The following is a 57,671-nucleotide window of genomic DNA, read 5'->3' on the forward strand; positions in this document are numbered from 1 at the left end:
AGCGTAATACTTACACTCACAGCACCCTTCTGAACAGCAGTTAATGTGCAGACCATTAGATCATCCGAAGCACTGGAATACACTTCACGTACGTATTGAGTTCCTTCCAATGTGTAGGTTGTGGTTGCAATACCCGATTCCAGATCAAGCTCCCGTTCAAATGCATCATATGAAATATCCTCCAGACCCTCATGGTGCAATATAAAATGACCCATCGGCTGGTAGGCCTCTACATCACGACCAAGCATTTCACGGTTCAACAAATCCTCAGCTTCACCATACTTCCCAGACATGATCAACTCTCGCGTCTGTTTCAAATACCGCTGACTGCTGTATTGAATCGTATCCCGTGGAAACCCTGACCATAATGTATCTTCATTGAGCTGAATTCGTTCATCTGCTGCGCCACCGTACACCATGCCTCCAAGACGGCCGTTTCCGATGGGCAATGCTTCTTCCCAGCGTTTTGCCGGTTGTTGATACCATAGACGATTGATTTTAGTTTGTTTATTGTGTTGGGACATGATTAGCTCCTGTTCCTGAATCAGCTGTATACTTCTTATGTCATAAAACGTTTTCGGTAAGTGCTTACAATAATAAAATTATATGTGATTTCAAAATTTGCGTCAATGCAAATCATCACATCATTCCACAAAAAAAAGGCCCCATATAGGGCCCTTTCCTTGTGTAACCATGGATCACAGACAATCCATATTATTTTACGTCTTTTCCTGTCCACAGAGAGACACGTTCCTTAACCCAAACCGTAAATTGTTTCTCCATTTCAACTGCACCCGCTTTGTCCAAATCAGCCAGTAAAGCATCATAGGTTGCATCAAAGTTGGCTGGTGTAGTCAGAACAGCTTCCGGAATCCGTTTACGGATGATATCCTGCGTTTTCTGGAACGTTACCTCATAGTCTGTACCGGAAGGTACGGACATGTTATACGCTGCGCCCCAATCCTTAACTGGCAGATCTTCTTCAGCCGGATAGAACTCTTTCCATGTCGTGATACCATAAGCTTTCAGCGTTTCTTTCTCTGCAGCCGTGTAACCAGCTACAATCTGCTCAGGGAAGTTGGTTGTGTAATAGTTATCCGTAGAATCTTTTACACCATCACCGTATCTTGCGCTAAATATGTTATACATCCCAATTCCTGTTTCCTTACTGAAATTGGAGTTGTCATTCGTTTTGCGGTCCTGAACGTCTTCTGGAATCACGCGTTTACCATCTTCTACGTTGTAATGTTCACCTTCGATACCCCAGTTTCTCAGAACTTGTCCTTCATCGGAAGCAAGCCAATCCATGAATTTGATGATACGCACTGGATCTTTGGCCGAAGTTGTAATCCCGATGCCATAACCGTCAAATCCGGCTGGTTGGAACGTATGATCCACAATCTCATCGTTAAGTGATACAGAGAAGTGAGCGTATGTGGCATCATCCTTACCTGATGATTTAAGCGCGTTCTCCGCTTCTTGATAGTTCCACTCTTGGTCAATCAGACCGAGGACACGGCCACTGGCAATTTTGGACTTGTATTGGTCATCCTTTTGAACAAAGGCATCTTTGTCCAGTAGGCCTTCATTGTACATTTTATTCAACCAGCGGAAATATTCTCTTTCCTCTGGACGTTTGTAGTGCAATTTTGCTTCATACGTTTCAGGGTCAATGTAATATTCACCATCATCCGGTGCACCTGTTGCCTGGAAAGCCGGGTTCGTTACCGTGATCATGATTTTCCAATCATCTGCATTCAATGTTAATGGAATGGTTGGTTGACCATCAATGGTTGGATGTTTTTCATAATAGGCTCTAAGTACATTCTCGTAATCCTCAAGTGTCTTCACTTCAGGGTATCCAAGCTCTTTCAATACTCTTTGCTGAATTTCAAATCCACCTGTAGCGTCAAACGTAACATTATCAACGCCCATATTGGTTGGAATGGTATAGATCGCTTGATCTTCCAGACTGTATTTCAAACGGTTCATCTGTTCTCCGTAGATTTTTTTCAGATTGGGAGCATGCTCCTCAATCAGATCCGTGAGATCCAGCATCGCGCCTGCATCCACAAGCTTAGATAAGTTACCTTTAGGGTAGATCATATCAGGAAAGTCACCACTGGCAGCCATAAGCGCAATCTTCTGGTTACCACCATCGTTTACATCATACTCTGCTTCAATGGTAACGCCTGTTTGCTCCGTAATCTTTTTACCAACAGCATCTTGCATCTTGTTCCAGGTTGGACTAGCATCCGCCCCGAAGAATGTAACTGTGATCGGTTCGGTTCCGCTGGACTCCGAAGTCTCTTTGGTTCCCGAATTCCCGCAACCAGCTGTAACCAACATTGCACTTGCGAGCATCAACATTGCAAACGTCTTGGGTGTATTGCCTTTCATTTTGCCTCTCATTGTCTAGTTCCCCCTATTATTTATGAAGGTTTTATCTGTATAACAGGCTTTATGCCTGAGGATACCACTTTTTTTTGAATGCGCTTTCGGTATCGTTCATTCCGACGTATTTACTGAAGCTGACGTTTCGATTCTGCTAAAAGAAAGATTCTTCTTCTAACAAACGTAAAACGTTTTCGTAAATGGAATAAACCGCTTACTGAAAGTGCTTACATGATAGATTATAGGCTATCCATCTCCTCACGTCAACAATAAAAAAAGCCCTTGAGAAAGGGCTTTTTTTGCTATGAAAATCCTTAACTTTAATGCTTGGTTTTCAAGCTTATTTCACATCTTTTCCAGTCCAGAGAGCTACACGTTCTTTGATCCAAACCGTGTATTGTTTCTCCATCTCCACTGCACCCGCTTTATCGAGTTCAGCCAGAAGACTATCATATACGCTGTCGAAGTTCTCAGGTTTGGCAAGGATCGCCTCTGGAATACGTTTACGTACGATATCCTGTGTTTTCTGGAACGTTACGTTGTAATCCGTGTCAGATGGTACAGGCATGTTGTATGCTGCACCCCAATCTTTCAGCTTCAGATCATCGTCGGAAGGATAGAAATCTTTCCATGTTGTAATACCATAGGCTTTCAACGTTTCCTTCTCAGCGGCAGTGTAACCAGCTTGAATCTGTTCAGGGAAGTTCGTTGTATAGTAGTTATCCGTGGCATCTTTCACACCATCACCGTATCTGGCGCTAAATATGTTATACATGCCTACGCCTGATTCTTTGGTAAAAGCAGAGTTATCATTGGTTTTGCGATCTTGTACGTCAGCCGGAATGATGCGTTTCCCATTCTCGACTTGGTAATGTTGGCCTTCAACGCCCCAGTTTCTCAGGACCTGACCTTCATCGGAAGCAAGCCAATCCATGAATTTGATAATACGTACTGGATCTTTGGCCGAAGTTGTGATTCCGATACCATAACCGTCAAATCCTGTCGGTTGGAACGTATGATCCACAATATCCTTGTTCAGGGATACGGAGAAGTGGGCATATGTTTTGTCTCCACCGTTAGATGATTTCAAAGCATTCTCCGCCTCACCATAGTTCCACTCTTGGTCAATTAGACCAAGTACACGGCCACTGGCAATTTTGGATTTGTATTGGTCATCCTTTTGAACAAATGTATCTTTATCAAGCAGACCCTCATTGTACATTTTGTTCAACCAACGGAAATATTCTTTTTCTTCAGGACGTTTGTAGTGTAGAACGGCTTCATACGTCTCAGGGTTGATATAATACTCACCGTCATCCGGTCCACCCGTAGCTTGGAATGCAGGGTTCGTTACCGTAATCATAATTTTCCAGTCATCTGCATTCAATGTTAACGGAATCGTCGGTTGACCATCAATCGTTGGATGTTTTTCATAATACGTTCTCAATACGTTCTCGTAGTCCTCAAGCGTTTTTACTTCAGGGTAGCCAAGCTCTTTCAATACTCTTTGTTGAATTTCGAATCCGCCCCTAGCGTCAAACTCAACGTTATCTACACCCATATTCGTCGGGATCGTGTAAATGGCTTGATCTTCCAAACTGTATTTCAGACGGTTCATCTGATCACCATAGATTTTTTTCAAGTTGGGAGCATGCTCCTCAATTAGATCGGTCAGGTCCAACATCGCGCCTGCATCCACAAGCTTAGACAAGTTGCCTTTAGGATAGATAATATCAGGGTAATCACCACTGGCAGCCATCAAAGGAATCTTTTGGTCACCACCATTATTCACATCATACTCAGCTTCAATTGTAACTCCCGTTGCCTTAGTAATTTCTTGACCGACAGCATCCTTCATGTTATTCCAGTTCGGACTCGCGTCTGCACCAAAGAATGTGAAGGTCACTGGACTGGTTGTATCTCCGGAATCAACCGGTTTCTCTGAAGCGTTAGTTCCTCCTCCACTGCCGCTGCATCCTGCTGTAATTGCAAGAGCACTGGCTAACAGAAGCATTGCGAATGTTTTTGGTGTTTTGCCCTTCATGTGTAATCCCCCTTATGGATATTAATGAAGCTGTATATTTGTATAACAGGCTGACCTGCAAATACCGTAACCAGATGAAACAAATGTAATTTTCTTGTTTTTATAACATTAGAAGCGTTTTCTTAAAAATAAACAAATGTTCTTCTCTTGCTTTACTTCCTCTTCATTCTGCAAATGTTTACTTTGAGATTCAGGTGTATGGCACGTGTTGTACAAGCGAATGTAAGTGCTTTCATACTTGAATAATAATCTCTCCTATATCCCTTGTCAATAGTGAATTTATAAAATTGAAAACGTTTTTTAGAAAACGTTTTAGATAAAAAAAGAACCCAGAATATCTGGGTTCTTTTTCGTTTTAGATCTGAATTGCTAATCGTTTATTTAGCTTCTTCACCGCTCCACAATTGAACACGGTTTTGAACGAGTTCTGTGTATTGTTTCTCCATATCCTCTGCTCCTGCTTGGTTCACTTCTGCAATCATGCCGTCATAGATCGCATCGAACTGTTCAGGAGTACTCAGAATGGCTTCCGGGATACGTTTCCGAATGATATCCTGTGTTTTCTTGAAGATGACGTTGTAGTTGGAGTCACCTGGTGTTGGCAGATTGTATGCTGCTCCCCATGGTTTGATTGGGAACTCATCTTCACTCGGGAACAGATCTTTCCACGTCGTAGCACCGTAAGCTTTGAGTGTTTCTTTCTCTGCATCGGAATATGCTGCCACGATCTGTTCAGGGAAATTCGTAGTGTAGTAGTTATCCGTTGAATCCTTCACGCCGTCTCCATAGTGACCAGACATATTGGTGTACAGACCAATACCCGTTTCTTTCTGGAATACGGCTGCATTATTGGTTTTCTGATCCAGAATGTCGGCAGGAATGACACGTTTGCCGTCCTGCACTTCATACTGTTTGCCCTCAATTCCCCAGTTCATCAGCACTTGCCCTTCTTCAGAAGCCAGGTAATCGAAGAATTTGATCGTACGAACCGGGTCAGGATTCGATGTTGTAATCCCTACACCCCAACCGGATACAAAACCAGGGTCTTGGTAGGCATGATCCTTGATATCCTCGGACAGGGTTACTGGAAAGTGTGAATACGTTGCTTCAGTCTTACCAGCGGATTTCAATGCATTTTCTGCATCGGAGTAACCCCAATCCTGGTCAATGACACCCAGAACACGTCCACTTGCAATTTTGGATTTGTATTGGTCTGTTTTCTGGATAAAGCTGTCCTGATCCAGCAATCCAGTGTTGTACATATGGTTCAACCAGCGGAAGTATTCTTTTTCCTCTGGACGTTTGTAATGCAGACTTGCTTCATACGTCTCTGGATCGATGTAGTATTCACCATCATCCGGAGCTCCTGTTGCCTGGAAGGCTGGGTTCGTTACGGTAATCATGATTCTCCAATCATCCGCGTCCAGTGTTAAAGGGATGGTTGGCTGACCATCAATTGTTGGGTGTTTTTCTTTGTACGCCTTCAATACATTCTCGTAATCCTCAAGTGTACGCACTTCCGGGTATCCGAGTTCTTTCAGTACACGGTGCTGAATGCCAAATCCACCACCTGCATCAAAATACTTTTGGTCTACCGCATAATACGTTGGTAGCACATAAATAGCCTGATCTTCATTACTGTATTTCAACCGGTCCATGTAATTACCATACAGCTTCTTCAGATTGGGAGCATATTGGTCGATCAGATCTGTCAGATCGAGCATTGCTCCGGCATCCACCAGTTTGCTGAGTTCTCCTTTGGGGGAGACAATATCCGGATAGTCTCCGCTCGCCGCCATTAAGGATATTTTATCTTGACCACCACTAACGGCAAATTCACCGTTAAGGGTTATCCCTGTTTTTTCCGTAAGGACTTTACCTACTTCATCCTTCATGCCATTCCAGTTCGGACTGGGGTCAACGCTGAAGAAATCAAAAGTAAGTGGAGTTGTCTCTGCGCTTGTATCCTTGAACGACGTATCACTGCCGCTTCCTCCACCGCAACCTGCGAGTAAAGACATTGCAAGCACTGGTGCCAGTGCAATCTTCATTTTGGAACTTGCCATAATGGTAATCCTCCCTGTTTCATATGTCTGTCTTATCCGGGACTTTTTTGTCCCTGTCTATAGCTTCATGAATACCACACCGCAGCCCTATACGGTGAAGCGCAGACCAAATGGCTGCGCTTCGGGTATCCTGATGCTTCATTTGTAGATGTACGGCCGCTCTATGTGGCAGCCTGTACCCAATTGTTTAACCTTTTACTGCGCCCAGTGTCATACCACCAACAAAGTACTTCTGAAGGAATGGATATACAATGAGGATTGGAACCGTTACAACGATCGTAATCGCCATTTTGATCGATTCCGGTGAAATCTGTGTCATTTGCTGCGCCATATCATTGGCATTTCGTCCAGCACCTGAGCCCTGCTGTGTACTTTGCAATACTTTCATCAGCTCATATTGGAGCGTGGTCAAATGTGCCTTTGAACCATTATACAGGTACGTATCAAACCACGCATTCCATTGACCTACAGCCAGGAACAATGCGATGGTAGCAAGCACTGGTTTACACAGTGGCAAGATGATTCTGTAATAGATTGTAAAGTCATTCGCTCCGTCCAGCTTCGCGGATTCCTGCAATGAGTATGGCAGGCCATCAATGAATGAACGGATAATGAACACGTTAAATGCACTGATCATGCCAGGCAATACATATACCCAGAATGTACCGATCAGGTTCAAGTCACGCATCAGAATGTACACCGGAATCAGACCACCGGAGAAATACATCGTGAGCGCGAGCGTTGTGGAAACAAATTTTCTAAGTCCAAAATCAGGTCTGCTCAGTGTAAAGGCGATCATGGATGAACTGATCAATCCGAGCACGGTACCTACAAGTGTACGCAGAATGGAGATCTGCAAACCTTGTAACAATCCATCATATTGGAAAATCGTTTTGTAGTTCTGTAATGTGAATTCGCGAGGCCACAAGTAAATTCCGCCACGTACAGTATCTGTCGAGTTATTGAGTGAGATGGCTAGTACGTTAAGGAATGGATAAAGTGTTACAACCAGCACCATGGTCATCGCGAGGATGTTGAATATATCGAACAGTTTATCGCCCCGAGTAGCATTGAATGCTTTGTTCGCCATAATGTCGTCCCCTCCCTACATGATGCTTTCTTTTGTGAATTTTTTGAACAAGCCGTTCGCAGTAAACAAAAGGATGATACTGACAACGGAGTTGAATATACCTATGGCTGTACCATACGAGAATCGTCCCATATTCAAACCATAATTGAGCGCGTATAGATCAAGTACTTCCGAGTAGTCTGTGACCAGACTGTTGCCAAGCAAGAACTGCTTCTCGAAACCGATACTGATCAGATGTCCAATCGACATGATGAAAAGTACAGAAATCGTGGTCCGTATGCCAGGCAGCGTAATATGCCACATCTGTCTCCAGCGGTTGGCTCCATCTACACGGGAAGCTTCATACAACTCATTGTCGATACCTGTAATCGCCGCCAGATAGATGATGGCATTCCAACCGGTTTCCTTCCACATATCTGAAGCGGTTACAATGTACCAGAACAAGTTCCCCTTGGCCATGAATTGGATCGGCTGATCGATAATGTTCAGTCCTACCAATAGATCATTGATAATCCCTCCATCGGTGGAGAGCATCTTCGTAATGATCCCGGCTACAACAACCCAGGATACAAAGTGAGGCAGATATGATACCGTTTGCACGGCACGTTTGAAGAACATGCCTCTCATTTCATTCAGGAGAATAGCGAAGAATATCGGTACTATAAAACCGACAACCAGTCCCATCAAACTCATTGCAAGCGTATTTCGAAGTACCAGATAGAAACGATCATCACTGAACAGTTCTACAAAGTGTTTAAAACCAACCCACTCTTGATCACCAAACGATCTGGCAGGTTTATAATTTTGGAAAGCCATCGTCCATCCCCATAGTGGCAGATAGTTAAATACGAAAACCCAAGCTACGAATGGCAATGACATGAGATAGAGATATTTCTGCTGTTTCATTCTGTCCCAAATTCCGTTCCGCCGATTCTTTAAAGGCGGTTTGGGGTCACTGCTTCTGTTCGCGGAAGCGGATTTTTTTGTTAGCGTTTCCATCTCCGTTCCCCCTCCTCTGTTTTATAAAATAATCATACTCGATAGAGCGTTTTCAAAATACCATCTGGATTTTAGAGAAAATCATATAAAAATTAGATATAGACATATATAATCAGACATTAATTCGTTAAAATCAGTGATAAATTCTACTTTCAAATGATACAAAAGTAATATTAAGGTAAAATACTATTGAAAGTGGTAAATATCGAAAACGTTTTATAGTAATCGTTTACTTCAATTACATGGCATACAAAAAGGACCCTTTCGGGTCCCTCTGGTTACAATGTAAACTGAATGGTTTGCAGTTTAACGATGCCGAGTAGTTGCGCTACAGATATGGAGGTTGCTGGACGGAATTGATCTCCATTCAGATACGCAAGTATCTCCTGAAATAAGTAGGCGGCTTCTGGACGCTTCATTACAGCCAGATTGGCAAACGGAAGTGAGGATACCAAAATCTTGCCCTTCCCTACTTTTGCCTCAAAGGCATAAGCGAGTCGTTTGGCCCGATGGAAATGGTCCACCACTTCGATCAGCGGCTTCACCCCCTGCAACGTATCCAAACATATCGCTGGTGTACCGTTCACCAAGTGATACCAATGCCAGTCCGAAGCCCCATCATGCGGGAAGGAGCCTAGTAGTGCTAGCCGATCTCTCAGATACATGCCCATCGTTGCACCAGGCTGCGTAGCAAACATCAGGTAATTCCAGAATACAGGCAGATACTTGGTCTCCACTGAATCATATAACCCTTCTGCGGTTGGCTGTAGCCAAACACTTCCCCCGTTGACCACATAATCAACGACATTGGGTGTTAACGACTGAACGATAACCAAGTCAATCTCCCGATTTTTCAACAACTGGAATCCATCGATGCGATCTACGCAATCATCATGCGCTTCACCCAATAATGGCTTCAACTCTGCCACGGTATTCCAGAACCGATTCGAATCCGGATGAGACTCGTAAAAAGGAAACGACCAGCCATGCCATACATTCGCTACAGTTCTTTCCGAATCGCCTGATATCAGCTCCGCCTCGATCCGAAAAGCTGCTGCCCCTTCATGAGGAGCGGTAGCGACGATGCTTCCCAGTGACATGACAGACCCACATTGGATATCTCCGGTCTTCCATTCCCCTTCAGTAAGTATCAGATCATCGCTTATTAACCTCCACTGAATAACGGCGTCCTCAAGCGGCTCCTTACCGTAGTGAGAGAGACGTACATCGACATGAATGGGTTCTCCGGCGTAAAATGTACGCTCTTTGCAGCTTAACAACAGCACCACATCAGCGTTGAAACACATGAATTCTTCTGGTGTTGTAATGCCTTTGTCGTCCCAAAATACATCCAGAATGCCCGTCGTAGCATGTCCCTGTCCTGGAAAATCGCGAATGTCCAGAAGTTGTACGCCCGCAGCGTCTGGTGTTCGCCGAATCCGCTCCATGGCTTCTTTTAAGGAACGTACCAGATGGGTACCACTGACCTGTTGAAAATGCTCCAAGTCCTCGATCATGCCTTTGTTTGTTAACGATTCTTCGATCGGTCGTAACCAGCTAGGACGCAATACGCCAGTATACTTCGCTCGCTCTTGGGGCCGCACATACATGGTGTACTGTGCATGTTCGTGCCCAATGACGGGATGCTCCGCGAGCCGAGTGACTGCATGATAGTCCAGCGTGGTATCCGGCACAGCAGAATATGCGGATTCCAACGGGGGATGCCAGTTCAACGACTGAATATAATAATCACCTTCCCGCCCTTGCGCCGGAAGCTGTCCAAAACCTGTATTGTCCGTATATAACCGGGTCGGGTCCATATCCTTTGCCCTTGAGACCAATGCATTGAGTTCAGGGTGGCCATTCGGACCAATGAGTTCATTCCCCATGGAGAACATGACGAATGAAGGATGTCTATGCAGCGACTGAAGCAACCCGTCCAGTTCTTGTGTCAGATAGGACAATACTTCAGCTGGCGCAGACTGATCCGACTGCTCAAAGAAACGAGACCAATGGGGAAGTTCTGCCTGCACCAGCATGCCTGCTTCATCAGCAGCATCCCAGAAAGGCTCCGGCGCGCTCCACCCATGTAGTCGGACATGATTGAAGCCATACGATCTGGCGATTCGAAATTGCTGAAGATAATGCTCCTTGTCCCAGACGGGATAACCCGTCAGTGGAAAGATACAGCAATCGACGTATCCACGCAAATATACTGGTGTCCCATTCAACTCAAGCTGCTTCCCGTTTGTTGCAAAGGAGCGTACACCAAATGATTGCTCCAGCCGATCCAGTTCCCGTTCACCGTCATGCAGACGGATCACTGCCTTGTATAATTCAGGGGATTCATCTGACCATCTTGCGACAGACTTTCCTGTCCCAAGTTCCAATCGCCACTGATCTATTAAAGCGTTGCTTTCATTTACACCTACTGAGCTTATATCCACATGCGCTGGAACACTCATATCCACATGACAACTATATCGATCAAGCCATGTGCCGTCCGGTTGCTGGATATCCACATGTAATTGCATCGATCTAGCGGAATCATCTGCGGGAGCGCTTACAGTACAATCAACCAGAATGGTTCCGTTCTCAGCATCTGGTTGAATACGTAACGTCTGTAATCGGCATGGGGGCAGACTGTCCAGATAAACACCACCCGTGATTCCACCCCAGGCTGTGGCCGTATGCAATGAATGAATATGGCTACCCGCCAGCGGAAGTTTCATCGTATTATCCACGCGCATCTCTACACGATTCACTTCTCCCTGCTTCACCAGAGAGGTAACATCCCACTTCTGTTGATTCACAAGACTATCCTGCTGCCCGGCATACTGTCCATTGATCCAGAGATGCGTTGTCCATCGGACACCTTCCAATCTGAATACATAGTGGCATCCGGGATCGTCTGATGGAACATGAACATCCTGAGCATACCAGGCTGAGCCTTCATACTCGCGTACCTTGGTCCAGGTATCGAGCCTTTCGTATTCAGGCTCATCTCCGTATCCTTGCTCTTCCCATGAACCGGGAATCTGAATGGTCTCCCATGATGTATTTTTACACTGTGAAGGCGGTAATAACTCTTGTTCAACGAGTGTATCGGACTCCAGATCCAAACAAAACTGCCATGTTCCATTTAAGTTCAATGTATGACGTACAGCGCCTATATCAGACAAATTCATATCGTATAGCCATCCCTTCATCTGGATTCTTGTAAATCCAGTCTAAAATGTGAAGCATTCCGTGACCATTGCTTATCATGGGAAGTGCATGGACAATATGATGAATCTGGAAATTTCTCAGGAATATCGAAAACGTTTTACACAATAGGTAGGGGCAAAGCCCAGCACTCCGTACTTATTCCTCGTTTATATCCGTAGCCGTTCCTTTAATTGGTGATTGGGTTCTGGCCTGTTTGTAAGCGGAAGGGGATTCCCCTACATATTTCTTGAACTTACCGTGGAAGTAGTCCACATTTGCATACCCCACTCTCGCTGCAACCTGATGGACCTTCAGTCCTTCGTCCAGCAATTCCTTGGCCTTTTCCATACGAACCTTGTCCAGAAATGCATTGAAATACTCTCCAGTATGATTCTTGAACAACTTACCCAGGTAACTGCTGTTATAGTTAAACACTTCAGCAAGTACCTCAAGCTTGAGATTTTCGCCAGGGTTACGCTGAATAAATTCAATCATCTGTTTCAATACAGTATCCTTGCTTCCCCCACCCATACGTTGAATAAGTCGATTCAAATGTTCCGATGCTATAACTTTGAGATCAGACATCGTAAATTGATGATAGACTTCATTAATCAGAACCGAATGTTCCTGCATAATGGAGTGCATATGTTGATTCGTCGCTGCAAGCTTGTTGAACGCTAGAGAGAACACCTGTGAGAAGGCCGTTTTGATCGCTTGCTCTGTTCGGTGATATGGAACCAGGCGCTCTTCCATCTCACCCAGCACCCGCATAACGGACTCACTACTGCGGATGTCTAACGCATAATACAGCTTGTCCGCGAGTTCGTCCTCAACTGGCTCATGTGCTCCGTCCACAGCTTCAACTTCTGGTTTAACAACGCTTTGGCCTTCGCTGCCTTCAGTCCACAGAATGATGCGTTGCTCCGTGAACAAGAAGCGTTCCCCGAGTAAACGATTTGCCTGCGTGTATGACCGCGCAATTTCAGAAGTGGAATGTACGGGTTCTCCTGCAGCACCATACATGTGAACTTCCCATTCTCCCAGCAGTCCTTCCAGCTCATCATACAGATTTCTTGCAGATGACTCGGATGTGATTATTTCCTTACTTAACAGCCCCAGACCGGAATGGAACGAGAATACAATGCCTCGGTCTTTATGGTCAAATGCTTCAATCAGTTTGCGTTTCATAACACTTCCCCGTTGCAGATCGGGGGTTACATGCATCTCAAGCAGCACAATCTGATAGTGAGGCCAGTGCAGCCCCAGGCTATCTTCTTCCGTGCTACCCGCACCCTCCAGACTGTCAAAGAGCAAAGCCTCGATCTGATGCTCCCTAAAGACGGTATCTTCACCAGCATGACGTGCCATTGTCTCCCGTTCACGGGTCAGGATTGTAGCAATACGCTCCAGTTCACCAATAATCTCTTCTTCATCCACCGGTTTGAGCAGATAACCATCCACACCAAAACTGATGGCTTTTTTGGCATAATCAAAATCTGCGTAACCACTTAATATCAAAAAGTGCGAATCCGGATGATTCCGGCGCACTTCTTCAATCACATCCAGCCCGGTCATACCGGGCATGCGAATATCAATAATCGTCAGATCAGGCTCCAATTCCTCAAACCGGGAGATGGCCTCACGCCCGCTGGCAGCTGTAGCGATAACCTGGAATCCGTATTTTTCCCACTCGATAATGGTTGTCAGTCCCTCACGTATGCTCGGTTCGTCATCCACCAAAAACACTTTATACATGTTGGTCCCCTCCTGCTGGCAAAGTGAAAGAAACCTCTGTTCCTTCCCCATATACACTCGTAATCTGTAACCCATATGGCTCCCCGTACGTCAAGGTTAAGCGTTGATGTACATTACGCATGCCGATCCGACTCTTCTCCTGTTCCTCCGGTCCACAGATAAACTGCATCACCTCAGCCAGTCGTTCTGGCGTTATGCCTGCACCATTGTCATCCACACGGATCTGCAAAATGTTCTCTACTAAACGAATACTTATATGAACACGGACTGTGCCCTCTTTGTTCTCCAGACCATGGACAATCGCATTCTCAACCAAAGGTTGAATAATTAGAGGCGGAATGTACATCTTCTCCACCTCAGGATCGATATGGATCTGGAATGCAAGGCGGTCGCCGTAACGAAATTTCTGAATTTCCAAATAGGAACGTACCATTTCAAGTTCAGCCCGGAAGGTTGTTTTTCCACTGCCAATCTCCAGACTCTTGCGCATTAGCTTGCCCAACAGCCTGACGATGTTGGCAATCTCTGCTTCTCCCTTGATATGCGCTTTCATCCGAATGGACTCCAGTGCATTAAACAAGAAATGAGGATTGATCTGGCTCGCCATCATTTTCAATTTAATCTCTTTTTGGGCGATTTCCAATTGATTGTTCTGTTCGGTCGCTTCTACCACCTGCGTCATGAGTTCATTGATACTTTTCACCATATAGTTGAACTGTCGTGACAGTTGCCCAATCTCATCGTTTCCATCAATCCGTGAAGTCACGTTCAGGTCTCCTAATGCCAGCTTGTTGAGGTGTTTACTCAGCCGGAGCAATCGATTCGAAGTGAGGAACGAGATGATATATACGAATAATAGGGCGATAACCAGCACAAGGATAATGAAAATCATGCCGATCAAGCTGACGGTGTTAGCGTCTTTGACGATATTTTTGGTGGCAAAAACCGAAATCACCTTCAGGCTGTTCATACTCGATCCAGGGCCCAACTCATCAATAACAATATTAGATGGTTCCCCTCGGAAATCCCCCTCTATGGTGCCTTTCGCCTGATTCTGCAGATCAACGCCAAAATCAAGCTCATCCAGCGTTTTACCCACCAGCTCGGTATTCTTGGCCGCAACCACATACCCCTGCTCGTCCGTAATCATCGTCTCAAACTGTTCCTGACGCAACAATCCATTCAGCTCATCCTGATTGATCACAATCATCAACACGCCCTCGGTCCGATACTCGGCAAAAGGTACTTTGCGCACCAGGCTGAGCTTGTGTACAGGATTATCTTCCTTGTCCGGAATGTAGAACCACCCGATGCTGGTTGTTTTCAGTGCCTGTTGGTACCAGTAGCTCTCTTCCGTCTGCTTGTCTACCGGGATGAATTCGAGGTTGTTGATCAATGTTGGGTTAGTCGAGTAAAAACGAATGCCGGCTATCTCACGGTACAAACGCCTGTACTCCTGAAAGTCTTTGTATGCAAGATACGCTGAGGTTAACTCCACAACGCTCTTGTACCGTTTATTTACGATCTCCTTAAGATCCGCATTAAACATTAAAAGATTGGATATATCGGTTGGTACACGAAGCATGGTTGCCGTCTGGCTCTTGATCTTGTCCACATTGATGATCGTCTGTCCTATCGCATTGTCCAGGGCTTGCTGGCGAAAATAACTGGTCACAGCAAGACCAACAATCAGGACCGGAATCATGACAACCAGTACATAGGAAATGAGCAATTTATGCTTTAATTTGAGATTATTAGTGGTTCGTATCAACCTTTTCAACATGTCTGCACCTTCCGTCATCTGTATAAGCGCTTACATACAAACAGCAGGATCAGGATGTTCTGTCCTCAGAATTAATCATACCACATAACCGCCAGAATTCGGATTGTCATTGCAATGGGTAATATATTGCCAGGCTACAAGCTAGGCTACCTCTAGTAGAAGAGGCCGCCATTAACATGGCGACCGGGCTTACCGAATTATTTTCTACTGACAGAAGTTTAGTGACTCCTAGATGGGCGAAATCCCTGTTGAAGTGTTGGAAAAGCCAAAAAAGGCACTCCCACGATTGGAAGTGCCTTCTCAGTATCAGAGATTTACTCATATGTTATTAAGGACGAGGTGTACTTACCCCATTGAGGATCAGTTTAGGATGAATATCGGCGTTCAGCGAAGCGGAGACTGCACAATATTTTTCTTCAGCCATCTGGATGGCTTTCCAGATGCGATAATCCGGGATATCGCCATCGACTTTGAAGATCAGATCAATGGATGTGAACCCTTTAGGCATCTCTTCACTGCGTGTACCTTGCGCTTCAATCTCAATTGACTCAATTTTGTCCAGAAAAGCGTCCAGAATCATCGTAATATCGATTCCCATACAGCCCCCGAGACCCGCCAGTAACAATTCCATCGGGGTAGCTCCCTTGCTGTCACCACCATAAGCAGCAGTGGCATCCATGCCAACGGCGTAGCCAGAGGGTCCTTCGGAAGTAAACGCGCGTTTGCCTTTCCATACGGTTGTTACATTCATGATGTTATCCTTCTTTCTCACAATAGTTTAAGTTCAAGCGAAAAAGGTTTGCACTTGCCACTCCGATGACAGAATAACCTTCCGATCGCTGTTATCTTCATCAAAATTCAGTAATTTGTTGCAAGAAACGACGGGTGCGCTCTTGCTTTGGCTGTTCAAAGAACGCCTGTGGACTTGCTTCTTCCACAATTGACCCGTCCGCCATAAAGACGATTTTGTTCGCCACATTACGGGCAAACTTCAATTCATGTGTCACAACCAGCATCGTCATGCCTTCCTCTGCCAGTTCCTTCATGACGGAAAGCACTTCTCCGACCAATTCAGGATCAAGAGCTGAAGTTGGCTCATCAAACAGCATCACTTCCGGCTCCATCGCGAGTGCACGCGCAATGGCGACCCGCTGCTGTTGTCCACCGGACAATCGGGATGGATACGCATCCTGCTTGTCCGACAAGCCGACCCGATCCAGAAGAATCCGGCCGCGTTCAGCCGCCTCGTCCCTTTTGATTTTTTTCACCGTAACAAGACCTTCTATCACATTACCCAGCACTGTCTTGTGCGGATACAGATTGAATTGCTGGAATACCATGCCGGTCTGGCGACGAATCTCCAGTACCCGTGCACGCTGGACTCGCAGCGGATCTGCGCTGTTGACCACAATGCCGTTGACTTCGATCTGTCCTCCGGACAGCTCTTCCAGCCCATTCAGACAGCGCAGCAAGGTACTTTTGCCTGAACCACTCGGTCCGAGCAATACAACAATATCTTTGGCATCGACATGAAGATCGATGTTCGTAAGTACTTCATTTTTCTGAAAACGTTTGGTAAGTCCAGTTGTTGTAATCATCGGTTCTCTCCTCCCATCAGTAAGCCCGGGCCAACCGGCGCTCCACTTGTTCCAGAATGGCCGAGAAGCCGATACTCATAATCCAGTAGATCACACCGATAGCCAGATAAAAAGGCATGTTCAATGCATATTGTGATACCAGCAGTTGTGCTGAACGCAACAACTCGGTAACACCAATCGCCGCCACAAGTGAAGTTTCCTTCAACATGCCAATAAAGGTGTTCCCCATCGGCGGAATCGCAATGCGCACAGCCTGCGGGAAGATAATCCGTCTCATCGCTTGAGCCGGGGTCATTCCCGTTGCATATGCAGCTTCAGTCTGTCCTTTAGGCACAGCCTGAATGGCTCCACGGAACGTCTCCGATAGAAACGCACCTGCATTCAGACTCAGTCCCAGACACGCTGCGGTGAGCGATCCCAAGGTCACTCCATAATCGACCAATCCGTAATAAATAACGAATAATTGCACCAGCAGCGGGGTTCCCCGCATGATGGATACATAAAACCTTGCGATCAACCTAAGCCACATCGGTCCCTTCAGACGAGCAATCGCAACAAGGACTCCGATGATGAACGCAAAAAACATGGAGATCACTGTTACATACAGCGTATAATAAGCCCCCTTCAGAAAGAAGGGGATATTCTCAAATACCAGTTCCATGGGTCAAATCTTCCCTTCGCCTTGCAGGTTCATTATTGCGCAGGCTCTTCACCAAACCATTTTTTGAAAATGGTATTGTACGTGCCATCATCTTTGATGCCTTTGAGAGCATCATTCAGTGCTGCTACGAGTTCCGGATTGTCTTTGCGAACAGCAATACCTGCCTGGTCACTCTTAATAGCTTCACCTACAGCTTTGATATTCAATCCGTTGGCATCCACAATCGGTTTCAGAGCGTACATATTGTTGATTGTTGCATCAATCCGCCCAGCATTCAGATCTTTGAGTGAAGAGATGACATCGTCATAGGTTTTGATCGTGAAGTCTCCCACTTTTGGCAACACTTCATTACGCAGATATGATTCATCATTTGTACCCAGACCTACGCCAATCGTTTTCCCTTTGAAATCTTCCAGCTTGGTAATATCGTTATTGTCTTCTTTTACAATAATTTTAACTTGGTTCGTAATATACGGATCACTGAAATCCAGTACTTTCTTACGATCATCGGTAATCGTCATTTGGCTGATAATGGCATCAAGCTTCTTCGCTTGCAGACTTGGTGTCAGACCGGAGAACTCTTGGGATACAAATTCAACCTCTACACCCAGACGCTTCGCAACTTCACGTGCGATATCGGCATCGTAGCCGTCCATTTCTTTCTTATCGTTCAGGAAGTTGTACGGTGCGTATGTGCCCATCATGCCCACTTTGATAACGCCAGCCGACTTGATCTGCTCCAGTTCATTGCTTGCCTGTGCACCATTTGTGCTTCCATTGTCTGTTGCTTTACTTCCACAAGCACTAAGTACCAGCACCGTCATCAGCAGAATTGCTGTCAAAGACCAGCCTTTACGAGTTTTCGATCCATATGTGTTGTTCATTACGTTAACTTCCTCTCAGTCGTGTATTAATCTGGATGTACATTGGTTTACTTTATTGTGACTAAACCGCAGTTGTACCCATTATTCCCTGCTATTTGTTTAATCATGTGAATCTTATGTGCCTAGCAGTCCGTAAAACTCAAAGCTTGCTGCCTCAGCTGCCAGCGATGAAGCTGTCATGGCTGAGAACTTGCTGTGCAACTCATCGGAACCGAACAACCAGCGTGATATCATGCCTTCAATCATGCTTACCAATAGCGCTGCTCGAAGTGGAACATTCATGCCCTTAGGCAACATGCCGAGTTCGATGGCACGTTCCATATTGTGACGAAACGCAGTTTCCACAGCATTACGTGTCTCCTCGACCAGGCGTTGTACGGATTCTTCCGTCACAATGCCCTTGAGTAACAGTTCCATAAAATAACGATTCTGCGCGGCAAACATGAACAGGTCAGTGAACAGCCTTTCCGATGCTTTCACCATATCTTCTACCGATCCGGCATCCTTGCGGTACCCTTGTCCAATCGACTCAAGTAACTCCTCCTTGCCCGTTAAGACAATCTCTGAAGCAATGGCTTCTTTACTCTTGAAGTGCCAGTAGAATGTCCCTTGCGCCACACCAGCCTCGCGGACGATATCGGAAATTTTCGTCTGATGGTAGCCTTGGGTTGCAAAACGCTCCATCGCTATGCGTATTATTTGGTCCCGGCGTTCTTCACCGGGTTCCAAACCGTTAATTTTGGTCATTCATGTAACCCTCCCGATTGATCAGTCAGTCAGTTAAGTTATATCCTATGGGATAACTAGGTTTTTGTCAATATAGTTTTAAACAAATGGTTACAAGCATAAGTTGAAGTTGAGTGCATTTGTGATCATAATAGGTGATAGCCTTGTTCAAATGAACAGGCATGGTCAAGCAGGACAGCCTGTGCTGTCACCTGCATTTCAAGGAGGAAGAGAATTGGACATTATATCATCCATTATTATGGGCATCATCGAAGGTTTGACTGAGTTTTTGCCCGTGTCCTCTACTGGACACATGATTCTGACTGCCCACTTGCTGGGTTTATCGGAGGACAACGAGTCAGTCAAAACGTTTGAGGTGGTTGTTCAACTCGGAGCTGTACTTGCTGTTGTTGTACTGTACTGGAACAAATTCATTGATATGTTCCGCTTCACCGGAGGGAGCAGACCTTACTCCCGCCGCCTCAATCTGGGACATATCTTCCTGGCGATGGTTCCTGCCGTAGTCATCGGACTTGTATTCCGCGACTGGATCAAAGCACATTTGTTTGGTCCGGAAACAGTGCTGTACAGCCTCGTTATAGGTGGTATATTGATGATCGTAGCCGAACGTTGGAGCCGGAAGAGTGGGCGGATTACTACCCATGATGTCGATGATATTTCCTACAAACAGGCATTCGCGGTGGGTATATTTCAGATCTTGGCGTTGTGGCCAGGTTTCTCCCGTTCCGGGTCAACGATCTCAGGTGGTCTCTTTGCAGGGGTAAGCCGTGTAGCCGCTGCGGAGTTCACATTCCTCGTGTCTGTGCCAATTATGATTGGTGCTACGGGATATGACCTGTACAAAAGTATCGATCACCTGAACGGCAGTGATTTCCCAATCTTTGCGATTGGATTCATCGCTGCTTTCATCGTCGCCATGCTTGCGATCAAGACGTTCCTCTCCATTTTGAAAAAATTGAGCCTGACCGTCTTTGCTGTATATCGCTTTGTCTTGGCAGCCGTGTTCTTTATTATTTTGATGTAATCATTACAATTCAAGTAATTAGACAGGCAAAATCAATGGCGGCCTCACGTTCCCTTGGGAAGCGAGGCCGCCATATTTTATATTGCTATACTTCCGTTACTTCATGTTTCTGTTGCTTCACAATTCTGTTGCTGCTTCAGAGACAGCAATACCCGTAATTAGAAGAAGTCTGATTCTTCATTACTTCCTTCTTTGCTGGGTTGGTTCACTTGTGATGCCGACTAGGTTTACTATGTATCATGGACAACCATATTTATGTTCACTTCTGAAAAGCAGCCTGTCTAATACCACTCTTTTACTTGAAAGTTCCGGTGTTTCTTTCGACTCTTCAATCTCTCACGCAGATTATATCTATTCTCCTTTTGTTCCTGCAGCAATTGCTTCACCCCGATCATCAACAATCGGTATCTTCGGTCATCATTGTGACTTAATTGGTGCATTTCTTCAAAAATTTCATTCTTCATACGGATCTTGTTCACTCCAAATATTCAGTTTGTTCTCACAGTATACATGGGAGCACTGAACAAATTCTAAACAAGCGTTGTTTCTCAACTTCAGTTATTCAAATGCACATTTGAATGCACTTCAAGCGTGCTGGAATGAAACAGAAAAACCCCTTCCTGTCGCAGGACAAGAAGAGGTCTCCTTAGCTAAATTAATTAGACAAACTGCTGAGTCTCGTACGCTTAAACTTTGGATTCAAGCGTCTCCAGATACTCGGAGATTTGAGCAGGTGTTTTAGCCCATTTGCTATGCAGATGTGCGATTTTCTTGCCGTTCTGGAAGACGAGCAGGCTTGGAATGCCGCGTACACCATTCTCTTCGGCAAACGGCTGGAACTTTTCTGCATCCAGGGCATAGAAGGTTTTGTCCGTATGTTGGTCGATAACATCCCCGATAAAACGATCCAGGTTTTTGCAATCCGGACACCAGGTTGTATCAAATTTAATGACGGTAAAACCATCAGAGTTAATTGTATCCAAATATTGCTGTTCACTTTGAATTCTTTCCATATGTCTTCTCTCCCTTATATGTTCCTTTTTTGGCTGATCTTCATTGTACCTCGTATAGTTACAATTGAAAATAGGCTTAATGGAGTTAACGATGCTGCTTGTACAGATTAGCGGGACTGAGTTCTCGTATTTCCTGAATTTCCGCAGGGGTGAGTTCAGGCGAATTCGAAGCAGCAATATTATGCAACAACTGTTCTCTTGAACTGGCACCAGGGACAACAGCTGCTACGGCAGGATGGGATAACGCGTAGCGAATAGCCGTCTGAGCCATACTGCGTTGGTCTGTAACAAGACGACTTAGCCCTTGCCGAATGGTATATAGTTGCTCTGGCGTATAGTCCAGATAACCTTTGTCTGCCTTGGCAGATCCGGAATCGGCAAGCACACCGCTAGCTACTGGTCCACGGGCAATTACGCTGATCCCCTTTTGTTCCAATAAAGGCAGCACTTCTTCTTCCGCTCTGCGGTCAGCAATGCTGTACTGGTTCATCACACTGACGATGGCTGCCCTCTTTACATACTCCCGAATCACATTGGGACGAATGGAGGAAATTCCGTAATATCGGATAAGTCCTTCCTTCTTCAGTTCCTCAAACGCTTCGATCGTCTCTTCGATGGGGTCGTCCAAGGTCCCGCCATGTAGCTGATACAGATCGATGTAATCGGTCTGCAGACGCTTCAGACTTTCATGTACAGCCTGCTTAATATAGGCTTTGGACGGGTCCCATGACCAGCCCTCTTTGCCAGGCAGACGACGATTACCTACTTTGGTCGCCACAATGACTTGGTCCCGACGCCCTTTAATAGCTTGTCCTACAATCTCTTCATTACGCCCTTCGTCATACAGATCGGCTGTATCCAACAGATTGACCCCATGATCCAGAGCCTCATGAACCAGCCCCACAGCGTGCTCCATTTCAGTTCCAAGTGACATACATCCCAGCCCAATCTCAGACACCATCAGTTCGGATGTACCCAGACGATTTTTCTTCATATGTTCATCTCCCTCCATACGTTCTGCAAGTATCCATTGTATCATTCTTGCTGGCAAAAATCGCATGCCTCACCGAAACAAAAGGTAGTTTTCAACTGCACAAAAAAACCTGGAACGACTTCATCTCCAGGTTTCTCGTGATCATCATTTAAATTCAATCGATAAACGAACTATCGCAATCTATTTCACTTCCACACGTGGTCTGGTTTTACTTGTTCCATTGGACGAATTGGGGTTTTTCATCATACCCGAGACAGTGCTAAACAGCTTATCTCTTGCTTGTTTGTTCCTCATCAGATAAGTCACACCTGCGCCGATAGCCGTCATGATAATTCCTCTTCTTTTAGACATGTGCTTCTCCTCCTTCAGGATAAATGTACATCGTGTCTTGTTTGACAATTACCCTGTGGGAGCAAAACGAAACGAAGTACAGGCTTGATCGCAGAAAAAAAGATGACCTCCGAATTCAATTCAGCGGTCATCTTTCAATCGTCCTGTTGAAACATCAACCCAACGAGATAAATCATACAAGCTTTCGTACAATCAAGACATACGTCCATGTCCAATTAATCAGATGGCGTTGCCACATGGGTCATTTCTTCATGTTTGTAGGTCGAACCATCGGCGGTCAGATAAAAGTGTCCGATGGGATGCAGATCTTCATCCAATTCGTAGACAAGCGGAATGCCCGTTGGGATATTGAGCGCCATCACGTCTGCTTCGGACAATTGGTCCAGATGCATGACGAGTGAACGGAGCGTGTTCCCATGCGCAGAGATCAGCACTCTTTTGCCAGCAGACACCATCGGTTTAATCTCCGCATTCCAGTACTCCAGTACACGCTTCGAGGTATCCATCAGGTTCTCCGTAAACGGGACGGTGCATCCGAGTCGCTTGTACTTGTCCAGATCCTGCACATATCGGTCATCGGTTTCGTCCAGTGCCGGGGGAGATACGTTCACGGATCGTCTCCATTCCTTTACTTGTTCTTCCCCATACTTCAGAGCAGTCTGCTGTTTATTCAGTCCTTGCAGCGCACCATAATGGCGTTCATTCAGCTTCCAAGTCTTCGTAATGGGAATCCACATGAGGTCCATTTCATCCAGCGCAATATCGAGTGTTCGGATAGAACGTTTCAGCACGGATGCATAGGCGCAATCAAAATCAAATCCCTGTTCCTTCATGATCTTCCCTGCTTTACGTGCTTCTGCGTAACCATCCGTTGTCAGATCCACATCAGTCCATCCGGTAAAACGATTCTCTACATTCCACATGCTCTGTCCATGGCGAATCAAAACAACTCTGTACATAAACGTGAACCCTCCTTCCATGGAAACATACCAGCAAGTCAAACTAATTAGCACAGTGAAACGTTCATCACATTAATAATATGGTGCCATCATCAAGTATACTACGACACCTGTAGAACTGACGTACAGCCAGATTGGCATCGTCCAACGTGCAATTTTGCGGTGTTTCTTCAATTGATTCGTCCAACCCCACACAAGTGTGAACAACGCCAATGGAACAATCAGGGCTGCCAGTATACTATGGGTAATCAGAATGAAGAAATAGATCGAACGAATGATGCCCTCGCCGCCGTATTTGGACGTCTCTGGTGAGAGATAATGAAACGTCAGATAGGTCACGAGGAATAACAGTGTCGTTGAGAATGCAGCAAGAATAAATCGTTTGTGCAGCTTCACATTCCGCTTGATAATCGCAATAAGTGCTGCGAGCAGGAAGATGAAGGTAAAGCTGTTAAACACGGCATTAAACCGCGGCAACACCGTAATATCAAAGGTTACATCACCTTTGTAACCAATCGACGGTGCGAAGAACAATAATAAAATAATGACATTAGCGAGAATGGAAATCGTGATAATGATGCCTGCGAAATTTTTATTACTCGTCGGGGACTGAATGTTCGGCTCCCCTTTGTTATTTTTGCCCAATGCAAAATCCTCCTCATATCCTAACTTCTATGTTCTATATCATTATATCTCGCCAATTCCGGGCTGTTAAGTGACAACACTCTGAACAAAAACCGCTTCACTCCCCTATAAAATGCCCCTTTGCGGCTATTTTCACTCAAATCCAATCCGGCTCCCATTTACCGAATCCTTCATTTGTGGTATAATTAACGCAATTAATCACATACGCGTTGAAACTGGAGGAGCCTGTCACCAAGGGCCCCTCTTTGTCTTTTTCAGGCACAGAACGGCACTCTGCTAATGCCGTTCTGTGCCTTTTTGTCTGTTTGAAGCGGAGGATGGATCGCCCTTGGGTTGGTTAACCTATAGACGCTACTACTGGAGGGAAGAACACCTATGGAATTTATTTTGGTTCTTGCACTTATTTTAATCTTTACCAAACTCGCTGGTGATCTATCCGTAAGATTGGGTCAGCCATCCGTTTTGGGGAAACTGATTGTCGGTGTCATCCTCGGACCTGCGCTGCTCGGTTGGGTGGAGAAGACGGATTTCGTTCATTATATGGCCGAGATCGGGGTACTGTTGTTGATGTTCATCGCCGGATTGGAAACGGATCTGGAGCAGTTGAAGAAAAACTGGAAGGCGGCCTTTGCCGTAGCGGTCGGCGGTGTTATTTTACCTTTTATCGGAGGATACGGTTCGGCCATAGCATTTGGTATGTCGCAGACACACGCGCTTTTCTTCGGACTACTGTTCTGTGCAACGTCAGTGAGTATCTCAGTGCAAACGTTGAAGGATATGAATCAACTGAGTTCACGGGAGGGTACCACCATTCTGGGTGCAGCCGTTGTGGATGATGTGCTCGTTGTGGTTCTGCTCGCCGTGATGATGAGCTTGCTCGGCACAGGTGCAGGGGATGTCTCTATTGGATTGTTGATTGGTAAGAAACTTCTGTTCTTTGTCATCATCTTTGCAGCAGGCTGGTGGCTTGTGCCACGGGTCATGAAATGGATGGCCCCACTGCGGGTCACGGAAACCGTGATTACGACAGGACTCATTATCTGTTTCCTCTTCTCATATTTTGCAGAGTGGATGGGTGTTGCTGGAATCATAGGTGCATTTGCCGCTGGTATCGCCATCTCCCAAACCAAATTCAAACATGAGGTTGAAACTAAAATCGAGCCGATTGCTTACGGAATATTTGTCCCAGTTTTCTTTGTCAGTATCGGCTTAAATGTCACTTTTGATGGTGTCGGTTCACAAATCTGGTTTATTGTCGTTATCAGTCTTATCGCCATTGTTACCAAACTTATCGGTGGTGGAGCTGGTGCACGACTGACCGGATTTAATATGTCATCTTCATTAGCCATTGGCTCAGGAATGATTTCAAGAGGTGAGGTTGCACTCATTATCGCTTCAACCGGACTTGCCTCCGGATTACTTGATCCAGAATACTTTACCAGCGTTGTGATCATGGTTATTGTTACTACACTGGTTACTCCGCCACTCCTCAAAATCACCTTTGCACGCAAAAAAGGGGAAAAGCAAGTCGAAAGAGGAATTGAAGATTCTCATTTAAGTGGCTAACTGTTTGAAAGGTATTGAAATCATTCTGTATTTAAAGCACGCCGCTTTGTTCCATTCTCTCCTTCTATCTCGAAGGTTGGATATGGTCAGAGCGGCTTTTTGTATTTTCACAAAGTTATCCGTCCGGAGCCGTTACTCATTCAAGTTCGCTAAACTCATAGAAAAACAAAAAAAGACCACCTTACACTCAAGAGGTCTTCGATCTTTGCCTGTTGTTACAAAAGGCTGTCCCATTTTAAGTTAACACGCCAACATAAAAACCAATCGAGATAAAGACAACACACCAGACTAATGCACCAATGCCCGACACAACTACGTACCTGCCAATTGCCATCTTGCTAATCCCGGAGAAACAACACATCAGATGACGAATGCCTGGAATGAAGTAACCCAGGATGATGGACCAATACCCATATTTGAGGAACCACGACTCCACCCTGCTGAATCGTTTGGCATTAACGCCGACCCACTTGCCGTATTTTTCAACCAGCGGCCTGCCCGCTTTTTTGCCAATCATGTAGCTAAGCAGCCCTCCGGTAAATGCGCCACCGAAACTGACGGCGATGGATACGGAGTAATTCAATACCGAGATGGAGGCGAGATAACCGACAAAAGTCATCATCACCTCATCCGGAATCGGCATGCCAATAACGCCAAGAGCCAGTAGTCCGTATATTGCGAAATAACCATATTGACCAATAAATTCTTTTGCAAATTCCATACTGACTCGCTCCTTATTTCGGTTCCACAATATCCTTCTCATGTGAGGCTAACACTTGTTTTAGAGACGGGAATCGGATTTGGCTCACCATGAGACCGGATAATACAATAATGACAAGATAGGCTACACCATGTGTGAAATAAGGACTCCAGAGTGCGAAAAAGGACATCAGACCTCCCGCAAATGTAATCGGCATTCCGACAAAACCACTGCTTGGTGTCTTCTGACAGTTATAACGGGCCAGACGCAAAGCACCGCAAATCGGAAACAATGCAGTCAGTGCCATCCCCAGCACACTCACTTCAATCATGGAATTCAGGTACAGAATCAGCACGGGCGCTGTTCCGAATGAAACTACATCCGCAAGCGAGTCCAGGGACTTGCCGAACTCACCCTCACAATGCAATTTACGAGCCGCATACCCGTCAAACAGATCAAAGAACATCGCTACCCATATCATCATCACAGCCAGGGCAAATTCACCATGAATAGCCATAATGACTGCCAGCATGCCTGAACTCAGATTCCCCAAGGTTAAAATCGATGGTAAAGACTTCATAAGATTTGACTCCCTTTCGTACTAGGCTTTAGGAAAAATAATATAAAAACGGACTCCATCCGGTGTATTCTCCACTCCATAACTGCACCCATGCAGATCAAGAATCTGCTTCGCAATGGCCAGACCGAGCCCGGTACCACCCATTTTACGATTACGTGAGCGCTCTACCCGATAGAACCTCTCCCATATATACTGCCGCTCAGCTTCAGCTATCTGCTCGCCCTTATTCTCAATGGAAATATGGACAAAACCTTCACGCCTGCTAATCTCAATAGTTATATCGGTATGTGGTATCGCATGACGTATAGCATTCATCATGATATTGAAAATAACTTGCTCCAGCTTGCTTCGGTCACCCTCAACCGTCTGTTCTGTTGTGGATATAAGCACCACATCCAATCCTTTGTCCTTCAGTTGCGGACCCAGACGGCCGGCGATATCTTCAATCATGTCAGCCAGTGCAACAGCATCCGTATTCAATTGAACCGCTGAGGATTCCAGTCGCACCAGATCCAGCATCTCTTCAACCATCGTTTCCATTTTGATCGTCTCATCGGCAATGATCTCAATGTAACGCTCCCGTTTGCTCTCACTGACGCCATCCTTCAGTCCTTCAGAATATCCCTTAATAATGCTGATTGGTGTCTTAAGTTCATGTGATGCATCGGCAAAAAACTTGCGCTGACGCTGTTCAATCTCCTGCTTCATTTCCATATCTGTACGCATCTGCGTGTTGGCCTGCCTCAGCTCTTCCAATGTCTGACCCAAGGTTCCCGATAAGGCATTGAGGCTGTTAGACAGACTCCCGATCTCATCATTACGCCGGATGGGTGATTTCACCGTGAAATCCAGCGTAGACATTTTCTTGGCGACATGGTTCAAGGCCAAGAGCGGCTTCGTTATAATTCGGGACAGGAGCAACGCCAGCAACAGAATCAATATAAATGCCCCTATGCCAAAATACGCATAGAACAAACGTGTTGCCTCATTCGCTTCCCTCATCTCCTGTAGAGAGGTGAGCGAAAAGATCAGTTGTTGCTCGGGTCCGGAACGATGCACTGGAGCAATGGTGATGACATTGCGAACACCGCTCCAGCTATCCATCCATTCTTCATTGAGCATTTTGCCATTCGCCAAGGCAAGTTGATCTTCGGTGGATAATGGGAACCGGCTATCCAGTGCTTGCACCAGCAGTCCCTGCCTTTGACTCCACGTTGCCAGATTGGGAAGAACTACCTCGGTTAATACGCCTGACCATTCCTTTACAGGTTCAATTGATTCCTGAAAGCTTTCTGTTCCCCATGCGGCGGAAGTGGCATCCTGGATTTTGAAAGGATAGACCATGGATTCGCTGGCCGGACCTTTCACCGTCAGTTCTTGCCCATATTTTAGATGGGATGTAATCCAGCCAGCATTCTCACTATTGATAAACAAGGACAAGGACACTTTCACGTGACTTCCATCCTCTTGAAGCAACGTAATGTGGAACGGGTCATTAACCAATCTTCCGGTATTCGTCAAAATGACCAGATGTGATTGATTCTGACGCATGAACTTCCCGGTCTCCTTGGCTAGCTGTAAATCACTCCAATGCCCATTGGAGTATTGCTGTTCGAACTTGGACAGCTTTTTCTTCATACTGCTGACCTTTTGATGCTGATAGAAGTCGGGGAACCAGACCAACTGGGCAAAAACCGTCGTCCCATATAGAAGAACCAGACATCCTGCCATGACCAGGAAAAGCTTCATCGTTACGCCATTTCTTCTCATGCTTCTGCCTCGAAACGATATCCAGTGCCAATCACCGTCCGGATACACTTGGCTTCATCACCCAGTTTGCTGCGCAACTTCTTGATGTGGGTATCTACAACACGTGAGTCCCCTTCAAAATCAAATCCCCAGATCCGATTCAAAATGGCATCCCGGGACAACACAATGCCTGCATTACGTACCAGATAAAGCAACAGATCATATTCCTTTGGTGCAAGTTCCACTTCAATTCCGTCCTTCTCCAGACGTCTGGCCCATGGATCAAGGGTTACCTGTCCGAAGCGAATCACACCCTGCTCTCGTCCAAATGCACCTTCAACACGCTTCATTAATGTCTCTGCACGTGCAACCAGCACACGTGGACTAAACGGCTTGGTGACGTAATCGTCTACGCCCAGCTGAAATCCATGAATTTTATCGTCATCCTCGGACCGTGCAGTCAGCATGATAATAGGTACGGTGGATTGGGATCGAATATGCCCACATAACGTCCATCCATCCATTTCAGGCATCAAAACATCCAGAATAACCAGATCTACCTCATGCAGAGCCAACAGTTCCAGTGCCTGTACTCCATGTTCAGCTTCTATGACGTTCCATTGTTCTTTTATGAAATAATCGGCCACAATCTCACGAATGCGGCTTTCATCTTCCACCAGAAGCACTGTTCTGATCATGGCCGACTCTCCTTTTAGATTTCTGATGATAACATACCTATTCCATGTGTCGTTCATGTGTCCACACATGTTTTGGAATGCTCCCATGATATATACGATTAATATAAGCCAAAAGTTACTAATTTTTATAAAAATTCGCATAAAAAAGAAGCCATCAACGAGCAAGCTCCTGCTCATTGACAGCCACTTGAATGAAATCGAAGTGTGTTATCCAGAATTGATGCGCTACTGTGCGCTCCCTGGCAACACTTAACGTTGTTGCTCCAGACGGTGTGCCACATGCAGTGTCGGACCAACAAAACGGTTCAGCGGGAATCCGCCGGCAATCGCTTTGGTCACGAAGGCTTTACCTTCACGAACAGCCTCTTTCACTGAAAGACCACGAGCCAATCCTGCGGTAATCGCCGCAGACGTTGTGCAGCCCGCACCATGAGTATATCCGGAGCCGACAACATCGGCTTCAAACCATTCGTAGTTGGTTCCATCATAGAGTAGATCCATTGCTTTACCCGGGCTAATGACACCTCTGTCCTTGATCAGAACATGTTTCGAGCCATGGGCATGAATTGCTGCTGCCGCTGCTTCCATTTGTTCCTTGGAGCGAATAGGTCCGCTCTTCGCCAGTTGGGATGCTTCGAACAGATTAGGTGTAACCAGATCAGCACCTGGCAACAGGAATTCGATCATCGCTTCCGTATTTTCCGGTTGCAGTACTTCGTCTGTACCTTTGCAGACCATTACCGGATCGATAACGATCTGTGGCAGACCGCTGCGGCGAATATGTTTTGCTACCAGTTCAATAATATCTACAGAACCGAGCATACCTGTCTTCATTGCATCAAAACCGATGCCGTCCAGAACCGTGCGAAGCTGCGCTTCAACTACATTTAATTCAACAGGAAAGACCTGGTGATCCCATGTTTCGGGCTCCATTGCCACAACCGTAGTCAGTACGGTCATGCCATACACACCCAGCTCCTGAAAAGTTTTCAAATCAGCTTGAATACCTGCACCGCCGCTCGTGTCCGAACCAGCTATTGTTAATGTTTTTGGAATCGTCATGGTAGTTGCATTCTCCTTCGTGTCTCAGTTGACATTATCCTATCCCTTGTACGAGCGGATGTCAATGGCATCTGAAGCCATACAGAGCTTGGTTTTCCGAATGATTCAGTTCACATCTTTTGTCTCCAGACGAACCATGGACATCGAAGCAATCCATATCCCTATTGCTCCAAGGGTCAGAGGAATAATAATAAGAGAATGAATGGAAACTTCCGACCCGTTGAATCCGGAGCAGACAATCGAAACCAGCAAAATGGACGAGACCATTGTAGTTGTAACAGAATGCTTACGCATACCGAAGAATAGGGGAATGAGTGCCATACACGCAGCCGATAAAGAACTTATACTGTACTTCACCAGAAGTCCCAATATATCCCGATTCGTCAGTGATTCAGGAATGAAGGAGTAGAATTGATTAACAATCAACAATAGTGAGCCCATGAACAGATCGTTAACCATAATCATCACAAATGTAAAACCAAACACGATAATCAATTTGGCAGCGATGATTTTATGACGCTGGATGGGATAGGTGAACATGACGTTCATCGTTTTATTTCTATACTCACTGATCACCAGCTTGGATAATAAAGCTCCTGCAAATATGATAAAGGTCGCTCTCGCAAACGTATCAATAATCATAAAGGCGGTCTGGTAATCGGCATAGGCATAATCTTCTGCTCCCACATCCACGAATCCAATCATGATCAGGAAAAGAAGAATGGCTATGCTGGCAATACCTGCCCCTGCAAAATTACGTGCAAAACGGTGCTTCCGCATCTCAAGTCTGATTAGTTTAAGCAACGTCTTCATCCCCTTTCACAAGCTTCATGAAGTGTTCTTCCAGGGAATGAGCCCGTTTGGATATCGATTCGATCTCAATGCCGTGTTGGATCAGCTTGGTGTTCAGTTCTGATGGAATAATTCCCGGATCATAGATGCGTAACGTTTGGTCGTCAACCAGTTTATAATTACTCAAACCAAGCTGGTGTTCAATGACATAGGTCGCTTTGCGGATATCCACCGCCTGTAACTCGATGTACTCATTTTGACTTCCACGAATGCTCTCCATCGATACTTCCTCCACCAAACGACCGCCGCGAATGACACCAACTGTGTCCGCAATCTGCTCTATCTCGCCAAGAATGTGACTGGAGACCAGCAGGGTAATGCGATACTCATTGCTAAGGCGCTTGAACAAATCTCGCATTTCCCGGATCCCTACAGGATCCAATCCGTTGATCGGTTCATCCAGAATGAGCAGTTCTGGTGTGGTTATAAGTGCACGAGCCAGTCCCAGCCTTTGCTTCATGCCTAAGGAGAAGTCCTTGACCGGTTTGTTGCCTGTATCCTTCAGCCCTACCATTTCCATCGTATTGTTGATGATTTTTTTGTTGTAAAACCCCATGTATTCACAGTGAAGTTCCAGATTTTCGCCAGCAGACAGCCTATCGTAGAAAAAAGGATATTCAATAATGCTGCCCATTCGCTTCAGCACTTCATAGGAGGTCGGCGTTAGCTTCTCCCCAAACAGTTCTATCTCCCCTGTGGTTGGTTTGACGAGATTGGTGAGCATCTTCATGATGGTTGTTTTACCAGCACCATTCGGACCGAGGAATCCATAGATCTCACCTTGCTTGATATTCATATTGACGTTGGATACAACCTCCACCCCTTCATATACTTTGGTCACATCTATTGTTCGTGCGATATAATTCATCGTCCTTGTTCTCCTTTACGTCCCCTGTCCGGGTTCCTATATCTATATTGTAAAGAGAAAAGTCTTCTTTTTTATTAATCAAATCTTACAAAAACCTTAAGTCTGACCGGACACGCCAACGCAGGGTCTACCAAGCCTTTAAGGTAACCGAGAATACAGTCCGTTGATGTGGCACACTATGCAAGTGAATACTTCCACCCATCCGCTCAACTAGCCGTTTCGTAATGGTCAGACCCAGGCCACTGCCTTGATAGAGTCGATTACGGGAATCCTCCAGTGTATACATGCGTTCAAACACACGGCTATGCTCGCTCTCAGGAATCCCTTTTCCCTGATCCCAGATCTGTAACGTCACAGGTGCACCTATTGAATGATCAAGTGAAAGTCCCAGTACCTTACCCTCTGCCCCGTATTTCATTCCATTGGTAATGAGATTATCCAGCACACGGTCCAATGCTTCTTCATTCGCTTGCACGAAGATATCACCCGCAGGTATCTCCAGCTCCACGTACAATCCCAGATTCGTCAACATCTCATAAAAGGAAAGCATCTTCAACCGGCATAATTCACTTAAATTCACCCGACTAAGTACCAGTTCCGTATCTCCGGATTCCAGCTTCGCCAGATCAAAAAAGGAATGGATCAAACGCAGCACTTCCTGCGCCTTATCTTGTATTTTCTCCGTCATCATCTTCCGTTCCTGATCGGTCAATGATGGGCTGTGCAGTAAGGTCTCACTATAACCCAGCACAACCGTGAGTGGCGTTTTCAGATCATGAGAAATGTTGGAGAGCATATTACGCATCTCCTTCTCCTGGTTCGTATAACCAGCCTTCGCGCGGTGCGCATGATCCAGCAGCTGGTTCATGTCTTTCAAAAGCTGACTGACTTGTTCATCACTATTGAATACAAGCAAGCGCTCAAAGGTGCCTTGATCCAAAATATCGGATATTTTCTGATGAATATAGGTCAGGTGTTGGTTTCTTTTCCGGAATTTCAACCACAATACAATGAAGGCAATGGCCAGAATACCCGTCGTGATGGCAAAAATCAGTGTCATCCCTGCTCCGCCTCCAGCTTATACCCGATGCCCCAGAGTGTCTTGATATACTGGGGAGCCGAAGGGTCTACCTCCAGTTTCTCACGCAGACGACGCATATGTACGTTAATGATATTTTCGTCTCCATAATAATGATCGTTCCAGACGGAAGCGTAGATCTGAGCCTTGGTGAACACTTTGCCAGGATGGGTAACCAACAGCTTCAGAATTCCAAATTCCTTGGATGTCAGCTTGACGGGTGTCCCTTCACGTTCCACCTCGTACGTCTCCATGTCAACTACGAGTCCTCCAATGTGAATACGTTGATCTTTAGCCACTTCAGCCACAGGCTGAGTAGTATAATTGGCGCGGCGAATCGCAGCTTTGATGCGGGCAGTCAGTTCTATTAACGAGAAAGGTTTGCTCAAGTAATCATCTGCACCGAACCCCAGACCTAATGCTTTGTCCACCTCCCCATCCTTCGCAGACAGAATGAGCACAGGTACCAGACTGACTGCCCGAATGGTTTGCAGCACATCCATCCCACTTTTGCGGGGCAGCATCAGATCCAGAATAACCAGATCATACCCGGGTTGTGACTGGCTGAACTGACGTTCTGCCTCTAAGCCGTCATATGCATAAGTGACGTCGTAGCCCTCTTTTTCCAAGTATGGCCCGACCATCTCACTAATTGAACGATCATCTTCAACAAGCAACAAGCGGTGACTTAACACATGTTTCCCTCCAACATGAACAGTTTTCTTTATTACCTCACAGTTTGTTTGAATTGGCAATGATATACGAAAAAACCTGACAGGAGCAACACTTTGACATCAAGTGTGTTTCCTGCCAGGTCTATGAGAGTTTATAGATGAGTGCTTATACGTCTAGTCTCTATATCCGTTCTCGCTGTGTATCCAGCACAGTCCAATGGTTCCTGCACCTGCATGAATACTCACCACAGGGATAAACGGCATGATTTCGGTCTTTAATTTAGGGAGCAGATTGGCAATCTGCTTCTTGATCGTGACGGCTTCTTCCTGATTGTTCGCATGCATAATGCACACATGCTTTACTTTCTCCACATCCAGCTTGAGCATATCCAGCATGCGCTCTTTTGTCCGCTTGAACGTGCGAATTTTCTCATTCACAACCACTTTGCCCTCTTCAAATCGAAGCAGCAGATGGATCTTGAGCAGTTGACTGATGATCAGCTGTGTGCCCGACACCCGGCCACTGCGGTGAAGATGCTGAAGACTGGCCGGAATGAGGTAAAAGGACATGTTATCAATCATCTGTTCAATGTTTACTTTGATCTCGGCAGCTGAACATCCCTGCTTCTGCCATTCCAGTCCTTGCATAATCATCTCACGGTGAGGATAGGCACCTGCCTTCGAATCAATTGCGGTCACCGTCACTCCTGCAATCTCTGCAGCCTGCATGGACGTATGCAGCGTTCCGCTAAGCTCTGTAGAGCAATGAATCGTAATAATCTCATCGTACTTGTCTTTGAGCGACTCATACAGTTCAATGAATTCGCCAATGGGTGGCTGCGAACTGCTCGCACGTGAAGCCTCCGCAAGTTTCTCATAGAACATTTCAGATGTAATGTCATCGGTTTCCCGGTAACATTCCTCTCCAAATACGATGCGCAGCGGTACGATGTAGATATGATTTTGCTCCGCAAAAACGGGATCCAGTGTACTGGTACTATCGGTGACCCATGCAATTTTCTTCATGACATCCTTCTCTCTTGCCGGATTGTTCGTTCTGTATCCTCAATCGTCAAGCACAAGCCCGGCGGTTTATTTAAAATTTGAATATTTCACATTGTAAACGTTTGCGATACTACCTCTCAATTATAAATGAACGGACAGACCGTTGTCTTGTGGCGCAATCATGAACACCCCTGTTAATACCATTATTAGCTAAAAAAATGTCTTGCCTGTGAAGGAATAAATTGGTATGCTGTTGTCCTTCTCTCTTTTTCGCCTTGACTGAAGTGAACGGAAACGCCGTTCAATCCACTTATCGGAGGTGTCACATGCTTTATTTCACTCTGGCTTCCAAAGCCTACTCCCGGAATCTGCAATACCGCGGGGCACACATGGTACATAACTTGGCAAGCGCCATGTTTGGTTACATGTATGCCTGCCTCTGGATCGGTATCGGGGCCGACCATACTCTCGGAGAATATGGGACACAGGGAATGATCAGTTACATTGCGTTCACGCAATCCTCTCTCTGGATCTCGGGTTTTCTCACGAACGGATTGGGTATTCCCTTATCCGTCAGGACAGGGCAGATCGCACTGGATCTGATGAGGCCTGTTCATCTGTTCACCCACCTGATGGCACGCGAATGGGGGCAGATTGCCTACCAGTTCGTGTACAAAAGTATTCCGATCTACCTGCTCTTCTCCATTGTCTTTTCCCTGCATTGGCCCTCAGACGTTTCAACACTATTCTATGCCGCACTTGGTCTTGCCGGCGCCGCATACTTGTCCATCTGTATGAACTACATCATTGGTGCCACGTCGATGTGGACCACGGAGTCCTCTTGGCTTCACTGGGGCAATCACGCGATGATGAATCTGCTGGCTGGTTTTTTCATTCCGCTGGAATGGCTACCGAACTGGCTTGAACAACTTGCCTGGATATCACCCTACCCTTTCCTGCTCTATGTACCTACCCGAATCTATCTTGGTTTCGAAGATGGCTCCTTGTTATGGGGAACCTTGCTTTGGTGTGTCTTTATGACGTTGATCTGTCTTGCCATCACCCAAGTGTTACGTCGTAAAGTGGAGGTACAAGGCGGATGAAGCGAACTTCCTGGTTCAATTTATATAAAATGCTCATTCGAACAAGCATCCGCAGTCGGATGCAATACAAGTTCAATTTCATCATGGCGTCCGTACTGGCCGCTTTAATTCAGATCTCCGAGTTTCTGATGGTTGCTCTCGTGCTGCACAAATTCGGAGCAATTAAAGGCTGGTCCCTCCATGAGATCGGTTATCTCTTCGCCATCATGACGTTATCCAAAACACTGTATCGAACGTTCGGCAATGAGGTTCACCATCTGGAAAAATATCTGGTTAATGGTGAACTTGATCAACTGTTAACTCGTCCCATGCCCGTATTGCTGGCACTGTTGCCGCAAAATTTCCGCATCATGGCTGGAGAAGTCCTGCAAGGCGGGTTCATTCTCTGCTGGTCAGTGGCAGGCATGATGCATAGCGGACAGATTGGCTGGGTAGCCATTCCCTTCTCCCTGCTCATTATCCTGACGGGCGCAGTTATTCTCTTTTCCATAGGACTTGCTACCGCCACACTCGGATTCTGGACCACACGTATCGAGGAATTACAGACGATCACTGAGGATGCAGCACGAACGGCTGCCCAATATCCGCTAACGTTATATCCCAAATGGATGTCTGGCATTCTGTTAACGGTGATTCCGGTGGGATTCGTCAACTACATTCCGTCACTGTACCTGCTACGGGGTGAAGGAGGAGCGTGGATTCTTGTTGCTGTTGCGGCGGTTGCCGTACTGAGTTTGGCTGCAAGTCTGCGTTTCTGGCAATTCGGCATGACCAAATATCAAAGTACAGGTAGCTAAGGAGGCGTAACGAATCATGAACATGATCACAGCACGGCATCTGCAAAAGGAATTCAAAACTCCTGTTATTCGCGAAGGACGTTTCTCCGGTCTACGTACGTTATTTTCACGTGAGTATGTGTCCAAGGAAGCAGTACGCGATATCAGTTTTGATATCGGCCCAGGGGAATTTGTGGGTTACATCGGTCCGAACGGAGCTGGCAAGTCTACCACGATCAAAATGCTGACAGGTATCCTGCACCCAACCTCGGGTGAGGTAAGGCTTGACGGTATGAACCCGCATCAGGACAGGCGCAGGACCGTTGGTCGACTAGGCGTTGTGTTTGGACAGCGCAGTCAGCTCTGGTGGGATCTGCCCGTGAAAGATTCATATGATATTCTGGCCGAGATGTACGGCGTTCGTGCCGAGGATAAAAAGAAACGACTGTCCCAGTTCGCCGAGCTGCTGGACCTTGAATCGTTCTGGGCCACGCCTGTCCGCAAGCTCTCGTTTGGACAACGCATGCGTGCCGATCTCGCAGCTTCCATGCTGCATGATCCCGAACTGCTTTTTCTCGATGAACCAACGATCGGACTGGATGTGAATGCAAAGCGGAACATTCGTCAATTTCTACGTACATTAAATGAAACGTTTGGCAAAACGATTTTGCTGACCACACATGACATGGACGACATTGAGCAGTTATGCAGCCGGGTCATGGTGATTAACAATGGTCAACTGACCTATGACGGCACGATTTCGTCACTTCGCGAAACCATCGGACTACCTACGCTGATTCGGGTAACGTTCCGAGGAGAGTTCCACATCCCGGATGTTGTGTCGTCCGCGATACATATTTCTGGAGTGGAAGGACAGATTGTCACCGTGGAAGTGAACCGGAAGGAATGGAGCACAATGGACATTCTGAAACAGTTGGAGCACTGGGGTGAGATTGAAGATGTAGAGATGAAAGAACCCGATTTTGAAGATATCATTCATCGGGTGTATTAGTCGGCCCGTTTTGTGAGGAAATAGGATGAAGACCTGTTCTTACGCCGTTACATGAAAGAGGGACATGGCGTACTGTAATAACGGAGGTGAAGCGTCATGCTTGTGACCAAACATGTCCTTCTAGCATCCACCGTACACGCTACTCCCTACTTCATTGTACGTGGCATGATGCCGGGACCCGTGATGTTCATTACATCCGGGGTTCACGGGAATGAAACGGCGAGTATGGCCGCTGCGCAAAAACTCGCAGATGATATTGCGACAGGTCGTCACGCCATTCAGCGAGGGCTGTTAATTATCGTGCCACGTGTGAACCAGCAAGCCTACGCTAAGAAAATCAGAGGCAAGCCAGATCTGAATCGTACGTTTCCACGTCGTATGTCAGGCAAGGCCAAGCATCCCCTCGCTGCGGCAGTTTTTCAGCTGGCGCGTGAACATCGGGCCGACTGGTGGCTTGATCTGCATGAAGCCAACGGCCTGTCTCAACTGAGTTCACGAGTGCTTGGACAGACGTTGATCACCAATCCCGGCAGTCGGACGATTCCAGCTTGCAGAAGAGTTATCGAACGGATGAATTGGTCGATTGCCATTCGTGATCGTCATTTTAACCTCAAGCAGCATGAATTGCCGGGATCTGCCCGTACAGCGGCTTCAAGACTATTACAAGCCCGTTCCGTCACAGTGGAGACCTGTTGGAGTCTGAAACGCTCGACCCGTATCAAGTATCAGACGAAGATTGTGCACCATTTTCTGCGTGAAGCGGGTATGTCATGATCAAGACTATTAAGATAGAACGAAAAAAACCTCCAACAGAGAGCGCCGAAGTACATCCTCAGGTGATCTCTATTGGAGGTGTTTTTTTATCCCTGCATCATGACTTCCAGTATTTTATTACCCACGGGATCCAGCGGCATGAGTGGATAAAGGTCTTTTTTAGTTATAAACTTGAATATCGCATCCAGATACTCATCCACAATTGAGGCTGATCCAAAACAATAATTGGACAATAATACGATGCCTATACCCTGTTCCTTGTTTAAGGCTAAATAACTGCTAAAACCAAATGTCCCCCCATTATGCCAGAGAATATTCTGATCTAAGAGCTTATCCTTATGCCATCCTAAATATAAGTCCGAATCTCCAATCATTATAGGAACATGACTTTTTTGTATTGCAGAGGCTATCGGATGATCATCATTAAGGTTGGCCTGAACAAATAAACTCATATCGTGAACAGATGACTTGATCGCCCCAGCCCCTGCATGTACACTAAGATCCCAGTGAGGCATCTTTTTCCCCGTTGACGTATGTCCGTCCACAAATCTGCCATTCTGTTCTGCATTCAGCATAGCTGCTGTCTCCGTCATGTTTAATGGACCTGTGATATATTTTTTCAGCAAATCATCATATGTACTTCCTGATACTTTACATAGGATATAACCTAGTAAGCCCACGCCGGTATTGGAGTACTCAAATGAACCCATCTGATCCGTATAGTCAGCATCCGATAAAAAAGCAAGTAAATCATCCTCCGTATAATCTGAATACGGATTCAATCGGTTTTTCGTGGGGTTCAGATTTGTGGCAAGTCTAGGCAATCCAGAGGTATGCGTAGCAAGACTTTTTAAGGTAACCTTATTCAAATAATCGTTTTTAGCGTTGTATATGTACTTGCCAACCGTGTCATCCGTAGAAAGCTGCTGTTCACGTTCCAATTCTAACAGAAGGATCGATGTAAAAACTTTGGTTACAGAGCCGATTTCGAACAACCTGTGTTCAGGAGAAGCCACGCTCTTCTTTTTGGGATTGCCCAATGAATGATATTCGATATCTCCCTTTGTAATAACGCCAATCTCAAGATGCAGATGTTTCTTTCCTTTGATGTAATCGGATACAAAACCTTGCAGATCCCTCATAGAAAATGTTACTCCTTTTGTGGTGTGAGTTTCATTATTGAAATTTTGAAATCACGTTAAACACCATTATGTATTGGCAAACTACACTATGTATTCTTTCTAAATCTCCGATTCCCTGCTCGTTAGTCAACTCCTGTTTTCTGCTAAACAGGAAAAGAGCCGCGATTACGGCTCTTTCTTTTGCACCCTGAACGATTGAATATAATTGTCGATATCGTCCTCCGGTGTATGCAACAGTCGTGCCAGATTAATCTGCAGCTGTTCCAGATGGTCAATATGCTTCTGAATGTCAGTGATGCGTTCGCGTACAAGGGTTTTTAACGTTTCCTTTTCCATGTCTTCCTGACTGAGTAACTGTAACGTATCCTGTATTTCCTTTAGAGAGTAACCCAGCGACTGGGCATCCTTAATAAATTTAATCTTCACCAAATAATCCTCAGTATACACCCGGTATCCGTTGGAGGAACGACCGGGAGCGGGCAGAATCCCGCTGTCCTCATAATAACGGAGGGTTGCCATACTTACACCGGTACGCTTAGCCAGCTCTCCTCTTGTCATGGTTTCCATAGATACCCTCCATCCTTCTGCTGGGTTATTCCGCTTTTTGGTGACGTAGCTTGGTATACTTGGTATCATAAGTGGCCTCAGGGAATTTAGATGAAGGGCCTTGCAACAACGGCTGCTCCTCCCCCTTCAAATAATGATCAAAGAAGGCCAGCGTATAGGATCTGGTAATATCCACATTATGTTCTGGCGTCATACCTCTGGCAAACATTTTTGGTGAAATTAACGAAATATCCGTAAAGCTTTGATGAAATAAATTCTCCACTGTCAGATAATAGGTATCATTAAGACTGTTTGACATCACCCGATCCAAATCAGGCTCAAACTCGGGATAAAATACTTTATCCTTGGCAGTGGCGCCCGGGTCCAGACTTTTGGCTGTCCCACCCGACATGATATACATAAACGGCTGTTTCAAGGCTGTTGTGGATACTTTACCCCAGAAACCGCCTTCCAAACTAAGTCCTGCTTTGAAACGGTCATCCTGAGCCAGCGCTTCCGCCGTGGTTGCACCGCCGTAGGAGTGACCAAAGATACCGACAGAATCCAGATCAAGCTTGCCTTCGAGCAATTGATTCGGATCATATGAATTCCACTGTGTGAGAGTGTCCAGTACAAAGCTTGCATCCTCTGCACGAATACCTATACCTTTTATATTATATTGATATAGTTCTTTGGAGGTTGGGAAGTCAGGGTCCGGCTGATAAGAAGCGACATCGCCATCCGAGAATGTAACTTGTGCAGATGTATACGGATGGTCGATACCAACCACAATGTAGCCGTTGCTCACAAGTTCCTCAATCGCGGTCATACTTTGAAAGCGAGTAGAACGTATCCCTGGTGAAAACAGTAAAACAGGATACTTGCTCTGTGCGGCAGATACCTCGGCACCTTTAACAACATGCGTCGGAATCGTGTCAAGGTAACTGAATACCACTGGTGGAATACCAAATACCAGGCTGATCGCCTCTCCCAATTCGGCAGGATAATGCTCTAGCGGCAATCCTTTGGCTGTTTCCTGATCTACAGGATACCAGACATTGATCATGAGTTCCCGCTTGTCGCCCGGTTCAACCGATTTCGTTTCTTCCCGGGAATCATCCGTTAACTGCTGCGAAAAGGTTCCTATGGCAAATGAACCCGTCGATTCGGGCATCGTGAATGCAGGGAATAACGACGTCAACACCATTGTACCTGCACTAAGAGCCAGCACCAGAATGGATGCCAAAATGGTTTTGAACCACGATCGACGTTTCTGTTTCTGTGTATTCTGAATATTGCGCCGTGACTTCCATAATTGAACGGACAATACAATCAGTAAAACAAAGGCCACGATATAGGTAGGCATCAACTGCACACGAAAATGATCCATTCCCCCATGCAAAAGGATAGCCAGTGCCAGTGCCGACAACGTACCGCCCCCCACTACCCGATGTTTGGGAGCCACCCAAATAACCACTGCGCTAATAACTGTCACGATTACCAAAATCCATTCTAAAATTCTCATTATTCAGCCTCCAATATTTCTTGATAAAAAAAGAATAAACCTTGAAGCATACTTCAAGGTCAAGGCTGTATTTTAGAAAAGATTTTATCGAGGAATTCGTAAATCCCATTTCCGAAGTTCGGTCAACGTGCACGTTCCGGACGAGAAAGCCTTAATACCTGTTGAGTTCGGCCCAGGATAGATCCGTCCTGTCATCACTTGCTCCCCCTGCTGAATGAACACCTCAATGGAGCTGACATCCATAAAGATATGAAGTTCCAGTTTCCCGTCAAGCAGTTCCACTGTTGCAGCTCGTTCTCCGCCCGGCCCTTGTCCGGCCTGCTCGCGATTCAAGCATAAGCGACGCTGCTCTACATCATAGGAAATCACGGTTTCTTCATCCTCACCCGTGCGCAGCTTTAACCCAAAGTGTTGTGCCTGTTCCGCTTCGAATACAGCATACAGTTCGTAACGGTCTCCACTGATTCCAAGATCAAAATCATGTTCATCACCATTTAAATGTATACCATACTGCTCGGTGCCTTCCGACCTGTACTGTATAAGTTCGGAAAGAGGCTGGAATATCAATCGTTCTCCCCTACGAATCAATTGTCTTGGCAACGTCATCGCTCCAGCCCAGGCATGGGACTGTTGTGTCGGGATTTCCGTTTCCCACGTATCCATCCAAGCCACCATGATTCGTCGTCCCTGTGCATCCTCCATCGTCTGAGGTGCGTAAAAGTCGAAGCCACAGTCCAACGGAACGTACTGCTCGTACTTCAACACACCCTGGTCTTCATCCAGCGTTCCCATCATATAAACGGTCGAATGCAAGTTGCGATAGTTATCTCCCTGAGCAGGCATGCGTTGCGGAGACATGATCAGAATATCTCGGCCATCCAATGTGAACAGATCGGGACATTCCCAATTGTCGCCAAGCGTCCCGTCACTCTGGGCCATAATGTTGACATAACTCCAATCCAGCAAGTCCGTTGAGCGGTATAACAGAATGACACCTTTGCCCGCAGCATCATTCGATCCAAGGACGCAATAGTACACACTGTTTCGTTCAAACACTTTCGGATCACGGAAGTCCTTCGTACTCGTATGCTCCGGAATCTGATCCAGCCGAATGACCGGATTCATCGTGCTTTTGACAAAATCAATCCCATTGTCCGAGACAGCGATATTCTGTGTCTGCAAGTAATCGTTATCCTTGTCAGGTCCAGTCACGACATGTCCCGTGTACATCAGCACCAACTTGCCATCCTGCACGATTGCACTTCCGGAGAAACAGCCTCCACTGTCGTAGCTCTGATCGGGCGCCAGTGCAACAGGCAGGTAAGACCACGTAACCAAATCACGGCTCACCGCATGGCCCCAGTGCATCGGCCCCCATACCGGTTCATAGGGATAATGCTGATAGAACAAATGATACATCCCACCGAAGTATATGAAGCCGTTGGGATCATTCATCCAGCCCACCTCTGGCATCAAATGATAGGCCATTCGATAGGTTGGATCAACCTGATGTCGATGCTCCTTGATATATGCGTTGGCCCGGGCGAGTGTATACCTCTCCTTTGTTTGAGCCGAAGAACTCGTCAGTCCAAGGTCTGTCTCTTGCCTTGTGTCTATTTCCTGCTTCTCGTGTCGTTCCTGGTTCATATGTCCTTCACTCCTGTCTCTCTATATATCACCCGACTGAACTTATTTGATTGCCCCTTGCATGACCCCCTGAATAATGTACTTCTGCGCAAACAGATAAACGATCAGGACAGGTAGCAGGGTCAACACCAGACCAGCCATCAATGGACCGTAATCCACTGTATATGTCCCATAAAAATAAAACGTGGACAACGGCAGCGTACGCTGCTCGGATGAAGTCAGTACTAGAGAAGGCAGCAAAAAATCATTCCATATCCACAATACATTCAGCACGCTAATCGTTACGGTTGTTGGCAGTAACACTGGCAGTACGATACGGAAAAAGGTCTGCACTCTGCCGCAGCCATCCATTAGAGCCGCTTCTTCAAGCTCCAGGGGAATACTTTTGATAAAGCCATGGTAGATAAATACGGCGAGCGGACTGCCAAAGCCAATATACATGTAGATCAGCGACCACTTGTTATCCAGCAGGCTGAGCGAGCCGTATATTTTAACCAATGGAATCATAATGGCCTGGAACGGAATAATCATCGCAGCTACCATCAGGAAAAAGAGATACTGATTCACCTTGCTTTTGTGACGAACAAAGTAATGGGCTGTCATCGCCGCAAAAAGAGCAATCAGTAATACACCTGCAATGGTAATGAGCAACGAATTGCTGAATGCGGATACATATCCCATTTTGTCAAAAGCATTGACGTAATTATCGAATTGAAAGGAGCTTGGCAAGCCCAGCGGATCGGAGGTAATTGCCTGGTTAGCCTTGAACGAATTGACGATTAGAAGCACAAACGGAAATACAAACAAAATCATCACAATGATTAATGCAATAAACTTCATCCAGTTGAGAATGCGCGATTGTCCAGCCATCATGCCTCGACCTCCAGTTTTTTGCTGAAATAGACCTGGAGCAATGTAATGGCGGCTACAAGGATAAACAGAACAAAGGCTTCTGCCTGACCCAATCCGTAGTCACGAGCAAGAAAGGCCTGCTCATAAACATGCATGGATACCATCTCTGTGCTCTTGAAGGGCCCGCCACTGGTCAAAGAGACGTTCAGATCATACACCATGAATCCCCGTTGCAGTGACAAAAAGATGCATACAATAAACGAAGGAACCATCAGTGGCAATACAATGCGCGCCAGCATTTTGCGATTACTTGCCCCATCAATACTGGCTGCCTCCATAACATCCTTCGGCACATTCATCAGTCCTGCAATGTAGATAACCATCATATAACCGGCATACTGCCAAACGGTCACCACAACGAGAGCCCAGAACGCTTTATCCGGATCAGCTAACCAAGAGGTGGAGAACAGCGTGAGATTCATTTTTTGTCCTGCAAAGACGAGTACCTGATTAAAAATAAACTGCCAGATGAAACCAAGCACGATTCCACCCACCAGATTTGGCAGGAAAAATCCAGCCCGAAACCAGCCCTGTGCCTTCATTCCCCGAGTTACAACGTAAGCGAGCAGGAAGGCAACCGCATTGGTCAGCACAACGGTAATAAATACGTACTCCAGCGTCATCCCAAATGATTTCCAGAACACGGTGTCCTTGAACACACCGATGTAATTATCCCAGCCAACAAAGTTTTGATCGATGGCAATGCCATCCCAGTTCGTAAACGTCAAATAAATACCATACAAAAATGGAATAATCATCACCGTAGCAAACGCAAATAATGTCGGGCCAGTAAAGATCAGGCGGGTGCGCAGACGTGTCCATAATCCTTTTTCGGTCAGCATTGTCAACCTCCACTCTATCCAAATGATTAGCCTGGCGGTTATACCGGAAACAAGTCGAACAGACCTCGTGTGGAAGCTGTATGTTCACCATCTCCGGCGTACCGCAAGTCTCTCTCTATGTGCTGCACAGGGCTATGATTAATTCCTTTATTTCACGTTGCTCCAGTATGCCTGAATTTCACTGGCAAGTCCGGCACGGTCAATGACGTCAGCCAAATATTTCTGCATGGATGCACCCAGTTTGGACCAGTGATCCGCAGGAAGTGTGCTCATTGATTCCTCGATTTTGCCTGCCTTGATGTATTCACTAATGGATTTGCCAAGTGGATCGGTTGGCTCCAATGTAATGTTGCTGAATGCCGGAATAATACTGGCTTGATTCACCAGGAAATCCTGACCTTTTTCGTTATAAACGATCCAGTCCAAAAATTTCTTCGCTGCTTCCTGCTGCGCTGGTGTGCTCTTTTCCTTATCCAGCAATATTCGTTTGGATACGGCAGCAGAGATTTGCGTATTACCGAAATCATCTGGATTATTGCTCACAGGTACCGGGAGGAAGCCATATTTTCCATCTGCTGTATCAAAGCTTGAAATTTGTGGCCATGCCCAGTTGCCCTGGAACCAGATACCTACCTCACCCTTGCCAAGCACTTCAGGTCCACGCTCATAGGTTCCGGACAGTGGAGAAGCCTTGTCAATATTGTAGGTTTTCATCAGATCAAATGTATCTAACAAGCCATTAAACACGGCATTGGAAGCAAGGTCCACTTGACCTGCCTTCAGATCAGTAATGAATTGATCCACCTTCGCACGGTCTGAAGACTGCCCACCATATGCAAGCCCCAGATAATGCGCACCAAGCGACCAATCCATCGGAGATACAATCAAAGGTGATTTTCCAGTAGCAGCGATCTTTTGGAACAACTCATCAAGCTGTGCAGTGGTCTGTACAGACTTTGGATCGAATGTCCCACCTACCGCCTGATCCAAGACATTCTGGTTATAGATGAATCCATATCCTTCAATAGAGAACGGGAAGGCATAATTTTTGCCATCAAACGTTGTAGCCGCTGTGCTATTCTCCACAGCATCCTTCATCCAAGACTCGGATGTGAGGTCCAGAACACGATCTTTGAATTTCTCGACATCCCCTGTATCCAGCATCATCATCGTTGTAGGGCTGCCAGAGGCATACAAAGCAGACGCTTTTTCAAACGGAGACTGTCCACTGCCTACAGGTACAATTTCAAGTGTTATATTTGGATTTTCGGCATGAAAGTCTTTAGCCACTTGTTCCAACTGACTGTTAATTTCCGACTTTGAATTAAGCAAGGTGATTTTGACACTCTCACTGCTGCTACCCTCTGAGGAGGAGTTGGACTCCGTCGCTGCTTTACCTCCACATGCCGACAATACAAGCATCATAATCAATGACAATACCGATAATTTCATCCATCTCTGTTCTCTTTTCATCTTGTTATGGCCCCCGATCAATAGTTTAAAAGGAAACGCTTACAAATCGAATTATAATGTCAAAGGTTTGACATGTCAATCGTTTGACATACCATTCAAAAAAAAATTTCTACGACTTCATTTTTCCGTTGCAAAAGGACGAATATGAAAAAACGACCTGTATCAGGTCGTCTCTCTCTCCACGATAGTAACTGGCAAAATATGCTCCATTCCGATCTTCTCTTCCGCGAGTTGGCGCCGAATCAGATCAATAGCCAGCTTAGCCATGGCCTCCACCGGCTGCCTGATCGTTGTTATGCCAGGCATCGTATACGCTGCCGCACGACTGTCATCATAACCTATAATAGCGATATCGTCGGGTACCTTGCGCCCACCTAACACGATCTGCTTCAGCGCATGCACCGCCATCAGATCACTCGTTACAAAGAGCCCATCCACCTCGGGGTGTTGTGCAAGCAGCTTATCCACCAATTCCGTATACTGATGCTGATCAAACACATTCAGATCGGTTTCATGAATCATGACCGGTTTGACTCCATGAGCCTGCAATGTATCAACGAAACCTGTCGTCCGGCGATTGGACAGCATTTGCAATTCCAAATTACCGCAGATATGTGCCAAATGTCGTCTGTTCTTCGAGAGCAACAATTCAGCAGCCATAACCCCTCCCTGATAGTTATCAGATGAGATAAACGGGATGTCTTCACCGATCTTACGATCAAAGGTCACGATTGGGGAATGCAGATTCATATACTCATCAACTTCCAGTGTATGACTTCCCATAATAATGCCATCCACGCGATTACCCTTGAGCATTTCCACATATTCACGCTCTTTGGAAGGGTCCATGTGGGAATTGCATAACATAATTTTAAATCCATTCTGGTAAGCATGATACTCAACATAGCTAGCCAGTTCTCCAAAAAACGGATGGGATACATCGGGGATAATCAAGCCTATCACATTGGATTGCTTACGCAGAAGAGAACGGGCAATTTCGTTGGGTCGATAGTTCAGTTCGTCCATGGTTTGATACACTTTGTCCCGAGTCTTCTGACTGATATATCCCCGGTTGTTTAATACACGCGAGACGGTAGTTACAGAAACTCCTGCCCTGAGTGCAACATCATGAATAGTTGCCATAACAGCCTCTTTTCCTACAACATTCTTCATACCTTTAACATTATAAACCTATTGTTAAACCTGAACCAAAGCCTTGGTACCCGCCTGCTGCTTCATTCCGCTACAATTCTCGCTCTCGGCATGCTATGCATAGCTCCGTGCGTAACATGGACCTGTACCACATACGTACCTGGTTCTTCAAAGGTATGCTGGATTTCATAATGCCCTTCCTCTGCCTCCTTGGCAGTTATAGCCCCCTGATTCTCCAGTTCGTCCGCTGTCATCATACCTTGTTCCGGAGATACAGAAGGCGGATCATCAAGCTCATTCCAGATCTGGAATTGCACATGGTCAGCATGACTTAACGGTGCATCTCCCTGTGTAAGCTTCACCTGCAACCGTGTTGGTTCATGAAGAGAAGCTTTCTCTGGAACGTCAAGTTTCACTTTGATCATCTCCGGCATCTCGCCCGATTGTGACTGTTCTTCATAAGAGCATCCCACCGTCAGGAGGAGCAGAATAACGAAGGGCATGAACCACCGAGCTTGTCCGCTCATCACCATCTATCCTTTCTTATTAAGAAGATTTTGGTGTTTTGCCGATACCCCACAGCATCACGATGATGATAATAAAGGCGATCAGTGCCAGTAATGGAATTGTGATGAAACCAAACCAGTTCAAATAGTCGGTATAACATGGAACCTTACCGCACGCGACGGCATTACCTGTAGCCGAAAAAACACGCTGGATCGTTACATGATATAACGAAATGCCGCCACCGACGAAACTCAGTGGGAGTACGTATTTCGTGATGCCCACGTCATCCTTAAAGTAAGCAATGCCCAGCAAAATCGTTAGTGGATACATGAATATGCGCTGGTACCAGCACAGATCACATGGAAGAAAGCCCTTGATCTCACTGAAATAGAGACTCCCCCCTGTTGCGATAACGGAAACGGCCCAAGCGACAAATAACCGGGTATCCACATTTCTCGCTGGGCGCTCCGATTTTGATGATGTACTCATTCCTCTGTCCCCCTCTTCATTTTGCTTATACCAAATTATCATACATCATTCTAGACTCCATCGGCTATTCAAGCTGTTATGTAGGTCATTACTCGATGATTATACCAAATATTTGAACTTTTGGGTGAATACAAAAAAGCTGCCGTATGGGGCAGCTCTTTTTGTTTGATTCGTATATAAACGTTGGATTACATCGATTTAGTCAGCGTAATGGAACCATCTTTTTGTGCCCATTTCACGTCCCAGTTCAGAAGTTCAGCAATGAAGCGCAGAGGAACTTGCGTACGTCCATCTTTGTTTACAAATACAGTTGCACCCACATTTTTCTTCACGCCGTTTACTTCCATAACGTTGTTGTTCACCCAGAATTCAAGGGTATCATCGCCAGCCATCACCGTTACTTGTTGTGCTTTTTTGTCCCATTTCACCGTTGCGCCAATACCTTCACTCAGGAAACGCAATGGAATGTATGTTGTGTTTTTCCAAAGCACTGGTGTGGTATCCATGTTGGTTGTTTTATCGTTAATTTTCAGCATTTTACTGTTCAGTTGCATCCACACCGTTGTCATATCTGGCGCTGGTGCTGGTGTTGCTGGCTCTTGGAATTTGTCGTTGAATTGAGTCACGATGGCGTTACCCAGGGCTTGACCTACACCAAACATCACTTTGAAGCCTTCACGATTCGTTGTGTAAGAAGCATCATAGTTACCTGTTGCATATTGATTCAATACGTTTTGTACTTGATTTTCATGCGTTGTCAGCGCTTGTTGTCCTGCTGCTTTTGGCAGATTGCCAGCTGTTGCTGAATCCAGGAATGTAGCAAATTCTGTTGTAAATCCATCAATACGTTTCTCTACTGCTGCACGAGCCGCAGCATCGTTGTTTTTAACAGCTTTTACATAGTCGCTTTGTGCGTTAACGTGGTTCGTTACCCAAATTTTCTCGAAAGCATTGGCACCATCGTTACCATAAACGGAAGCAATCGCTGCTTTGAAGTCAGCTGTGTTTCCAGCTTCAGCTGTAACCAGTGCGTTGGAAGCTGCTGTGCGTCCATCGAATTCCTCTTGCATTTGCAGAGCCGAAAGTGCAAAGTGTTCGGAAGCCAAGTGGTTGAGTGCAGATCTCAGATCAGCTGCTTTTGTATCCGCTTTGGTATTTTCGAATTTCTCAGGCATTTGTGTCGTAATTGCTGTGGAGAGTGCCTTACTTACGTCGAACATTTCCTTGAAACCTTCACGGTAAGCCTTGTATGCATCAGCGTAATCTCCAGCTACATACTCATCAAATACTTTTTGCACGAGATCTTCATGTACTTTCAGCGCCTGTTTGGCTGCTGCTTTTGGCAACTTGCCTTCGGTAGCTGTGCTCAGGAATGTGGAGAACTCATCCACGAAACCGTTGATGTTTGCCTGTGCTTGTTTGATTCCAGCCTGGTTGCCCATTTTGGTTGCTTTCACCAGATCATCTGTGTATTTGTTATGAGCGCGGAAGATGCGTTCGAATTCTTTGGCACCTGCGTCACCGTATAGGGAAGCAATTGCTGGTTGCATATCCAGTGCATTCTGGTCGAGTGCTTTGTAGGCTGCATCTGCATCTTTTGCTCCGTCATATGCTTTGGCCATTGCCGTTACTGCGAGTGCAAAGTGCTCGGACAACAGGTGGTCCAGGTTTGCTCTCAGGTCAGCCGCAGGTGTGTTCACGGATGCTTTCATCATGGTCATTGGTGTCTGTGGTGCGGCAGCTGCTCCAGCGATCCCCGGCATCAACAGTGTCAAGCTAAGTACAGGCGCGATAAACTTCTTCATCTTCATTTTCATTACGTGTTCACTCCTCGATTATGTTGTGTGTATAATTTCTTTCCTCGTCGTCGTCTTCATAGGGTGTAACGCAGGGTTCTCTATTCTGGATCACTCTGTGGGCAAAAAAAGTTCACAGCTTTCAGTGAAGAAAGCTGCGAACTCCTGTTGTATCAAGGTTTTTTTGAATTAAAAAAATATAAAATTGTAGTGATCTTTCCGATCCAAGACCACATACATACTGTAATATAGATACTTCATTTTCCTTTATTTCTCAACTAAAGCTTACATCAAAGGTTATCCTGAAGTACAATAAAGACATATCATATTATTCGCGAAGGAGGTCCATTCATGACCTGGTTGCCTTATGTTTTAATTGTGGGTATCGCCTTGTTTGGAGGTATTGCTACCATGATCATCGGAAATTCCAAAGCCAATCAGACCAGCAACCCCGAATATGACCGCCGCACAAAGCAAAACCTTAGCAAACTTTCCTATGTATACGTTGGTGCGATTGTACTTGGTTTTGGCGGACTAATCCTCTATCTTTTTAACTAAAATGTTTCGATTCGGCAAAGAATACGTTCAACACACCAAGCAGCTTCCGTTTTCGTTCTACATTCTCCGTTTATATACACATGTTTACAAGTTGGAGATAATTCAGAATTATTCTGGATATGTTCGGGGTTTAATATAAAGCCATAAGGGACAGCGAGCCCATTAAACAAACCAAACCCCAACTTGAAGGAGAGATATAGGATGAAAAAAAACATGAAGAAATCCGTAGCAACAATGATGGTGCTGGGCATGACATTAACAGGAGCAACGGGTGTATTCGCCGGAACGCAGTTGGAGAAAATCTCCGCATACCTTAATCATGGAATCAGCTTTAATGTCGATGGCGCGGCTTACTCGCCAACGGATGGCAATGGCAACAAACTTGCGCCAATTACTTATAACAACTCTACTTATCTGCCCGTACGAGCGCTTGCCGATGCACTGCATGTGCCTGTATCCTATGACGGCAAAAAAGGACAGGTCATTATCGGCCAAGCAACAAGCAATCCATCAGCTTTGACAAATGTAACGTATAGCGCAGCACAAAAAGAGGCGATTCAAAAAGCTTTTGCACAATTCGATGGGTTCGAGACCGCTTATGCCCCTCAGCAGATGATCGCAGGTGACACGTTCAAAAGTGTAGGTGCGGGTGGCGACGGCGTCAGTTTTGTTTTCAACCATATGAAAGTGGATGTGTCTCCAAGAGATTATTCGGACGGTTATACGAGCAAAGACGTGAAACTGTCCAATAGTGTTGTCGCCAAATGGTATACACCAGATCAAACGGGCATGCTCACGTTCCAACTGGATGATCGCTACGTTACGCTTAGCTCCCCGGATCATAAGCTGAGCCAAGCTCAGTTGCAACAAGTCGCTGTCTCTGTTCAGAAGGCAACTGACAACAACGATCAAGGGATCACTGCATTTGCAGATGTGAACTATAGCAAACAACAATTGGATAACATTCGCAAAGCATTTGCGAAGTTTGACGGGTTCACAACAGCCTATGCCCCACAACATATGGTTGCTGGAGATACGTTCAAAAGCGTAGGTGCAGGCGGTGATGGTGTAAACTTTGTTTTCAATCGTATGAATGTCACGGTATCCCCTAAAGACTACTCGTTCAGCTATGATGGCAAAACGGTAAAACTGCCTAATGGCGTATCAGCCAAATGGTATACACCAGACCAAACGGATATGCTCACATTCAAGCTGGACGATCGTTATGTAACCATCAGCTCGCCGAATAACCAATTGACTCACACTCAACTGGAGCAAATGGCAGTATCCGTACAAAAAGTGAAATAATTTCGCAGGTCCAATTAAAGAACCTCACATAAAAATCGTACAGCATAACAAACACACATCATTCTGTTGTTCCTGTGAAAAGGGACAGTTTTGATGTGTGTTTTGTCTTTATAAATTGATTTAAGCTTTTTCAATTTTCATTGGGAGAATATATTTTGTTTGAGATTAAAAATGAAATAGCTTTTTACACTAATCATATCTCAATTTTCAAACAAAATACTTAATAAAAGTATACTTACTACACTTTTTGTGTAAACTTCCTGTTAAATTCTATGTTACTTAGAATACAAATAAACTTTAAATACTCTATAAATTATAAATAAAATACCTATGTGTATCTCAACTCTCTTTTTAACTCAACACGCATTTAAACGTGCATCAATGTATTTACACGTGTGTAAATGCGTGTTAATATTGTTTTATACGAGTTAAAGAAAGGAGGCGAAGAGATGCCTTCGAGTGGAATCACCACAGGAGAACTTATTCGTAAATTACTTGATGCAGAATGCCAACACATAGGATCTAAAGGCAGTCATAGGTACTTCGAACATGCTGTACTTCCTGGCGAAAAGATCCCAGTACCACACGCAGCACAACTCTCAGCAAAAGGCAAAGATGCGAGCTATATAGTAGAAAAGAATGTTAAGAAATTTCTTAAAAAGATTGAAAAAGCCAAAAAGTTAGTATAAGTACATAACGGTAAGGGCCTTCGGGCCCTGGCTGTTATAATATATATCATAGATGATTGATAAGTTTAATTAAATTTTATTTATGTATTAGTTTCGAGAATCATAAATTTATCTGTTAGGAAGTGATTATTCAAATGATTAAAGATGTGATTTACCCAGCTCTATTCGTCCGTCATAAAGATGAAGCAGGCTATGCGGTTATATTCCCCGATATACCTAATTCAGTTACTCAAGGTGATAAATTAGAGGATGCTTTTAACATGGCTGTCGATCTACTATCTGGAATGTTATATGATGACTTTATTGAAGGAAAAGACCTACCAACTCCATCTAAATTAAATGAAATTAGTTATGAAGATTACTGCCGCGAAGAGTTTGAAGAAGAGCCTGAATTTGGAATAGAGGTTATAAAATCTTATGTTATGACTAAATTTAGAGTTCCTGAACTCAAAGAAAAGACAGTTACTGTAAATTGCACTATGCCAGCCTCATTAAAAAGAGACGCTACTGATAAAAACTTAAATTTCTCTAAAATTCTTCAAGAAGGAATAAAAGAAGCACTTGGCATATCAGAACCCAAAAAATTTATTAAATAATAATGTATTTTGAAAAAATAAAATATAAGGGAGGTCTCACATATGAGGGCTATAATATAAATGTATTAAATAAAATACTAGTATATTAATTAGATTACATAGACCGCATTATGCGGTCTTTTTACTTTTCAATTTTCTTGCCTTTTTGTAAGGAAAAAAGAGTATTTTATAGACCCATTGATCCAGTTTATAACTGGATTTGATAACTAAATTTGCTTATTTAGCTGAAACCAACTATTACTAAAGGGGGAAGTGTAGTTCTCTTCTATTAACCTTCACTCGATATCTCCCCAATCATATATCTATACATACACCCACAGCCTAGTAGATAAATCCGATCTCCATCAAACCTTTAGATCAGCCAAACGAACAACCCTGCGATACATCATCGCATCCATCAAATCCTCCCAGTCAAGTTCACTGGCATTAACGTCTCGATAATAGACCGCAGAAGCAGGCAAGAAACCAACCAGCGGCCCTGTTCCACCACATATCAGGCTACCACCGTCTCCTCCTTTGGGCATCACATCTCCAGCCGAATCGAGCGTAAGCTCATACTTGTAGGGGTCTCCGGCAAATTGCACTCCGAAGAAATTTGGCATTTCCAGATCATAAGGACGATCATCCTTTTCTTCAACCCGTGAAGAGGCCGTCTCTGCCGATCCATCCACAATCTCATCAATGCCTTCCAGACTTCCAAAGTGCTTCAATCTCATCGTATAGTCGAAGCTGTCACCCCAGGGAAATAACGTGCGACAACCGCCGCCATAGATATACTCCCATTCGTCTTCGGTCAGCAAACCAAAGCCCGCCGCGGCTTCCTCCCTCACAACGTCTTCCAACTCTATTCCTTCGTTGAACCACAGGATTCGGACTTCATTCTCACTTTGGCGAATCAGACGGAATTGTTGATGCAATTCATATTCACGTATTTCCGATTGCTTGAACTGCTCCAGTGCTGAAGGGAAATCAGGATTTTCCTGTGCAAATGCTTCCTCCTTGGACACTTCAATCCAGCCAAGTGAGATCAGTTCGCATTCAACAAGCATCGGCGCAATGTTGACCGTTCTTACAAGTGACATTTGACTCGCTAGAAACGAATCCACGTCCTCCACACCATACTCACTGACCGTTTCATGCAGGTCGGCTGAGGTCTCTTCGTTCATACCATGCTGCCAACGATCCCAGCCGAGCGTTACCCGTTCCCCAGGCACAAACACAAATCTCAGCCCATCCTCCGTAAATACACCTGTCTCCATCCGCTGACCAAATCGTTCAAATGTCTCGAGACCCTCATATACCATACCGTCTGGTAACTGACGAACAAGCTTACGCATCCAAGCCTCTTTGTCCTGAGCATTCAATCCCTGCCACATGTCTCGTCTCAATGCCTCCACAACTTCCCCACCTTTCCTTATGCACTTTCACTTCACTAAAATACTTTACTAGCGAAGCACAATCTTACTTGTGTTGTTTACATTTTTATTTCTCTGCGGCCTGCAAAAGTTCCAGCAATAATTCCTTCCGTCTTCCTTCCGCTTTGCGAGCGAGCGTCGTTAGCTTCTCCACCTTGCCAAAGATCGGATAGACTACACGTTCCACTTCATAATGCTCAAGTTTTTGAATCTGTCTAACCAGCAGTTCGAGTATTTCCTCATTCTCCAGCTCGGGCTGAATCTTCAGCTTCAGACTATCGGTCGAACGACGCAAGCTGGCGACTAACGCAGGTATGGATTGAGCCGTGACACCCTGTTGTTCTACAAATGCCGCAATGAACTTATCCTGAATCAACTGATGCTCATCATCCACTTCACCCATGTAATATTCAACCAACGGGAAATACTGCTCATCCACAAGCCCCAGTCCAAAGGTTGCATAACTGCCCGGCATACAGCTTTTCTCTCCCTCGGTATCCTCATAAAACTCAAACTCCTGGATAGCCTCACGCGCATACTCTTCCAGAAGTGGATGCAATTCCGGGTACTCCAGTGCATTGGCAAAGAATCGGTGGGTATCCGACTTCGCAAGTCCTTTGATCGGCAAATACTGCTTTACGCTGGACTTGAGCTTGATCTTATAACTTTTCGGAAAGCCCTGTTTCAATAAATGAGTGATAAAGGTAAGTGCCTGCTGATAGGCACCCGGCTCTTCCTTACGAATGTGAATGGTCATCAGAGCAAATACATCATTTGCTTTGCATTCTACTTCTTCCGTTTTCACATGAATATCGTCCTTCGCATACGTCCCGCTACCTTCTGTCATCATGCTTGCTGCACGTTTGCTACCGAGTTGCTTCGCGAGCTCCAAGAAAGTCAGACCTTTGGATTTGCTATAACTGGGCTCAAAACGTAGAATCATGACCGCCGCGTATAATAGCAGATCGATTGGTTGAGTTTCGGATGTTTGCGCCTTCCCAGGCTCGTCCAAATGTTGGCCTTCCTGTGTCTCAACGTTCGACTCCAGCGTTGCTCCGGGCTTTAGTGAATACTCATTGGTACGATAAGGCGAAGACTGAACATCATAATACTGTGGCAAAAACTGATTCTCCGCCCATGCCGTCACCGCACGAGTTATCTCAGCACGATGTTCCGCAAGTGCCTCCGGACGACCCTGATTCAACTCTTGAATCCGGTCATACTGTCTGGTGGTCCATGCTACATCCAACTCAGGGAACAGCTTTGGATCGAGCAGATGACTCGTCAAAAAGAAGGATTCCAATGGCTTCGTTGAATATGTACTGTTCTCCAGATTCTTGTCTACATAGGTATGAATACGATCAAGGAGCAGCTTTCTTTTCTCTTCGTTTATCCATTCCAATAAAGTCAGTTGCAGCTTACCTTCGGTTGTTGGGAATTTCCCTCGCAAGGTGAAGCGGTAGTCAATCAACGGAGTATCTGCCAGCTTGTCCAATCTTTCCTGAACAACCTCAACAAGCTTAGGCCCGATCTCGTTCCGTACCTGTTCCTCGGTAAAGGCTCCTGCCTGCTTTGATTTCACATCATCATCATCATCATCCAAACCCAGATCCAGGCTGTCTACCGTGGTCCGTCCAGGTCTGTAATCCAGCACAATATCATTAAAAATACCCATTTGCAGCGTGGTTCGCTTCACAACACTTTCCAAGTCATCCCGCTTTTCCTGTTCATCAAACCATTCATGGATCGTCGTCATCATCTCTTCCATCGCCTGATCATAAAGTGTACTCATCTAATCTCCTGCCTTCCCATGCATCTAAAGTTCACCAACTACACTTGAACCTCTATTCATCCCGGATTAGTCCGAGGTATCTATGTTATAAATACGTATTGATGTTCGTATATTACCTATTATTTTACTCTCTCAAGTACAATCGGAACAATAAGGCTTACGCACGGTTGTTCGCTAGTCAAAGAGATCTACGGATTCCTTTTTTTTCATAACTATGTACGCTCTCGGTATGCCCTCGCTATCGTCATCCCCACGTTGTATAATCATTGTATTCCTTTTCAGGAGGTCTGACTAAATGAGCTACAGCAAATACTTCCCCTTGGAAAACTATTTGAATCAAGTTTCAATCACCCTTACATATGCAGAGCTTGAGGAGATTCTCGGATTTACGTTACCCCCTACAGCGTATAATCGCGAACAATGGTGGGTGAATAATTCCAATAATCATACACAAGCACTATCCTGGTTAAATGCCGGATGGAAGGTGGAAAATGTGATTTTAGGAAAACAAGTAACTTTTGTGCGCTGCGAGTCATAATCGATCTGTACGATATAGATTAATAGTTATAAC

At 45.5% G+C, this 57,671-nt stretch carries 54 protein-coding genes (1 of these 54 cut by a window edge); 11 read left to right on the forward strand and 43 right to left on the reverse strand.

From position 1 onward, the window contains the following. From C161_RS02350 to C161_RS02415, 14 genes are all read right to left on the reverse strand, one after another. A protein-coding gene (locus tag C161_RS02350; RefSeq protein WP_036668063.1) for a glycoside hydrolase family 95 protein crosses the window boundary here: on the reverse strand, positions 1-524 show its 5' portion. 1,858 nt of this gene lie to the left of the window's left edge; 524 of the gene's 2,382 nt are visible here — the first part of the coding sequence; its start codon is at positions 522-524; its stop codon lies off the left edge, out of view. Between the two features lie 190 nt (positions 525-714). Beyond that, positions 715-2,412, reverse strand: coding sequence for an ABC transporter substrate-binding protein (locus C161_RS02355; RefSeq protein ID WP_370511447.1), 1,698 nt, complete (start codon positions 2,410-2,412; stop codon positions 715-717). A 322-nt stretch (positions 2,413-2,734) separates the two neighbouring features. Continuing rightward, on the reverse strand, positions 2,735-4,438 hold the full coding sequence (locus C161_RS02360; RefSeq protein ID WP_036606898.1) for an ABC transporter substrate-binding protein: 1,704 nt from the start codon (positions 4,436-4,438) through the stop codon (positions 2,735-2,737). 377 nt (positions 4,439-4,815) lie between these two features. After that, positions 4,816-6,504 (reverse strand): ABC transporter substrate-binding protein, encoded by a 1,689-nt coding sequence (locus C161_RS02365; protein WP_036668065.1) that lies wholly within the window; start codon positions 6,502-6,504, stop codon positions 4,816-4,818. A gap of 187 nt (positions 6,505-6,691) precedes the next feature. Beyond that, positions 6,692-7,594, reverse strand: coding sequence for a carbohydrate ABC transporter permease (locus C161_RS02370; RefSeq protein WP_036606894.1), 903 nt, complete (start codon positions 7,592-7,594; stop codon positions 6,692-6,694). Positions 7,595-7,609: 15 nt separating this feature from the next. Further along, a complete protein-coding gene (locus tag C161_RS02375) occupies positions 7,610-8,593 on the reverse strand; it encodes an ABC transporter permease (protein ID WP_036606891.1) in 984 nt (327 codons plus the stop codon). Between the two features lie 278 nt (positions 8,594-8,871). Then, entirely contained in the window at positions 8,872-11,781 is a 2,910-nt protein-coding gene (locus tag C161_RS02380) for a glycoside hydrolase family 2 protein (protein WP_036668066.1), read from the reverse strand. Positions 11,782-11,956: 175 nt separating this feature from the next. Further along, on the reverse strand, positions 11,957-13,555 hold the full coding sequence (locus C161_RS02385; RefSeq protein WP_036668068.1) for a response regulator transcription factor: 1,599 nt from the start codon (positions 13,553-13,555) through the stop codon (positions 11,957-11,959). Beyond that, on the reverse strand, positions 13,548-15,338 hold the full coding sequence (locus C161_RS02390; RefSeq protein WP_036668069.1) for a sensor histidine kinase: 1,791 nt from the start codon (positions 15,336-15,338) through the stop codon (positions 13,548-13,550). The genes C161_RS02385 and C161_RS02390 overlap by 8 nt, the downstream gene beginning before the upstream one ends. 328 nt (positions 15,339-15,666) lie before the next feature. Next, the gene (locus C161_RS02395) at positions 15,667-16,089 is read right to left on the reverse strand and encodes an OsmC family protein (RefSeq protein ID WP_017692209.1); all 423 of its coding nucleotides are present in this window, start codon (positions 16,087-16,089) and stop codon (positions 15,667-15,669) included. A gap of 100 nt (positions 16,090-16,189) precedes the next feature. After that, complete coding sequence (locus tag C161_RS02400) at positions 16,190-16,936, reverse strand: amino acid ABC transporter ATP-binding protein (protein WP_036668070.1); 747 nt, start codon at positions 16,934-16,936, stop codon at positions 16,190-16,192. A gap of 16 nt (positions 16,937-16,952) precedes the next feature. After that, complete coding sequence (locus tag C161_RS02405; protein WP_017692207.1) at positions 16,953-17,597, reverse strand: amino acid ABC transporter permease; 645 nt, start codon at positions 17,595-17,597, stop codon at positions 16,953-16,955. Between the two features lie 32 nt (positions 17,598-17,629). Beyond that, positions 17,630-18,481, reverse strand: coding sequence for a substrate-binding periplasmic protein (locus C161_RS02410; RefSeq protein WP_036668071.1), 852 nt, complete (start codon positions 18,479-18,481; stop codon positions 17,630-17,632). Between the two features lie 114 nt (positions 18,482-18,595). Next, positions 18,596-19,228 (reverse strand): TetR/AcrR family transcriptional regulator, encoded by a 633-nt coding sequence (locus C161_RS02415; protein WP_036668073.1) that lies wholly within the window; start codon positions 19,226-19,228, stop codon positions 18,596-18,598. A 214-nt stretch (positions 19,229-19,442) separates the two neighbouring features. Between C161_RS02415 and bacA the strand changes: the two genes are divergently transcribed. After that, entirely contained in the window at positions 19,443-20,252 is an 810-nt protein-coding gene (bacA, locus tag C161_RS02420; protein WP_017692204.1) for an undecaprenyl-diphosphate phosphatase, read from the forward strand. A gap of 281 nt (positions 20,253-20,533) precedes the next feature. Here the strand turns inward: bacA and C161_RS02425 are convergent, their stop codons facing one another. The 6 genes from C161_RS02425 to C161_RS02445 form a co-directional block, all read right to left on the reverse strand. Continuing rightward, entirely contained in the window at positions 20,534-20,716 is a 183-nt protein-coding gene (locus C161_RS02425) for a hypothetical protein (protein WP_036606873.1), read from the reverse strand. A gap of 222 nt (positions 20,717-20,938) precedes the next feature. After that, complete coding sequence (locus C161_RS02430; protein WP_017692202.1) at positions 20,939-21,265, reverse strand: thioredoxin family protein; 327 nt, start codon at positions 21,263-21,265, stop codon at positions 20,939-20,941. Positions 21,266-21,350: 85 nt separating this feature from the next. After that, on the reverse strand, positions 21,351-22,259 hold the full coding sequence (locus C161_RS02435) for an aldo/keto reductase (protein WP_036668075.1): 909 nt from the start codon (positions 22,257-22,259) through the stop codon (positions 21,351-21,353). A gap of 180 nt (positions 22,260-22,439) precedes the next feature. Further along, complete coding sequence (locus tag C161_RS32710; RefSeq protein ID WP_200869387.1) at positions 22,440-22,610, reverse strand: hypothetical protein; 171 nt, start codon at positions 22,608-22,610, stop codon at positions 22,440-22,442. Positions 22,611-22,825: 215 nt separating this feature from the next. Further along, entirely contained in the window at positions 22,826-23,569 is a 744-nt protein-coding gene (gpmA, locus tag C161_RS02440; protein WP_036668077.1) for a 2,3-diphosphoglycerate-dependent phosphoglycerate mutase, read from the reverse strand. A 72-nt stretch (positions 23,570-23,641) separates the two neighbouring features. After that, positions 23,642-24,214, reverse strand: coding sequence for a DUF420 domain-containing protein (locus C161_RS02445; protein WP_074096493.1), 573 nt, complete (start codon positions 24,212-24,214; stop codon positions 23,642-23,644). Between the two features lie 375 nt (positions 24,215-24,589). On the opposite strand from C161_RS02445, the gene C161_RS02450 reads away from it, so the two are divergent. Then, complete coding sequence (locus C161_RS02450; protein ID WP_036668078.1) at positions 24,590-25,780, forward strand: cation:proton antiporter; 1,191 nt, start codon at positions 24,590-24,592, stop codon at positions 25,778-25,780. Positions 25,781-26,015: 235 nt separating this feature from the next. Here the strand turns inward: C161_RS02450 and C161_RS02455 are convergent, their stop codons facing one another. The 10 genes from C161_RS02455 to C161_RS02505 all read right to left on the reverse strand — a co-directional run bounded on the left by C161_RS02455 (position 26,016) and on the right by C161_RS02505 (position 35,067). Beyond that, entirely contained in the window at positions 26,016-26,501 is a 486-nt protein-coding gene (locus C161_RS02455) for a DedA family protein (protein ID WP_036668079.1), read from the reverse strand. A gap of 13 nt (positions 26,502-26,514) precedes the next feature. Then, positions 26,515-27,060, reverse strand: coding sequence for a CDP-diacylglycerol--serine O-phosphatidyltransferase (gene pssA, locus C161_RS02460; protein ID WP_036668080.1), 546 nt, complete (start codon positions 27,058-27,060; stop codon positions 26,515-26,517). 21 nt (positions 27,061-27,081) lie between these two features. Beyond that, positions 27,082-28,830 carry a sensor histidine kinase gene (locus C161_RS02465; protein WP_036668081.1) on the reverse strand — a complete coding sequence of 583 codons (1,749 nt, stop codon included), beginning with the start codon at positions 28,828-28,830 and terminating at the stop codon, positions 27,082-27,084. Next, on the reverse strand, positions 28,827-29,507 hold the full coding sequence (locus tag C161_RS02470; RefSeq protein WP_036606855.1) for a response regulator transcription factor: 681 nt from the start codon (positions 29,505-29,507) through the stop codon (positions 28,827-28,829). Before C161_RS02470 ends, C161_RS02465 begins: the two co-directional genes overlap by 4 nt. 249 nt (positions 29,508-29,756) lie before the next feature. After that, positions 29,757-30,569, reverse strand: a complete 813-nt coding sequence (gene thiD / locus C161_RS02480; protein ID WP_017692191.1) for a bifunctional hydroxymethylpyrimidine kinase/phosphomethylpyrimidine kinase — start codon at positions 30,567-30,569, stop codon at positions 29,757-29,759. Positions 30,570-30,674: 105 nt separating this feature from the next. After that, positions 30,675-31,373 (reverse strand): ABC transporter permease, encoded by a 699-nt coding sequence (locus C161_RS02485; protein WP_036668082.1) that lies wholly within the window; start codon positions 31,371-31,373, stop codon positions 30,675-30,677. Further along, positions 31,366-32,289, reverse strand: a complete 924-nt coding sequence (locus C161_RS02490) for an ABC transporter ATP-binding protein (protein WP_036668083.1) — start codon at positions 32,287-32,289, stop codon at positions 31,366-31,368. Before C161_RS02490 ends, C161_RS02485 begins: the two co-directional genes overlap by 8 nt. A gap of 127 nt (positions 32,290-32,416) precedes the next feature. Then, positions 32,417-33,349, reverse strand: coding sequence for a sensor histidine kinase (locus C161_RS02495; protein ID WP_036668084.1), 933 nt, complete (start codon positions 33,347-33,349; stop codon positions 32,417-32,419). After that, complete coding sequence (locus tag C161_RS02500) at positions 33,346-34,011, reverse strand: response regulator transcription factor (RefSeq protein WP_051447024.1); 666 nt, start codon at positions 34,009-34,011, stop codon at positions 33,346-33,348. Before C161_RS02500 ends, C161_RS02495 begins: the two co-directional genes overlap by 4 nt. A gap of 204 nt (positions 34,012-34,215) precedes the next feature. Next, complete coding sequence (locus tag C161_RS02505; protein ID WP_036606840.1) at positions 34,216-35,067, reverse strand: DegV family protein; 852 nt, start codon at positions 35,065-35,067, stop codon at positions 34,216-34,218. Positions 35,068-35,372: 305 nt separating this feature from the next. On the opposite strand from C161_RS02505, the gene C161_RS02510 reads away from it, so the two are divergent. The 4 genes from C161_RS02510 (at position 35,373) to C161_RS02525 (ending at position 38,711) form a co-directional block, all read left to right on the forward strand. Continuing rightward, entirely contained in the window at positions 35,373-36,149 is a 777-nt protein-coding gene (locus C161_RS02510) for an ABC transporter permease (protein ID WP_036606839.1), read from the forward strand. Next, entirely contained in the window at positions 36,146-36,946 is an 801-nt protein-coding gene (locus tag C161_RS02515; RefSeq protein WP_036668086.1) for an ABC transporter permease, read from the forward strand. Before C161_RS02510 ends, C161_RS02515 begins: the two co-directional genes overlap by 4 nt. A 22-nt stretch (positions 36,947-36,968) precedes the next feature. Then, positions 36,969-37,937: an ABC transporter ATP-binding protein gene (locus C161_RS02520; RefSeq protein WP_036668167.1), complete on the forward strand. Its 969-nt coding sequence runs from the start codon at positions 36,969-36,971 to the stop codon at positions 37,935-37,937. Positions 37,938-38,033: 96 nt separating this feature from the next. Further along, positions 38,034-38,711, forward strand: coding sequence for a succinylglutamate desuccinylase/aspartoacylase family protein (locus C161_RS02525; protein WP_036668087.1), 678 nt, complete (start codon positions 38,034-38,036; stop codon positions 38,709-38,711). 86 nt (positions 38,712-38,797) lie between these two features. Here C161_RS02525 and C161_RS02530 read toward each other — a convergent pair whose 3' ends face one another. The 11 genes from C161_RS02530 to C161_RS02580 all read right to left on the reverse strand — a co-directional run bounded on the left by C161_RS02530 (position 38,798) and on the right by C161_RS02580 (position 50,757). Then, positions 38,798-39,853 carry a serine hydrolase domain-containing protein gene (locus C161_RS02530; protein ID WP_051449545.1) on the reverse strand — a complete coding sequence of 352 codons (1,056 nt, stop codon included), beginning with the start codon at positions 39,851-39,853 and terminating at the stop codon, positions 38,798-38,800. A gap of 165 nt (positions 39,854-40,018) precedes the next feature. Continuing rightward, the gene (locus C161_RS02535) at positions 40,019-40,420 is read right to left on the reverse strand and encodes a MerR family transcriptional regulator (protein ID WP_036606833.1); all 402 of its coding nucleotides are present in this window, start codon (positions 40,418-40,420) and stop codon (positions 40,019-40,021) included. Between the two features lie 25 nt (positions 40,421-40,445). Next, positions 40,446-41,924 (reverse strand): alpha/beta hydrolase family protein, encoded by a 1,479-nt coding sequence (locus C161_RS02540; RefSeq protein WP_036668088.1) that lies wholly within the window; start codon positions 41,922-41,924, stop codon positions 40,446-40,448. Between the two features lie 84 nt (positions 41,925-42,008). Next, positions 42,009-43,571: a glycoside hydrolase family 32 protein gene (locus C161_RS02545; RefSeq protein ID WP_084650016.1), complete on the reverse strand. Its 1,563-nt coding sequence runs from the start codon at positions 43,569-43,571 to the stop codon at positions 42,009-42,011. Between the two features lie 42 nt (positions 43,572-43,613). Further along, the gene (locus C161_RS02550) at positions 43,614-44,441 is read right to left on the reverse strand and encodes a carbohydrate ABC transporter permease (protein ID WP_036607075.1); all 828 of its coding nucleotides are present in this window, start codon (positions 44,439-44,441) and stop codon (positions 43,614-43,616) included. After that, positions 44,441-45,325: a carbohydrate ABC transporter permease gene (locus C161_RS02555; RefSeq protein WP_036606829.1), complete on the reverse strand. Its 885-nt coding sequence runs from the start codon at positions 45,323-45,325 to the stop codon at positions 44,441-44,443. Before C161_RS02555 ends, C161_RS02550 begins: the two co-directional genes overlap by 1 nt. Positions 45,326-45,472: 147 nt before the next feature. Further along, entirely contained in the window at positions 45,473-46,798 is a 1,326-nt protein-coding gene (locus C161_RS02560; protein ID WP_084650018.1) for an ABC transporter substrate-binding protein, read from the reverse strand. A 162-nt stretch (positions 46,799-46,960) separates the two neighbouring features. Continuing rightward, entirely contained in the window at positions 46,961-47,941 is a 981-nt protein-coding gene (locus C161_RS02565) for a LacI family DNA-binding transcriptional regulator (RefSeq protein WP_036607071.1), read from the reverse strand. A gap of 92 nt (positions 47,942-48,033) precedes the next feature. Beyond that, complete coding sequence (locus tag C161_RS02570; protein WP_036668090.1) at positions 48,034-48,477, reverse strand: FixH family protein; 444 nt, start codon at positions 48,475-48,477, stop codon at positions 48,034-48,036. Between the two features lie 19 nt (positions 48,478-48,496). Next, on the reverse strand, positions 48,497-48,946 hold the full coding sequence (locus C161_RS02575) for a disulfide oxidoreductase (RefSeq protein WP_051449546.1): 450 nt from the start codon (positions 48,944-48,946) through the stop codon (positions 48,497-48,499). Between the two features lie 188 nt (positions 48,947-49,134). Then, positions 49,135-50,757, reverse strand: coding sequence for a copper amine oxidase N-terminal domain-containing protein (locus tag C161_RS02580; RefSeq protein WP_036668172.1), 1,623 nt, complete (start codon positions 50,755-50,757; stop codon positions 49,135-49,137). 336 nt (positions 50,758-51,093) lie between these two features. Here C161_RS02580 and C161_RS02585 point away from each other — a divergent pair, with 336 nt between their 5' ends. The 4 genes from C161_RS02585 (at position 51,094) to C161_RS02600 (ending at position 53,893) form a co-directional block, all read left to right on the forward strand. Further along, positions 51,094-51,300, forward strand: a complete 207-nt coding sequence (locus C161_RS02585; protein WP_017692174.1) for a hypothetical protein — start codon at positions 51,094-51,096, stop codon at positions 51,298-51,300. Positions 51,301-51,501: 201 nt separating this feature from the next. After that, positions 51,502-52,608, forward strand: coding sequence for a stalk domain-containing protein (locus tag C161_RS02590; RefSeq protein ID WP_036668091.1), 1,107 nt, complete (start codon positions 51,502-51,504; stop codon positions 52,606-52,608). A 449-nt stretch (positions 52,609-53,057) separates the two neighbouring features. Continuing rightward, positions 53,058-53,297, forward strand: a complete 240-nt coding sequence (locus tag C161_RS02595) for a hypothetical protein (protein WP_036668092.1) — start codon at positions 53,058-53,060, stop codon at positions 53,295-53,297. Between the two features lie 134 nt (positions 53,298-53,431). Further along, positions 53,432-53,893: a type II toxin-antitoxin system HicB family antitoxin gene (locus tag C161_RS02600; protein WP_036668093.1), complete on the forward strand. Its 462-nt coding sequence runs from the start codon at positions 53,432-53,434 to the stop codon at positions 53,891-53,893. Positions 53,894-54,237: 344 nt separating this feature from the next. On the opposite strand, the gene C161_RS02605 is transcribed toward C161_RS02600, so the two are convergent. Further along, positions 54,238-55,290: a hypothetical protein gene (locus tag C161_RS02605; RefSeq protein ID WP_156946075.1), complete on the reverse strand. Its 1,053-nt coding sequence runs from the start codon at positions 55,288-55,290 to the stop codon at positions 54,238-54,240. Between the two features lie 85 nt (positions 55,291-55,375). Continuing rightward, on the reverse strand, positions 55,376-57,100 hold the full coding sequence (locus C161_RS02610) for a DUF6138 family protein (protein ID WP_036668097.1): 1,725 nt from the start codon (positions 57,098-57,100) through the stop codon (positions 55,376-55,378). Between the two features lie 295 nt (positions 57,101-57,395). Between C161_RS02610 and C161_RS02615 the strand changes: the two genes are divergently transcribed. Further along, the gene (locus tag C161_RS02615) at positions 57,396-57,638 is read left to right on the forward strand and encodes a DUF7662 domain-containing protein (protein ID WP_036606815.1); all 243 of its coding nucleotides are present in this window, start codon (positions 57,396-57,398) and stop codon (positions 57,636-57,638) included. The last annotated feature ends 33 nt before the right edge of the window (positions 57,639-57,671 follow it).

Origin of the sequence: Paenibacillus sp. FSL R5-192 (assembly GCF_000517845.1) — a bacterium.
Classification (GTDB): domain Bacteria; phylum Bacillota; class Bacilli; order Paenibacillales; family Paenibacillaceae; genus Paenibacillus; species Paenibacillus amylolyticus.

Bases quoted from the DNA above. Each gene is read 5' to 3' on its own strand.
- C161_RS02545 (WP_084650016.1), bottom strand. From the start codon at position 43,571: ATGAACCAGGAACGACACGAGAAGCAGGAAATAGACACAAGGCAAGAG.
- C161_RS02555 (WP_036606829.1), bottom strand. From the start codon at position 45,325: ATGCTGACCGAAAAAGGATTATGGACACGTCTGCGCACCCGCCTGATC.
- C161_RS02455 (WP_036668079.1), bottom strand. From the start codon at position 26,501: ATGGAATTTGCAAAAGAATTTATTGGTCAATATGGTTATTTCGCAATA.
- C161_RS02595 (WP_036668092.1), top strand. From the start codon at position 53,058: ATGCCTTCGAGTGGAATCACCACAGGAGAACTTATTCGTAAATTACTT.
- C161_RS02370 (WP_036606894.1), bottom strand. From the start codon at position 7,594: ATGGCGAACAAAGCATTCAATGCTACTCGGGGCGATAAACTGTTCGAT.
- C161_RS02530 (WP_051449545.1), bottom strand. From the start codon at position 39,853: ATGAGGGATCTGCAAGGTTTTGTATCCGATTACATCAAAGGAAAGAAA.
- C161_RS02400 (WP_036668070.1), bottom strand. From the start codon at position 16,936: ATGATTACAACAACTGGACTTACCAAACGTTTTCAGAAAAATGAAGTA.
- C161_RS02365 (WP_036668065.1), bottom strand. From the start codon at position 6,504: ATGGCAAGTTCCAAAATGAAGATTGCACTGGCACCAGTGCTTGCAATG.
- C161_RS02385 (WP_036668068.1), bottom strand. From the start codon at position 13,555: ATGTATAAAGTGTTTTTGGTGGATGACGAACCGAGCATACGTGAGGGA.
- C161_RS02490 (WP_036668083.1), bottom strand. From the start codon at position 32,289: ATGAATTATATCGCACGAACAATAGATGTGACCAAAGTATATGAAGGG.
- C161_RS02470 (WP_036606855.1), bottom strand. From the start codon at position 29,507: ATGATCAGAACAGTGCTTCTGGTGGAAGATGAAAGCCGCATTCGTGAG.
- C161_RS02510 (WP_036606839.1), top strand. From the start codon at position 35,373: ATGCTTTATTTCACTCTGGCTTCCAAAGCCTACTCCCGGAATCTGCAA.
- pssA (WP_036668080.1), bottom strand. From the start codon at position 27,060: ATGAAGTCTTTACCATCGATTTTAACCTTGGGGAATCTGAGTTCAGGC.
- C161_RS02580 (WP_036668172.1), bottom strand. From the start codon at position 50,757: ATGAAGATGAAGAAGTTTATCGCGCCTGTACTTAGCTTGACACTGTTG.
- C161_RS02540 (WP_036668088.1), bottom strand. From the start codon at position 41,924: ATGAGAATTTTAGAATGGATTTTGGTAATCGTGACAGTTATTAGCGCA.
- C161_RS02405 (WP_017692207.1), bottom strand. From the start codon at position 17,597: ATGGAACTGGTATTTGAGAATATCCCCTTCTTTCTGAAGGGGGCTTAT.
- C161_RS02575 (WP_051449546.1), bottom strand. From the start codon at position 48,946: ATGAGTACATCATCAAAATCGGAGCGCCCAGCGAGAAATGTGGATACC.
- C161_RS02355 (WP_370511447.1), bottom strand. From the start codon at position 2,412: ATGAGAGGCAAAATGAAAGGCAATACACCCAAGACGTTTGCAATGTTG.
- C161_RS02525 (WP_036668087.1), top strand. From the start codon at position 38,034: ATGCTTGTGACCAAACATGTCCTTCTAGCATCCACCGTACACGCTACT.
- C161_RS02375 (WP_036606891.1), bottom strand. From the start codon at position 8,593: ATGGAAACGCTAACAAAAAAATCCGCTTCCGCGAACAGAAGCAGTGAC.
- C161_RS02615 (WP_036606815.1), top strand. From the start codon at position 57,396: ATGAGCTACAGCAAATACTTCCCCTTGGAAAACTATTTGAATCAAGTT.
- C161_RS02520 (WP_036668167.1), top strand. From the start codon at position 36,969: ATGATCACAGCACGGCATCTGCAAAAGGAATTCAAAACTCCTGTTATT.
- thiD (WP_017692191.1), bottom strand. From the start codon at position 30,569: ATGACGATTCCAAAAACATTAACAATAGCTGGTTCGGACACGAGCGGC.
- C161_RS02535 (WP_036606833.1), bottom strand. From the start codon at position 40,420: ATGGAAACCATGACAAGAGGAGAGCTGGCTAAGCGTACCGGTGTAAGT.
- C161_RS02600 (WP_036668093.1), top strand. From the start codon at position 53,432: ATGATTAAAGATGTGATTTACCCAGCTCTATTCGTCCGTCATAAAGAT.
- C161_RS02465 (WP_036668081.1), bottom strand. From the start codon at position 28,830: ATGAGAAGAAATGGCGTAACGATGAAGCTTTTCCTGGTCATGGCAGGA.
- C161_RS02495 (WP_036668084.1), bottom strand. From the start codon at position 33,349: ATGACACTGATTTTTGCCATCACGACGGGTATTCTGGCCATTGCCTTC.
- C161_RS02395 (WP_017692209.1), bottom strand. From the start codon at position 16,089: ATGAATGTAACAACCGTATGGAAAGGCAAACGCGCGTTTACTTCCGAA.
- C161_RS02450 (WP_036668078.1), top strand. From the start codon at position 24,590: ATGGAATTTATTTTGGTTCTTGCACTTATTTTAATCTTTACCAAACTC.
- C161_RS32710 (WP_200869387.1), bottom strand. From the start codon at position 22,610: ATGTCTAAAAGAAGAGGAATTATCATGACGGCTATCGGCGCAGGTGTG.
- C161_RS02570 (WP_036668090.1), bottom strand. From the start codon at position 48,477: ATGAGCGGACAAGCTCGGTGGTTCATGCCCTTCGTTATTCTGCTCCTC.
- C161_RS02565 (WP_036607071.1), bottom strand. From the start codon at position 47,941: ATGGCAACTATTCATGATGTTGCACTCAGGGCAGGAGTTTCTGTAACT.
- C161_RS02360 (WP_036606898.1), bottom strand. From the start codon at position 4,438: ATGAAGGGCAAAACACCAAAAACATTCGCAATGCTTCTGTTAGCCAGT.
- C161_RS02560 (WP_084650018.1), bottom strand. From the start codon at position 46,798: ATGAAAAGAGAACAGAGATGGATGAAATTATCGGTATTGTCATTGATT.
- C161_RS02590 (WP_036668091.1), top strand. From the start codon at position 51,502: ATGAAAAAAAACATGAAGAAATCCGTAGCAACAATGATGGTGCTGGGC.
- C161_RS02505 (WP_036606840.1), bottom strand. From the start codon at position 35,067: ATGAAGAAAATTGCATGGGTCACCGATAGTACCAGTACACTGGATCCC.
- C161_RS02500 (WP_051447024.1), bottom strand. From the start codon at position 34,011: ATGGTCGGGCCATACTTGGAAAAAGAGGGCTACGACGTCACTTATGCA.
- gpmA (WP_036668077.1), bottom strand. From the start codon at position 23,569: ATGTACAGAGTTGTTTTGATTCGCCATGGACAGAGCATGTGGAATGTA.
- C161_RS02585 (WP_017692174.1), top strand. From the start codon at position 51,094: ATGACCTGGTTGCCTTATGTTTTAATTGTGGGTATCGCCTTGTTTGGA.
- C161_RS02550 (WP_036607075.1), bottom strand. From the start codon at position 44,441: ATGGCTGGACAATCGCGCATTCTCAACTGGATGAAGTTTATTGCATTA.
- C161_RS02390 (WP_036668069.1), bottom strand. From the start codon at position 15,338: ATGTTGAAAAGGTTGATACGAACCACTAATAATCTCAAATTAAAGCAT.
- C161_RS02410 (WP_036668071.1), bottom strand. From the start codon at position 18,481: ATGAACAACACATATGGATCGAAAACTCGTAAAGGCTGGTCTTTGACA.
- C161_RS02425 (WP_036606873.1), bottom strand. From the start codon at position 20,716: ATGAAGAATGAAATTTTTGAAGAAATGCACCAATTAAGTCACAATGAT.
- C161_RS02515 (WP_036668086.1), top strand. From the start codon at position 36,146: ATGAAGCGAACTTCCTGGTTCAATTTATATAAAATGCTCATTCGAACA.
- C161_RS02415 (WP_036668073.1), bottom strand. From the start codon at position 19,228: ATGACCAAAATTAACGGTTTGGAACCCGGTGAAGAACGCCGGGACCAA.
- C161_RS02430 (WP_017692202.1), bottom strand. From the start codon at position 21,265: ATGGAAAGAATTCAAAGTGAACAGCAATATTTGGATACAATTAACTCT.
- C161_RS02610 (WP_036668097.1), bottom strand. From the start codon at position 57,100: ATGAGTACACTTTATGATCAGGCGATGGAAGAGATGATGACGACGATC.
- C161_RS02380 (WP_036668066.1), bottom strand. From the start codon at position 11,781: ATGAATTTGTCTGATATAGGCGCTGTACGTCATACATTGAACTTAAAT.
- C161_RS02435 (WP_036668075.1), bottom strand. From the start codon at position 22,259: ATGAAGAAAAATCGTCTGGGTACATCCGAACTGATGGTGTCTGAGATT.